34 protein-coding genes (1 of these 34 running past the window's edge) are annotated in these 57671 nt (G+C 70.0%); 16 read left to right on the plus strand and 18 right to left on the minus strand.

All coding sequences use genetic code 11. The features are described 5' to 3' along the window. Positions 1-588, minus strand: a 588-nt coding sequence (locus AB0M73_RS30720; RefSeq protein WP_363897729.1) for a LysR family transcriptional regulator, incomplete at its 3' end; no start/stop codon positions are given. A gap of 72 nt (positions 589-660) precedes the next feature. Here AB0M73_RS30720 and AB0M73_RS30725 point away from each other — a divergent pair. Both AB0M73_RS30725 and AB0M73_RS30730 read left to right on the plus strand, forming a co-directional pair. Further along, positions 661-1809: a pyridoxal phosphate-dependent aminotransferase gene (locus AB0M73_RS30725; RefSeq protein WP_363897732.1), complete on the plus strand. Its 1149-nt coding sequence runs from the start codon at positions 661-663 to the stop codon at positions 1807-1809. 94 nt (positions 1810-1903) lie between these two features. Further along, positions 1904-3004: a DUF222 domain-containing protein gene (locus AB0M73_RS30730; RefSeq protein WP_363897735.1), complete on the plus strand. Its 1101-nt coding sequence runs from the start codon at positions 1904-1906 to the stop codon at positions 3002-3004. Between the two features lie 408 nt (positions 3005-3412). Here AB0M73_RS30730 and AB0M73_RS30735 read toward each other — a convergent pair whose 3' ends face one another. After that, complete coding sequence (locus tag AB0M73_RS30735) at positions 3413-3928, minus strand: hypothetical protein (RefSeq protein WP_363897738.1); 516 nt, start codon at positions 3926-3928, stop codon at positions 3413-3415. A gap of 192 nt (positions 3929-4120) precedes the next feature. Between AB0M73_RS30735 and AB0M73_RS30740 the strand changes: the two genes are divergently transcribed. Continuing rightward, positions 4121-5428, plus strand: a complete 1308-nt coding sequence (locus AB0M73_RS30740) for a lysine N(6)-hydroxylase/L-ornithine N(5)-oxygenase family protein (RefSeq protein WP_363897741.1) — start codon at positions 4121-4123, stop codon at positions 5426-5428. Here the strand turns inward: AB0M73_RS30740 and AB0M73_RS30745 are convergent. From AB0M73_RS30745 to AB0M73_RS30755, 3 genes are read right to left on the minus strand one after another with little or no spacing between them, the layout of a single operon-like run. Continuing rightward, positions 5421-6230, minus strand: coding sequence for an ABC transporter ATP-binding protein (locus AB0M73_RS30745; RefSeq protein WP_363897744.1), 810 nt, complete (start codon positions 6228-6230; stop codon positions 5421-5423). The genes AB0M73_RS30740 and AB0M73_RS30745 overlap by 8 nt on opposite strands. Before the next feature lie 3 nt (positions 6231-6233). Beyond that, positions 6234-7274: an iron chelate uptake ABC transporter family permease subunit gene (locus tag AB0M73_RS30750; RefSeq protein ID WP_363897747.1), complete on the minus strand. Its 1041-nt coding sequence runs from the start codon at positions 7272-7274 to the stop codon at positions 6234-6236. A gap of 1 nt (position 7275) precedes the next feature. Next, positions 7276-8316 (minus strand): iron chelate uptake ABC transporter family permease subunit, encoded by a 1041-nt coding sequence (locus AB0M73_RS30755; protein WP_363897874.1) that lies wholly within the window; start codon positions 8314-8316, stop codon positions 7276-7278. 125 nt (positions 8317-8441) lie between these two features. Here AB0M73_RS30755 and AB0M73_RS30760 point away from each other — a divergent pair, with 125 nt between their 5' ends. The 3 genes from AB0M73_RS30760 (at position 8442) to AB0M73_RS30770 (ending at position 29052) form a co-directional block, all read left to right on the plus strand. Beyond that, positions 8442-27698, plus strand: coding sequence for an amino acid adenylation domain-containing protein (locus AB0M73_RS30760; RefSeq protein WP_363897750.1), 19257 nt, complete (start codon positions 8442-8444; stop codon positions 27696-27698). 108 nt (positions 27699-27806) lie between these two features. After that, on the plus strand, positions 27807-28832 hold the full coding sequence (locus AB0M73_RS30765; protein ID WP_363897753.1) for an ABC transporter substrate-binding protein: 1026 nt from the start codon (positions 27807-27809) through the stop codon (positions 28830-28832). 10 nt (positions 28833-28842) lie between these two features. Further along, positions 28843-29052, plus strand: a complete 210-nt coding sequence (locus AB0M73_RS30770; protein ID WP_363897755.1) for an MbtH family protein — start codon at positions 28843-28845, stop codon at positions 29050-29052. A 125-nt stretch (positions 29053-29177) separates the two neighbouring features. Here AB0M73_RS30770 and AB0M73_RS30775 read toward each other — a convergent pair whose 3' ends face one another. The 3 genes from AB0M73_RS30775 to AB0M73_RS30785 form a co-directional block, all read right to left on the minus strand. Beyond that, a complete protein-coding gene (locus tag AB0M73_RS30775; protein WP_363897758.1) occupies positions 29178-30929 on the minus strand; it encodes an ABC transporter ATP-binding protein in 1752 nt (583 codons plus the stop codon). Continuing rightward, positions 30926-32596: an ABC transporter ATP-binding protein gene (locus tag AB0M73_RS30780; protein ID WP_363897761.1), complete on the minus strand. Its 1671-nt coding sequence runs from the start codon at positions 32594-32596 to the stop codon at positions 30926-30928. The genes AB0M73_RS30775 and AB0M73_RS30780 overlap by 4 nt, the downstream gene beginning before the upstream one ends. A gap of 191 nt (positions 32597-32787) precedes the next feature. Continuing rightward, the gene (locus AB0M73_RS30785) at positions 32788-33123 is read right to left on the minus strand and encodes an Lsr2 family protein (protein ID WP_043715774.1); all 336 of its coding nucleotides are present in this window, start codon (positions 33121-33123) and stop codon (positions 32788-32790) included. 207 nt (positions 33124-33330) lie between these two features. On the opposite strand from AB0M73_RS30785, the gene AB0M73_RS30790 reads away from it, so the two are divergent. Next, positions 33331-34239, plus strand: coding sequence for a dihydrodipicolinate synthase family protein (locus AB0M73_RS30790; RefSeq protein ID WP_363897764.1), 909 nt, complete (start codon positions 33331-33333; stop codon positions 34237-34239). On the opposite strand, the gene AB0M73_RS30795 is transcribed toward AB0M73_RS30790, so the two are convergent. From AB0M73_RS30795 to AB0M73_RS30825, 7 genes are all read right to left on the minus strand, one after another. Further along, positions 34236-34703: a hypothetical protein gene (locus tag AB0M73_RS30795; protein WP_363897767.1), complete on the minus strand. Its 468-nt coding sequence runs from the start codon at positions 34701-34703 to the stop codon at positions 34236-34238. The two genes, AB0M73_RS30790 and AB0M73_RS30795, sit on opposite strands and share 4 nt — an antisense overlap. Before the next feature lie 30 nt (positions 34704-34733). Beyond that, positions 34734-35423, minus strand: coding sequence for a GntR family transcriptional regulator (locus tag AB0M73_RS30800; protein ID WP_363897770.1), 690 nt, complete (start codon positions 35421-35423; stop codon positions 34734-34736). A gap of 1 nt (position 35424) precedes the next feature. Further along, positions 35425-36174 carry a glutamine amidotransferase gene (locus tag AB0M73_RS30805; RefSeq protein ID WP_363897773.1) on the minus strand — a complete coding sequence of 250 codons (750 nt, stop codon included), beginning with the start codon at positions 36172-36174 and terminating at the stop codon, positions 35425-35427. After that, positions 36164-37441, minus strand: a complete 1278-nt coding sequence (locus AB0M73_RS30810; protein WP_363897775.1) for a MurT ligase domain-containing protein — start codon at positions 37439-37441, stop codon at positions 36164-36166. The genes AB0M73_RS30805 and AB0M73_RS30810 overlap by 11 nt, the downstream gene beginning before the upstream one ends. A 181-nt stretch (positions 37442-37622) precedes the next feature. Beyond that, entirely contained in the window at positions 37623-38219 is a 597-nt protein-coding gene (locus AB0M73_RS30815; protein ID WP_043715766.1) for an ATP/GTP-binding protein, read from the minus strand. A gap of 34 nt (positions 38220-38253) precedes the next feature. Further along, on the minus strand, positions 38254-38658 hold the full coding sequence (locus AB0M73_RS30820) for a roadblock/LC7 domain-containing protein (protein WP_363897877.1): 405 nt from the start codon (positions 38656-38658) through the stop codon (positions 38254-38256). Positions 38659-38717: 59 nt separating this feature from the next. Continuing rightward, positions 38718-41591 carry a nitrate- and nitrite sensing domain-containing protein gene (locus AB0M73_RS30825; protein ID WP_363897780.1) on the minus strand — a complete coding sequence of 958 codons (2874 nt, stop codon included), beginning with the start codon at positions 41589-41591 and terminating at the stop codon, positions 38718-38720. Between the two features lie 395 nt (positions 41592-41986). Between AB0M73_RS30825 and AB0M73_RS30830 the strand changes: the two genes are divergently transcribed. The 6 genes from AB0M73_RS30830 to AB0M73_RS30855 all read left to right on the plus strand — a co-directional run bounded on the left by AB0M73_RS30830 (position 41987) and on the right by AB0M73_RS30855 (position 47269). Then, the gene (locus AB0M73_RS30830) at positions 41987-42967 is read left to right on the plus strand and encodes an ABC transporter substrate-binding protein (RefSeq protein WP_363897783.1); all 981 of its coding nucleotides are present in this window, start codon (positions 41987-41989) and stop codon (positions 42965-42967) included. Next, positions 42967-43743: an ABC transporter permease subunit gene (locus AB0M73_RS30835; RefSeq protein ID WP_363897786.1), complete on the plus strand. Its 777-nt coding sequence runs from the start codon at positions 42967-42969 to the stop codon at positions 43741-43743. The genes AB0M73_RS30830 and AB0M73_RS30835 overlap by 1 nt, the downstream gene beginning before the upstream one ends. Next, positions 43740-44477, plus strand: a complete 738-nt coding sequence (locus tag AB0M73_RS30840; RefSeq protein ID WP_363897789.1) for an ABC transporter permease — start codon at positions 43740-43742, stop codon at positions 44475-44477. The genes AB0M73_RS30835 and AB0M73_RS30840 overlap by 4 nt, the downstream gene beginning before the upstream one ends. A 2-nt stretch (positions 44478-44479) precedes the next feature. Continuing rightward, positions 44480-45223 carry an ABC transporter ATP-binding protein gene (locus tag AB0M73_RS30845; protein ID WP_363897881.1) on the plus strand — a complete coding sequence of 248 codons (744 nt, stop codon included), beginning with the start codon at positions 44480-44482 and terminating at the stop codon, positions 45221-45223. Between the two features lie 3 nt (positions 45224-45226). Next, entirely contained in the window at positions 45227-46069 is an 843-nt protein-coding gene (locus AB0M73_RS30850; protein ID WP_363897792.1) for an aminoglycoside phosphotransferase family protein, read from the plus strand. A 99-nt stretch (positions 46070-46168) separates the two neighbouring features. Continuing rightward, positions 46169-47269 carry a DUF222 domain-containing protein gene (locus AB0M73_RS30855; RefSeq protein ID WP_363897795.1) on the plus strand — a complete coding sequence of 367 codons (1101 nt, stop codon included), beginning with the start codon at positions 46169-46171 and terminating at the stop codon, positions 47267-47269. Between the two features lie 1177 nt (positions 47270-48446). On the opposite strand, the gene AB0M73_RS30860 is transcribed toward AB0M73_RS30855, so the two are convergent. Together AB0M73_RS30860 and AB0M73_RS30865 are read right to left on the minus strand one after the other, a co-directional pair. Continuing rightward, positions 48447-49178: a TauD/TfdA family dioxygenase gene (locus AB0M73_RS30860; protein ID WP_363897798.1), complete on the minus strand. Its 732-nt coding sequence runs from the start codon at positions 49176-49178 to the stop codon at positions 48447-48449. A 36-nt stretch (positions 49179-49214) separates the two neighbouring features. Next, the gene (locus tag AB0M73_RS30865) at positions 49215-52064 is read right to left on the minus strand and encodes an AAA family ATPase (protein ID WP_363897801.1); all 2850 of its coding nucleotides are present in this window, start codon (positions 52062-52064) and stop codon (positions 49215-49217) included. 267 nt (positions 52065-52331) lie between these two features. On the opposite strand from AB0M73_RS30865, the gene AB0M73_RS30870 reads away from it, so the two are divergent. The 3 genes from AB0M73_RS30870 (at position 52332) to AB0M73_RS30880 (ending at position 57317) form a co-directional block, all read left to right on the plus strand. Further along, the gene (locus tag AB0M73_RS30870; protein ID WP_363897804.1) at positions 52332-52526 is read left to right on the plus strand and encodes a hypothetical protein; all 195 of its coding nucleotides are present in this window, start codon (positions 52332-52334) and stop codon (positions 52524-52526) included. A 578-nt stretch (positions 52527-53104) separates the two neighbouring features. Continuing rightward, on the plus strand, positions 53105-53884 hold the full coding sequence (locus tag AB0M73_RS30875; protein ID WP_363897883.1) for a GntR family transcriptional regulator: 780 nt from the start codon (positions 53105-53107) through the stop codon (positions 53882-53884). Positions 53885-54452: 568 nt separating this feature from the next. After that, complete coding sequence (locus AB0M73_RS30880; RefSeq protein WP_363897807.1) at positions 54453-57317, plus strand: L-tyrosine/L-tryptophan isonitrile synthase family protein; 2865 nt, start codon at positions 54453-54455, stop codon at positions 57315-57317. Between the two features lies 1 nt (position 57318). Here the strand turns inward: AB0M73_RS30880 and AB0M73_RS30885 are convergent, their stop codons facing one another. Beyond that, positions 57319-57671, minus strand: partial view of a hypothetical protein gene (locus AB0M73_RS30885; protein ID WP_363897810.1) — the 3' end only. It continues 649 nt past the right edge of the window; the window shows 353 of its 1002 coding nt (coding positions 650-1002); its start codon lies off the right edge, out of view; it ends in the stop codon at positions 57319-57321.

The following is a 57671-nucleotide window of genomic DNA, read 5'->3' on the forward strand; positions in this document are numbered from 1 at the left end:
CTCGCTCCCGCAACTCGTCGGGGTACTTCCGTGGTGCCGCCATGGCAGTGAATCCTCCGGGTGTTCGATGTCTCCATCAAACCCGGGGCGGGACACCAGCGGGTCTTCGGTGAGCACGGTCCTCAGCAGACCCGGCTCGGGTTCCGTCGGTCGCCAGGTGTCGATGACCGCGATGTCGACCTCTCGGGTTCGCAGGCGCTCCAGCGCTTCGTCGTCGACGTACTGTCGGAGCACCACCTGCGGGCCTTGGATCTTCACCAGCCTCGGCGCGACCGCCACCGCGACCGTCGGGATCGTGCTGACCACGATCCGCCCCGTGGTGTCGTCGGCCGCTCGGGCCAGGTCCGCCTCCGCCGCTTCGGCCGCATCGAGGATCGTGGCCGCGTGGGTCGCCAGCCTTTGTCCCGCTTCCGTCAGCGCCGCGCTCCGTGCCGACCTTTCCAGCAGCGCCACCCCCGCTTCCTTCTCCAGCACCGCCAGCTGTTGCGACACCGCCGACGCGGAGTAGCCCGTCGCCGCTGCCACCGCGGCGATGCTTTTCAGCGCGGCGAACTGGTGGAGGAGGGCGAGGCGGCGCAGTTCGAGCATCGGGTTATCTTATGCTCGGAGTCATGTTTTCGCGCTGTACGTGATGCTGCTGGTGTTGGCACCTTTGGTCGTATGTCCGTCTCCGCCACCCTCGCCGCCAATGCCGTCATCGCCGCTCGCCGCGCCGCCGGTCTGCCCGTCGTTCCCCTCGGCTTCGGCGAGGCCGGCCTTCCTGTGCATCCCATGCTTGTTTCGGCCCTGGCTTCTTGCGCTGGCTCTGCCGGCTATGGCCCCGTCGCCGGGATTCCGTCGTTGCGTGAGGCCGCCGCCGGCTACTGGACCCGTCGCGGCCTGCCGACCGAGCCCTCCCAGGTTGTCGCCGGTCCCGGCAGCAAGCCGTTGCTGTGGGCCATTCTCGGCGCTCAGGGCGGGAGCGTTGCGTTGGCCCGCCCCAGTTGGGTCAGTTACGCCGCCCAGGCCACCATGCATGGCCTCGACATCGTTCGCCTGCCGAGCATCGGCGGCGTTCCCGACCCCGTTGAGCTCGATGCCGTGGCCCAGGGCCTTCGCCTGTCGACCGTGATCGTCACCCTCCCCGACAACCCCACCGGCATGGTCACCCCGCCTTCCGTCATCCGGGACCTGTGCGCCGTCGCCGAGCGCCATGACCTGCTCATCGTCTCCGACGAAATCTACCGCGACCTGTCCACAGTAGACTTCCTGAGCCCCGCTTCCGTTGCCCCGCACCGGGTTGTCGTCACCTCCGGCCTCAGCAAGAGCCTCGCCCTCGGCGGTTGGCGGCTCGGCGTCGCTCGCTTCGTCGATGACGACCTTCGTGACCGTGTCCTCTCTCTGGCCAGCGAGGTGTGGTCCGCCCCCTCTCGGCCCGTGCAGGAGGCCGCAGCCGTTGCCTTTGCTGAGCCCTCCGCTTTGGTCGAGCGGGTCTCCCAGAGCCGCTTGCTCCACCACCGTGTCGCCTCCGCCGTCGCTTCCCTCTTCGGTGTCCCCGCTCCCGACGGCGCTTTCTACCTCTACCCCCACGTTCCCGGCTTCGCCACCGATGCCGACGCCGCCTCACACCTGTTGTCCCGCAACGGCATCGTCGTTCTCACCGGCTCCGAGTTCGGCGACGCCCCCGAGGCCTGCCGCATCCGTGTCGCCACCAGTCAGCTGTACGGCGAGACCGACGCTCAGCGCTTGCGGGCTCTGCACAGCGACAATCCCCTTGAGCTGCCTTGGATTGCCGCTTACCTCGACCTGATCCGCTCTGCCCTGGCGTAGTTCACAGCTTTCGTCACATAAAGTCGTTGCGCGGCAAGGGTTTTCACCCGTCAGTGATTCGAGTCGATCTTTCTGTGCGCGTAAACTTGCTGGTATGAAAGACATACTCGCTCGGGTGATCGAATGCGAGCGCACCATCCGCCGAGCCGAAGCCGAACAACTGCGCCTCATCGCCGAACTCGCCACCGACGAGTGGGCCCCCGTCGAGATCGGCATGGCCTTGCAACTGTCCCCCGTCAACGCCGCCTACCGCGTCGCCTGGGCCACCCGCCTGGCCACCGTCTTCCCCGACGTGTTGGACGCCATGGCCGCCGGCACCCTCACCGACCGTGGCGCCCACGCCCTCATCGACCCCACCGACCACTACACCGACGAGCTCGCGCAGCGTGTCGTCACCAAGACTTTGCAGACCGCCGCCGGCCGCACCCCCCAACAACTCCGCCGCTCCTCCCACGCCCGCGTCCAGCGCGCCGACCCCGCCGAACACGCCCGCCGCCGCGCCCAACGCCTCGCCGACCGCACCGTCACCGTCTACGACACCGGCGACAGCATCGCCACCCTGTCCACCTCCCAGCCCGTCGAGATCGCCCACGCCATGTACACCAAGATCGACCACATCGCCCACGCCGAACCCCGGCAGGGCCGCACCCTCGACCAGATCCGCGCCGACGTCCTGGCCGGCTTGGTCCTGGAGGAGCCGAAGTCCGCCGGGCTGAAGCCCCTGATCCAGGTCACCGTCCCCATCACCGCCCTGCTCGGTGTGGATGAGCGTCCTGGGCAGTTGGACACCGGCCAGCTCATCCCTGCCGGCGTGGTGCGCGACCTGATGTCGCACCCCGGCACCGTCTTCCATCGCTTGTTGACCGACCCCGCCGGCCACTTGCTGGAGTACACGCCCGACGTGTACCGCCCCAACGCCGCCCTGGACCGTTTCGTCCGCGCCCGTCACCGCGCCTGCGTCATGCCCTGCTGCACACATCCCGCGCGCTCCTGCGACCTCGACCACGCCACCCCCTGGCCCCTCGGTCCCACCACCCCCGCCAACCTCGCGCCCCTCGACCGCCGCCACCACCGCTACAAGCACGCCACCAACGCCCAGATCACCCTCGCCGACGACGGCACCACCACCCTCACCACCCGATGGGGCCACACCTACGCCACCACCCCCGAACCATTGGACGAACCCCCGTTCTAACGGCCCACAGGGGGCACCGACCCCACCGGCCCACCAACGCCACCGGCCGCAACGTCGCCGGCACCGCTGCCGCGACCACGACGGCAAACTCTGTACTTGACGGACCTCGGTGCCGTCGCGGCCTTGCCACCCGAACCGTGCTCGCGTCGCCGCCGCGCATGTCCACCGCTGACGTCCGCTGGTCCGCTCACGTCACGTCGTGGGTGACCTCGCCGCGCACGTTTACCCCTCACATTCGCTGGTTCACTCGCGTCTCGTTGTGGATCACCTTGCCGCGCACGTCCACCCCTCGCGTTCCCCAGTCCGCTCACGTCACGTCGTGGGTCACCTCGTCACGCACGTCCACCCCTGACGTTCTCGGCCCGTGTACGCCACGCCGTGTCTCATCTCGCGCGGCACCTCAAAGACTCAACGCCACTCCCACCGAATGCCATGCACCCCGGGCCGGGCATCCAGCGTCACCGTGTGCGCCGACTTCCCGCCGGTGAGCCCCACGGCCTCCTCAACCACCCGCCCACCCCCATCCCTCCGATACCCCCAACACCGCACCGGCACGGCCGCGGCATGGAACCGCACCTGAATCACCAGGTCCCAAGCCGGCACGGTCAACACCTGCTCCCAGTGATCGGCCGGCGCCAGGTTGACCTCGTACTCGACGATGCACGTGTCCCCGACGCCGAGCGGGTGGTCCAGCAACAACACGCCACCGCCGCCGTCATGGCAGTTCCGTGTGTTGATGACCCGGGCGTCGGGTGGGAGACCGGGGAGGAAGCGGGAGACGTGGTCACGGCAGGCGCGGAGCACGGCACGGGTGCGGGCGGTCTGACGAGGGGCGTGCACGACGGTGTGCAGCGAGACGATGAAGGTGTCGGCGGCGCCGCGAAGCGGGTCGCAGGCGGATCTCGGGGCGGGAATCGTCGGCACGGTACTCCCAAGAGCGGCGGTCGTCCGGAGCCGATTGTCCGCCGCCGACAGGGCGGGGGAGCGTCCTTAACTCTTGCGTCCAGGCCTTAACTCTTGACGAGGGGCGGGACGAACATCACCACGATCGTACTAGGATAGGCTCGCCTAAGTTAGGTTAGGGTTCCCTGAACCGGGGCGGACAGAGGGAGCGACATGAGTGCTGAGGCCGGCGAGCAGGTTCCGATCTACGACCTCGTAGGGGTGGGGTTCGGGCCCTCGAACCTGGCGCTGGCGATCGCCCTCGCGGAGCACAACGCGAACGCGGCGGAGCCGGTCACGGCGCACTTCCTGGAACGCCAACCGCGCTTCGGCTGGCATCGGGGCATGCTCATCGACACGGCCACGATGCAGGTGTCGTTCCTCAAGGACCTGGTCACGATGCGCAACCCGACCAGCGAGTTCACGTTCGTCAACTACCTGCACTCGGCCGGCCGCCTGGTCGACTTCATCAACCACAAAAACCTCTTCCCGCTCCGCGTGGAGTTCCACGACTACTTCGAGTGGGCGGCGGCCAAGGTCGACGACGTGGTCTCCTACGGCGTCGAGGTGGTCGACGTGCAACCCGTCCACGACGGCGAGGAAATCGCTTTCCTCGACGTGCGGACGTCAGACGGCACGATGCTGAGAGCCCGCAACCTGGTGATGAGCACGGGCCTGCGGCCGCAGCTGCCGGAAGGCGTCACCACCGGCCCCAGGGTCTGGCACAACAATGAACTGCTGCGCCGTGTCCCCACCATGAAGGACCCCAAGAGGTTCGTGATCATCGGAGCCGGCCAGAGCGCGGCGGAGGTCGCGGCGCTGCTGCACGACGAGTTCCCCCACGCGGAGGTCTGCGCGGTGTTCGCCCGCTACGGCTACAGTCCGGCCGACGACAGCTCCTTCGCCAACCGGATCTTCGACCCCGAAGCGGTCGACCAGTTCTACCGCGCGGACGAACCGGTCAAGGACCGCCTGATGCGCTACCACGGCTCCACGAACTACTCGGCGGTCGACGTCGACCTGATCGACGAGCTCTACCGCCGCGTCTACCGCGAGAAAGTCCTCGGCACCCAACGTCTGCGCCTGTTCAACGTGTCCCGGCCGGTGCAGGTCGTGGACACGGGCAGCACGGTCACGGCGGCGGTGGAGTCGCTGACCACGGGCGACCGCACGATCCTCGACGCCGACGCGGTCATCTACGCCACGGGGTATCTGCCGGCCGATCCGACGCCGCTGCTGGGTGACCTCAGCAAACAGTGTGCCCGGGACGAAGAAGGCCGCCTCAAGGTCGAGAGGGACTACCGGATCACGACGGAATCCGTGATCAGGGGCGGGATCTATCTCCAGGGCGGCACGGAGCACACGCACGGCATCACGTCCTCGCTGCTGTCGAACACAGCGGTGCGCGTCGGCGAGATCCTGGCGTCCATTGTGGACCGACGTGCCAGCCTGACGCCCAGGTACGCGATCAGCGTCAGCTGACACCCTGGTGGTGCCGGCTGATCGGGATCACCATCGGCGTGCCGCTGACCGGGTCGGGACTGACCTGGCAGCGCACGCCGAACACGGTGTCCACCAGCTCCTCGGTGATGACCTCGGAAGGCCGGCCGGACGCGACGATCCGACCGGCCTTCATCGCGATCAGGTGATCGGCGTAGCGGCAGGCCTGCGGAAGATCGTGCAGCACCATGACAACAGTCCGGCCCTCGTCGCGGTTGAGGTCGACGATGAGGTCCAGAACGTCGATCTGATGGGCAAGGTCCAGGTAGGTGGTGGGCTCGTCCAGGAGCAACACGGGCGTACCCTGGGCGACGGCCATGGCGATCCACGCCCGCTGCCGCTGCCCGCCAGAAAGCTCATCGACGCGACGGTCGGCCAGGTCGGTCATCTCCGTGGCGGCCAAGGCATCCCGCACGGCGCCTTCGTCCGAAGTGGACCACTGCCGCCACCACGTCTGATGCGGGGCCCGGCCACGGCTGACGAGATCCGACACGGTCATGCCCTCGGGGACGATGGGGGACTGGGGCAGAATTCCCAGCCGCTGGGCCACCTGACGGGTCGGCAGTTGATGGATCGACTGGCCGTCCAGGAAAACGCCGCCGGACTGAGGCGTCAGCAAACGGGCCACCGTACGCAACAAGGTCGACTTGCCACACGCGTTCGGCCCCACGATGGCGGTGATCTGGCCGGGCGGGATGTCCAGGTCGAGGCCGTCGATGACGATCCGGTCGTCGTAGGCGACGCGCAGCCCCTGCACCCGCAGCGAGGGCGTTTCCGATGTCATGTGTCAGCCTCCGGAGCCGGAACGGTTGGCCCTGACCAGCAGCCAGAGCAGGACCGGGGCGCCGAGCGCGCCGGTCACGATGCCGACCGGCAGCCCGGTCGGGGTGATCATGCGGGCCAGGATGTCGCTGCCCAGCACCAGAACCGCGCCGCCGAGCGCGGACGTGACGACCGGTGGCGATGACAGCCGGGCCAGCCGCTGCGCGATCTGCGGCGCCGTCAACGCGACGAAGGCGATGGGGCCGGCCGAAGCCGTGGCGAACGCGACGAGGCCGGCGCCGGCCAACAACAGGCCGAGCCGCACGGGCTGCACCGGGGTGCCGAGACCGGCGGCCACCTCGTCACCGAGCTGGAGCGTGCCCATCCACCGCGAAAGGACCAACACCAACGGAAAGAGCACGACGAACGCCGCGAACAGCGGCACCACGTTGTCCCAGCCGCGGTTGGCCAGCGTGCCGACGAGCCAGCCCATCGACGCCTGCGCCTCGGTGATCTGCGCCTTGCTGAGCAGATAGTCGGTCAGGCTGGTGCACATCGCCGAAATACCGATGCCCACCAACAGGATGCGGTAGCCGGTGGTGCCGCGCCGCCACGCCAGCACGTAGACGATCAAGCCGGAGGCCAGACCGCCGAGCAGCCCGAGGGAGGTGCTGCCGAGCCCGTCGCCGAAACCGAAGGCCAGGCCGGCGACAACGGCTGTTGCCGCGCCGGCGTTGATCCCGATCATGTCCGGGCTGGCCAGCGGATTGCGGGTGATGGTCTGGAACACCGCGCCCGAAGCGCCGAACGCCAGCCCGGCCAACAGGCCGGTCAGCGCCCGGGGCAGCCGCAGCTCCTGCACGATGTAGCCGTTCCCGGTGTCGCCGACGCCGAACAGCCCGGACAGCACGTCGGACAGCCCCATCGGCACCTCGCCGATGGTCATGCCCAAGCACAGCAACAGAAAGGCCAGCACCAGCAGGACGAGGCCGACCAGAACGACGCGTGGCCGCACCCGTACGGACACCGCGGGCCTGGCGAGGCGGATGGTCACGGGCAGGCTCATGTCACGACTCCAGCTGCTTGCGCCTGCGGACCAGGTGGATGAACACCGGCGCGCCGATGAACGCCACGATCACGCCGGCCCGGATCTCGCTGGGCCGGGCCAGGATCCGCCCGAGGACGTCGGCGGCCAGCAGCAGCACCGGCGCGAGCACCGCGGAGTACGGCAGCAGCCAGCGGTGGTCGGGGCCGATGGCGAACCGCACGGCGTGCGGGATGATCAAGCCGAGGAAGACGATCGGCCCGGCGACGGCGACGGCCGCGCCGGTCAGCAGCGTGATGGCCAGCGCGCCGCGCAGCCGCAGCGGCCCCAGCCGCCGTCCGAGCGCCACGGCGACGTCGTCACCGAGGGCGAGACTGTTCAGCGCCGGCCCGCATGCGATCGCCAGCACAGCCCCGACCAGTAGAAACGGCGACACCTGGAGCAGCTGGGTGGTGTCGGCGCCGGTGAGCGAGCCGGCCGACCAGAACCGGAAGCGGTTGAGCGCGGCCGGGTCCTTCAGCACCATCGCGCTCGTGAACGACCCCAGCAGCGCGGTGACGGCGGCCCCGGCCAGCGTGAGTTTCACCGGGCTGGAGCCGGCATTGCCGCGCGTGCCGAGGAAGTAGACGACGGCGGTGGCGGCCATCGCGCCGCCGAACGCGAACCAGATATAGCCGTACAGCGAGCTCACGCCGACCACGGTGATCGAGAACACGATGGCGAACGCCGCGCCGGCGCTGACGCCGAGCAGCCCCGGGTCGGCCAGCGGGTTGCGGGTCAGCGCCTGCATCACCGTGCCGGCCAGGCCCAGCGCGGCCCCGACCAGCAGGCCCAGCGCGGTGCGAGGCATCCGGACACTGTGGATGATCACGGCGTCGGCCGAGCCGTCGTTGTGCAGCAGCACCCGCCAGACGTCGCCGAATGAGATCTCCTCGGATCCCAGCCAGATGCTCAGCAGGCACAGCAGCGCCAGCACGCCGACCGCGGCCACCAGGCCGAGCGCCCGGGCCGCCTGCTGTGGCGGACGTCGCGGGAGAACGACGCCTTCGGGGTCTGGCCGCACCACGCCTCCGATGGGTACGAATTTAGGTAAGGCTAACCGATGGTACAGGAGTGCATCCTTTGTTAGGGTCGCCTAAGTTTGTGCCCGGTCGCGGGCACCGTGAGCAGCGGGAGGCTGGTCTACCGGTGAGCAACGGTGACGCTGTGCGGCAGGTCGCGGACTTCGGGTTCTGGCTCGATCGCCTTGCCACCGCGCCGAAGGAGCTGCTGCTGCCGGTGGACCGGCCGCACCCGGCCGAGCCCGTGCCGCCGCGGGGCCGCCGCACCCGTGCACTGACGGTGATCGACCGGCTGAACGACGTTTCGGTGATGGCCGGCTTCGCGGCGCTGCTGCACCGGTACGCGGGCACGGCGGACATCGTCTTCGGCACGGGGTCGTTGATCCCGATTCGGGTGGATCTCGGCGGTTCGCCGAGCTTCGCGGAGGTCGAGTCGCGGGTCCGCGCCGCTCGCGCGGAGGCGTTGGCGCACGAGGTCCCATTCAACGAACTGATCGGCGAGCTGCAGCCGGAGCGGGGCCGAGGCGGGGCCGTGCTGGTCAACGTCGGGTTCGACGCGCAGACCGACCTGCCGCTGGATCTGATCGTGTCCCTCGACGGTTCCGTGCTCGAAGCCCGTTACCGCGAGGACGTCCTCGACGGGTCCACGGTGGACCGCATGCTGCGGCACCTGGAGCGGATGCTGCAAGACGCCCTCGACCGTCCACAGTGCCCGATCGGACAGCTGGGCTTGCTGTCGGAGAAGGAGGTTCGGCAACTACTCGTCGACTGGAACGACACCCACCTCGACTCTGGACTCGCCACGCTGCCGGACCTGTTCGCGGCCCGAGTGCGGACAGCACCGGACGCGATTGCCTTGGTGTTCAAGGACGTCCAACTCACCTACGCCGAGCTCGACGCCCGGGCCAACCGCCTCGCGCACGTCCTGATCGGGCACGGCGCCGGCCCGGAGCGTGTGGTCGCGCTGGCCGTGCCGCGGTCGATCGAGATGATCGTCGCCGAGCTGGCCGTGCTCAAGGCCGGGGCCGCGTATCTGCCGCTGGACCAGGACTATCCGGCCGAGCGCATCGCGTTCATGGTGTCCGACGCCGGCCCGGTGTGCGTCGTGACCACGCGCGAACTGGCCGACCGCTTCGACGGCGACGTCGTGCTGCTGGACGAGCTCGATCTGGAGGCCGCGCCGTCGACCGACCCGGCCGCCGAGATCGTGCCGGCCAACGCGGCCTACGTGATCTACACCTCGGGCTCGACGGGCCGGCCCAAGGGCGTCGTGGTGTCACACGCCGGCGTGGCCAAGCTGGTGGCGACGCAGGTGCAGCGCTTCGGGGTCGGGCCGCGGAGCGTCGTGTTGCAGTTCGCGTCGCCGAGTTTTGATGTGGCGTTCTGGGATCTGTGCCTGGGGTTGTTGTCCGGTGGTCGGCTGGTGATTGTGCCGTCCGAGCTGCGCTTCCCGGGCCCCGGGCTCGTGAAGTACGCCCACGCCCACGACGTGAACTTCATGATCCTCCCGCCGGCGCTGCTGGCGGAGCTGCCGGAAGACCTTGATCTGCCGACAGACAGCGTGTTGTTGGCCGGTACGGAGCGTGTGTCGCCGGAGTTGGTGCGGCGGTGGGCGCCGGGTCGGCGGATGTTCAACGCGTACGGTCCGACCGAAGCCACGACGAACTCGACCCTGGGCCTGTGCGATCCGGCGAGCTCCATCGTGCCGATCGGCATCCCGGACCCGGGCACGAAGGCGTATGTGCTGGATGCGGGCCTGCGGCTGGTTCCTCCCGGCGTCGTGGGGGAGCTGTACCTCGCTGGTTCTGGTCTGGCGCGGGGGTATCTGGGGCGGGCAGGGTTGACGTCGGAGCGGTTCGTGGCGGATCCGTTCGGTGATGGCGGGCGGCTGTACCGCACTGGCGATTTAGTTCGCTGGCTGGCCGACGGTCGTCTGGTGTTCCTCGGTCGGGCCGATGACCAGGTCAAGATCCGTGGGTACCGGATCGAACTCGGTGAGATCGAATCGGTGCTCACCGAACACCCGCGGGTGGCGCAGTCGGTGGTGATCGCCCAGGACGGCCGCCTCATCGCCTACGCCGTGCCGGCGGCCGGCCGCGACGGCGAGTCGGAGCTGGAGCACGTCAACGAATGGCATGAGCTGCACGAGGACGTGTTCACCGGCGCCGAATCCGGTGGTATGGAGGAGAACTTCGCCGGCTGGAACTCCAGCTACAGCGGCTCCGAGATCCCCCTGGACGAGATGCGGGAGTGGCACGCGGCGACCGTCGAGCGGATCCTGTCGCTGCGGCCGAAGCGCGTGCTGGAGATCGGTGTCGGCAGCGGCCTGATCGTGTCGAAGGTCGCGCCCGAGGTCGAACAGTATTGGGGCGTCGACCTTTCCGAGAAGGCGGTCGACAATCTGCGGCGGGCGCTGCCGCCGGAGTTGGCGGACAAGGTGCATCTGGCCGCCCGGCCGGCGCACGATCTGGGGGGGCTGTCGGACGAGCCGTTCGACATGGTGATCATCAACTCCGTCGCGCAGTACTTCCCGAGCGCGGACTACCTGACCGACGTGATCGGGAACGTCGCCGCCCGGCTGGCCCCGGGCGGCGTGATCTTCCTCGGTGACATCCGGAATCTGCGGTCCCTCAAGGCTTTCCGGACGGCCACCGAGCTCAGGCACGGCCGCCGCACCATGGCCGCCGTCGAGCAGGCGATCGCCCGGGAGGGCGAGTTGGTGCTCGACCCGGACTTCTTCACCGGCTTCGACGGCCTGGACGACGTCGACGTGCTGGTCAAGCGCGGTGCGGCCCACAACGAACTGACCCGCCACCGTTATGACGTCGTCCTGCGCAAGGCCCCGTGCCGGGCAGTCGAAGAGCAGGTGATCGAGTTCAGTGATCTTGCTGCCGTGGAACGACTTCTGGTCGCCGACCGGCCGGCGCGGCTGCGCGTCACGGACGTGCCGGACGCGCGCCTGTCCGGCGAGCTGGCCGCGGTCCGCGCGCTGCACGAGGCAAACCCGGGTCTGGCTCTCACGGCGCTCGACGGTCGGGCCGGGATCGACCCGGAGGACCTGCACCGACTCGGCGAACGGGTGGGTGCCCGGGTGGCCGTCACGGTGACGGCCGAAGCAGGTTGGCTGGAGGTCGTCTTCTCGAAGGGGGAGGACGGCCCCGCCTACCGGCCGACGCAGGCCAAGACCCGGGCGAACAACCCGGCGGCCCGTCGGGGGACCGCAGGCCTGGTGTCGTCGCTGCGGGCGCATGTGCGGGATCGGTTGCCGCAGTACATGGTGCCGTCGGCGTTCGTGGTCCTGGACCACCTGCCGGTGCTGGCGTCGGGCAAGCTGGACCGCAACGCCCTGCCCCGGCCGGAGCAGCCCTCGGCCGGGCAGGGTCGCGCCGCCCGCAACCCCGTCGAGCAGCTGCTGTGCGAGCTGTTCGCCGACGTCCTGGACGTGCCCCGGGTCGGGCCGGACGACGATTTCTTCGACCTGGGCGGCCATTCGCTGACCGCGACCCGTCTGATCCAGCGCATCCGTTCCGCGGTCGGGGCCGAGGTGCCGGTGCGGGCCGTGTTCGACGCACCGACGGCCGCCGCCCTGTCGATTCAGCTGGCCGGCGCGGTGTCCGGTGTCGAGCGCCCGGCGCTGGTCCGCGTCGAGGATCGGCCGTCGCTGGTCCCGTTGTCCTTTGCACAGCAGCGACTGTGGTTCCTGCACGGGCTCGAAGGCGGGTCGGCGACCTACAACGTGCCGTTCGTCATGCGCCTGTCCGGTGAGCTGGACGTCGAGGCACTGCGCACGGCGCTCGGCGACGTGCTGGACCGGCACGAGGCGCTGCGCACGGTGTTCCCGACCGCGGATGGCGTTCCGCACCAGCATGTTCTGCCGTCGTCGCCGGTCGAGCTGGCCGTGCGGCCCATCGCCGAGTCCGAAGTGGACGCCGCGATCGACGACATCGTGCGCACGGTGTTCGATCTGGAGGCCGGCCCGGTTGTTCGGGCCGAGCTGTTGGCCGTCGACCAGCGTCGGCACGTCTTTGTGCTGGTGGTGCACCACATCGCTGCCGACGGATGGTCAATCGCCCCGCTGTGGCGGGACATCGCCACGGCCTACACGGCCCGCCGCCGCGACGACGTTCCACAGTGGACGCCGCTGCCCGTGCAGTACGTGGATTACACGCTGTGGCAGCGAGATCTGTTGGCCGCCGACGAAGCGGCCCAGCTGGCGTACTGGCGCAAGACACTGGACAGCCTGCCGGAGCGGATCGCGCTGCCGCTGGACCGGCCACACCCGGCCGTGTCCTCGTACCGGGGCGAGCACTTCACCTTCGTCTGGGACGAGGAGTTGCTGACCGGCCTGGCCGACCTCGCCCGGGTGTGCGGCTCCAGCGTGTTCATGGTCGTGCACGCCGGCCTGACGGCCCTGCTGTCCCGGCTCGGCGGCGGCGCCGACATCCCCATCGGCACGCCCATCGCCGGCCGCGCCGATCAGGCGCTGGACGACCTGGTCGGGTTCTTCGTGAACACGTTGGTGCTGCGGGTGAACACCGGCGGCGACCCGTCGTTCCGCGATCTCGTGGCCCGGGTCCGAGAGCGCGGTCTCGACGCCTACGCCCATCAGGACGTGCCGTTCGAGCGGCTGGTCGAGGCGTTGAACCCGACCCGGTCGCTGGCCTACCACCCGCTGTTCCAGACCATGTTGGCCTGGCAGAACACACCCGCGTCCGAGGTGGCGCTGCCCGGGCTGAGCGTCGCCGAGCAGCCGGTCGGCACCGGCACGGCCAAGTTCGACCTGTGGATCTCGCTGACCGAGCGGGCCGACGGCATCCACGGCCAGACCGAGTTCAACGCCGAGGTCTTCGACCGCGCCACCGTCGACGCGATCCTGGGCCGGCTGGTGGTGCTGCTGCGCCAGGTGGTGGCGAACCCGGAACGTCGCCTGAGCAGCCTCGATGTGCTCACCGCGGCGGAGCGGGACCGGCTGGAGACCGTGTGGTCCGGCGCTTCGGCCGAGGTGCCGACGGTGACCGTGCCGGAGTTGTTCGCGGCCCAGGTTGCGAGGACGCCTGATCATCCGGCGCTGTGGTTCGAGGGGGAGGAGCTCAGCTACGCCGAGCTCGATGCCGCCTCCGACCGGCTTGCGCACGCGCTGATCGCGCGGGGTGTGGGGCCGGAGCACGTGGTGGCGCTGGTGTTGCCGCGATCGGTGCACTTGGTGGTGTCGATCCTGGCCGTGCTCAAGGCAGGGGCGGCGTATCTGCCGCTGGACCCGGGCTATCCGGCCGAGCGCATCGAGTTCATGCTGGCCGACGCCACCCCGACGCTGGTATTGACAACAAGTGTTGTCGGCCTGTCCGGGGCTCTGGTGCTGGACGATCCGGCGTTGATCGACGAACTGGCCGGGCTGCCGGCGACGCCGGTCTCCACGGCCTTGAGGCCGGAGAATCCGGCGTATGTGATCTACACGTCGGGGTCGACGGGTAGTCCCAAGGGTGTGGTGGTGCCGCATTCCGGCATCGTGAACCGCCTGCTGTGGATGCAGGACGAGTACGGCTTGCGGGCCGATGATCGTGTGTTGCAGAAGACGCCGTCGAGTTTTGACGTGTCGGTGTGGGAGTTTCTGTGGCCGTTGATCGTCGGTGCGACCGAGGTGGTGGCGCGGCCGGAGGGGCACAAGGATCCGGCGTATCTGGCGCGGTTGATCCGTGAGCAGCAGGTCACCACTGTCCACTTTGTGCCGTCGATGCTTCAGGTGTTCCTTCAGGAGCCGGCGGCAGCGGAGTGCACGAGCCTGCGGCGGGTGGTGTGCTCCGGCGAGGCGTTGCCGCCGGAGGCGGTGGCGCTTTTCCATCGGACGTTGAGGGCCGAGCTGCATAACCTATACGGCCCGACTGAGGCGTCGGTTGACGTGACGGCGTGGCATCTGACGACGGGTGAGCGGACTGTCCCGATTGGACGTCCGGTGTGGAACACCCGCACCTACGTCCTGGATGCGTCGCTGCAACCGGTGCCGCCGGGCACGCCGGGTGAGCTGTATCTGGCCGGTGTGCAGCTGGCCCGGGGGTATCTGGGTCGAGCGGCGTTGACGTCCGAGCGGTTCGTGGCGGATCCCCACGGCGCACCGGGTGCCCGCATGTACCGGACCGGCGACCTGGCCCGGTTCCGTACGGACGGGGTGTTGGAGTTCCTCGGCCGTGGGGACGAGCAGGTCAAGATCCGGGGGTTCCGGATCGAGCCTGGGGAGATCGCCGCGACGCTGGCCAGCCATGATGGTGTGGCCCACGCGGTTGTCATCCCGCGCGAGGACCGGCCCGGCGATGTGCGGCTGGTCGGCTACGTCGTCCCGGCGGCCGAGAACGCGGAGCCGGTCGAGCAGACCGAGCAGGTCGGCGAGTGGCGCGAGCTGTACGACTCCATGTACGCCACCGAGAGCGCTGACGGCGACGACTTCACCGGCTGGAACTCCAGCTACACCGGCGAGCCCATTCCGCTCGACGACATGCGGGAGTGGCGGGACGCGATCGTGGCCCGGATCGCCGAGCTGCGGCCGCGCCGGGTACTGGAGCTGGGCGTCGGCACCGGCCTGCTGCTGACCGAGCTCGCCCCGCACTGCGAAAGCTACTGGGGCACCGACTTTTCGGCCCAGGTCATCGCCTCGCTGGGCCGCCGGGTCGAGGCCAACCCCGCGCTGGCCGGCAAGGTCGAGCTCCGCACCGCCGACGCCGCCGACCTCTCGGCCCTGCCCCAGGGCTACTTCGACACCATCATCCTCAACTCCGTCGTCCAGTACTTCCCCAGCGGCACCTACCTGCTCAACGTGCTCCTCGGCGCCCTGGCCCTGCTTGCCCCCGGCGGCGCCGTGGTCATCGGCGACGTCCGTGACCTCCGCCAGGTCCGGGCCTTCCACACCGCCGTCGCCGTGGCCCGGGGCGAGGAAGACCGCATCGAACAGCGTCTGTTGCGCGAGAAGGAACTGCTCGTAGCGCCTGAGTTCTTCGCCGGCATCGAGGGCATTGCCGGCGCCGACATTCGGGTCAAGCGGGGCCGGGCGGTCAACGAGCTCACCCAGTACCGCTACGACGTCGTCCTGCACACCGACCCCCAGCGCGTCCGGCCGGTCACCGCAAACGCTTTCGTCTGGGGCACAGACGTATCCACGGTGAACGAGGTCGCCGCGCTGCTCGACAGCGGCACCGAACTCCGGATCAACGGCGCGCCCAATGCCCGCACCGCCAACGGCATCGACCCCGAAGACTGGTACCGCCTCGGCTCCAGCCTGGGTCGCCGCACTGCGGTGACCTGGTCCGAAGCCGGCGACGGCTCGGTCGACGTGGTGTTCGCGGCGGATGACCGCTTCCCCGTCGGCGCGTTCCGGCCCGGCGGTGAACGGCTGCTGTCGTACACCGGGAACCCCGGGCGATTCCGCCGAATCACGGGACTGACCACCCAGCTCCGGGCGCTGGCCGCGGAGCGGCTGCCCGAGCACATGGTGCCGTCGGCGATCGTGGTCCTGGACGCGCTGCCGGTGACGGCCAACGGGAAGCTCGATCGACGGGCGCTGCCGTCGCCGGATCCGGTGGCGGCGACCTCGGACCGGGAGCCGGCGAGCGCGGCCGAGCGGCAGCTGTGCGCACTGTTCGCGGAGATCCTCGGCCTGCCAAGGGTGGGCCCGGACGACAGCTTCTTCGAACTCGGTGGCCACTCGCTGCTCGCCACCCGGCTCATCGCGCGGGTGCGGGCCGAGTTCGGGGTTGAGCTGGAGGTGCGGTCGGTGTTCGAGACGCCGACCGCGGCGGGCCTGGCCGGCCGGCTGGGCACGGCGGGCATGGCCTCGCGTCCGTCGCCGACCCGGCGCGCAAGGCCGGAGCTGGTGCCGCTGTCCGGCGCCCAGCGTCGACTGTGGTTCCTCGACCAGTTCGAAGGACCGTCCGCCACTTACAACGTGCCGCTGATCATGCGACTCGAAGGCGACCTCGACATCGACGCGCTGGCCGTCGCACTGTCCGATGTGGTCGGTCGACACGAGGCACTGCGGACCCGGTTTCCGCAGCGCGACGGCATTCCGTATCAGGACATCCTGGACGATGCCAGCGTGACCCTGCGCCTGCGCGAGATCGCCCCGGAAGACTTCGACGAGGTGCTGACCGGTCTGGTGCGCGGGCCGTTCGACCTCGAACGACACGTGCCGATGCGTACGGAACTCCTGCGGCTGGGCGAGCGAGAACACGTGCTGGCCCTGGTGTTCCATCACATCGCCTCCGACGGTTGGTCGATGGCCCCGCTCTGGCGCGACATCGCCACCGCCTACACCGCCCGCCTCGACGGCCAGGCTCCACAGTGGACCGAGCTGCCCGTCCAGTACGCGGACTACACGCTATGGCAGCACGAACTGCTCGGCAGCGAGGACGACCCGGACAGTGTGCTGTCGGCGCAGCTGGACTACTGGCGTGACACGCTGGACGGTCTGCCGGAGCGGATCCAGCTGCCGCTGGACCGGCCGCACCCAGCGACCGCGACTTTCCGGGGAGAGCTGCACACCTTCGCCTGGGACGCCGACCTCCACGTCGGCCTGGCGGCCCTGGCCCGCGAGGCCGGGGCCAGCGTGTTCATGGTCGTGCACGCGGCACTGGCCGCGCTGCTCACGCGGCTGGGCGCCGGCACCGACGTGCCCATCGGCTCGCCCATCGCCGGCCGCACCGATCAGGCCCTCGATGAGCTGGTCGGGTTCTTCGTCAACACGTTGGTGCTGCGCATCGACACCGCCGGCGAGCCTTCGTTCCGCGAGCTGATCGGACGCGTGCGGGAGCGCAACCTCGACGCCTACGCCCATCAGGACGTGCCCTTCGAGCGGCTGGTCGAGGTGCTCAACCCGACCCGGTCGCTCTCGTACCACCCGCTGTTCCAGGTGATGATCGCCGGCCAGAACAATGCCCGCGCCGAGGTCGTGCTGCCGGGGCTGGCGATCAGCGGGGTCCCGGTGACCACCGGCACCTCCAAGTTCGACCTGTCGATCTCGCTGACCGAGCGGGACAACGGCATCGGCGGCGTGCTGGAGTTCAACACCGACGTCTTCGACGACACCGGGGCCAGTGCGATCCTGTGGCGGCTGGAAGTGTTGCTGCGGGCGGCACTGGCCGCGCCGGACCGTCCGATCGGCGCGCTCGACCTGCTGGCCGGCGACGAACGCGACCGGGTGTTGACGCAGTGGGCCGGCTGCCTCGACCCGGCCGGCACCGAGACGTTCCCGGGTCTGTTCGCCCGGCGCGTGGCCGAGGCGCCGGACAAGGTGGCGCTGGTCTTCGACGACGTCCAGTTGACCTACGCGGAGCTGGACGCGCGGGCGAACCAGTTGGCGCGCCTGCTGATCGAGCGCGGCGCTGGCCCGGAGCGGGTCGTGGGGCTCGCGGTGCCCCGGTCGGCCGAGATGATCATCGCCGAGCTGGCCGTGCTCAAGTCGGGGGCGGCCTATCTGCCGCTGGACGCCGACTACCCGGCCGACCGAATCGCGTTCATGGTCGAGGACTCAGCCCCGGTGTGCATCGTCACGACCACCGAGGTCGAAGCCAAGCTGCCGGCGGACGTGGTCCGCGTGTTCGTGAACGACCCAGCACTGGCTGATATGTCCACTGTGGATCCCGGGATCACCATTCGGCCGGAGAACGCGGCGTACGTGATCTACACCTCGGGCTCGTCCGGTCGCCCCAAGGGTGTTGTGCTGCAACACTCCGGCGTGACCAAGCTCGTCGCCACGCAGGTCGAGCGGTTCGGTGTCGGGCCGCGGAGCGTGGTGTTGCAGTTCGCGTCGCCGAGCTTTGACGTGGCGTTCTGGGATCTGTGCCTGGGGTTGTTGTCCGGTGGTCGGCTGGTGGTGGTGCCGACGGAGTTGCGGTTCCCAGGGGCAGGGCTGGTGGACTACGCGTTCGCCAACGACGTCAACTTCATGATCTTGCCGCCGGCTTTGCTGGCGGAGATGCCCGAGGAATTGGATCTGCCCCGGGACAGCGTGCTTCTCGCTGGCACGGAGCGTGTGTCGCCGGAGTTGGTGCGGCGGTGGGCGCCGGGTCGGCGGATGTTCAACGCGTACGGTCCGACCGAGGCGACGACGAACTCGACGCTGGGCTTGTGTGATCCCGAGAGCTCGATCGTGCCGATCGGCGTTCCCGATCCCGGCACGAAGGCGTATGTGCTCGATGCGGGCCTGCGGCTGGTTCCTCCCGGCGTGGTCGGCGAGCTCTACCTCGCGGGTTCTGGTCTGGCGCGGGGGTATCTGGGGCGGGCAGGGTTGACGTCGGAGCGGTTCGTGGCGGATCCGTTCGGTGATGGCGGGCGGCTGTACCGTACCGGTGACCTGGTGCGATGGCTGCCCGACGGCCGCCTGGTGTTCCTCGGCCGGGCCGATGACCAGGTCAAGATCCGCGGGTACCGGATCGAGCTCGGCGAGATCGAGTCCGTGCTGGTGGAGCACGAGCAGATCGGCCAGTCGGTGGTGATCGCCCAGGGCGGGCGGCTGCTGGCCTACGTGGTCCCGGCGGCCTCGCGCGACGAGGAGGCCGAGCTCAGCCACGTCGACGAATGGCATGAGCTGCACGAGGACGTGTTCGCCGATGCGGCCGCCGGTGGTATGGAGGAGAACTTCGCCGGCTGGAACTCCAGCTACGACGGCACCGCCATTCCCCTCGACCAGATGCGGGAATGGCACGCGGCGACCGTCGAGCGGATCTTGTCGCTGCGGCCGCGCCGGGTGCTGGAGATCGGCGTCGGCAGCGGCCTGATCGTGTCGCGGATCGCGCCTCACGCCGATGAGTACTGGGGCGTCGACCTTTCCGAGAAGGCGGTCGACAATCTGCGCCGGGCCCTGCCACCGGAGCTGGCGGCCAAGGTGCATCTGGCCGCCAGCCCGGCGCACGACCTCGGCGAGCTGCCGGAAGAGCCTTTCGACACGGTGATCATCAACTCCGTCGCACAGTACTTCCCGAGCACCGAGTACCTGGCCGAGGTGATCCGCACGGCCGGTGCGCACCTCCGTCCTGGCGGCGTGATCTTCCTTGGCGACATCCGGAACCTTCGCTCGCTCAAGGCCTTCCGTACCGGCACCGAGCTGCGCCAAGGCCGTCGCACCATGGCCGCCGTCGAGCAGGCGATCGCCCGTGAGGGTGAGCTCGTGCTCGACCCGGACTACTTCGCCGGGTTCGAAGGTTTCGACGACGTCGACGTCTGGGTGAAGCGGGGCCACGCCCACAACGAGCTCACCCGGCACCGCTATGACGTGATCATGCGCAAGGCCGCGAAGCCGGCCCCGGTCGAGGAACACGTCGCCTCCTTCGACACGATCGAGGACGCCAAACGTTTGCTGTCCGAGCGGCCGGGGCGTTTGCGCCTGACCGGTGTGCCCAACGCCCGGCTGTCGGGCGAGCTCGCGGCGATCACCGCGCTGGCCGTCGGCGACAACGAGACCGCGCTGTCCGCATTGGACGAACGAGACGGCGTGGATCCCGAGTCACTGCAAGCGCTTGCGGTGAGCCTCGGCTATCAGATGTATGCGACCGTCACGGCCGATGTCGGCCTTCTGGAGGTCGTGTTCACCACCGGTGCGCCGACTCGCATCCACCGGGCCCGGCCGGTCCGGGCCGCCCGCGCGGCTCTGGGCAACAACCCGGCCGGCCAGCGGGATCACAGCGCGTTGGTCGCCGCGCTGCGTGCCCATGTGCGAGATCGCCTGCCGCAGTACATGATGCCGTCGGCCTATGTGGTGCTGGACCGGCTGCCGCTGCTGGCGTCCGGCAAGTTGGACCGCCGGGCCCTGCCCAGCGCCGACGAGCGGGAGGCCGCCGCCGGCCGTGCGCCGCGGACCCCGGTCGAGGAGGTCCTCTGTGGACTGTTCGCCGAGGTCCTGGACGTCGCCTCGGTCGGTATCGACGACGACTTCTTTTCCCTGGGCGGCCATTCGCTGATGGCCACCCGCCTGGTGGCCCGGCTCCGTTCGGTGTTCGGTGTCGAGCTCCAGCTGCGGTCGGTGTTCGAGACCCCGACCGTGGCCGGTCTGGCCGGCCTACTGTCCACGGCGGACTCCGCAATGGCCCGGCCGGCGCTGGTCCGGGCCGACCCGCGGCCGGAGGTGCTGCCGCTGTCGTTCGCCCAGCAGCGCCTGTGGTTCCTGCACCGCTTCGAGGGCCGGTCTGCGACGTACAACATGCCGGCGGCGGTCCGGCTCAACGGTGACCTCGATGTGGCGGCGCTGCGGTTGGCGTTGCGGGACATCGTCGAGCGGCATGAGGCGCTGCGCACGGTGTTCCCCGAGATCGACGGCGAGGCCCGGCAGCTCGTCCTCGACGACGTCGACGTGCCGCTGCCCATCCGCGCGGTCACAGAGGGGAAGCTCGCCGATGCGGTGTCGGAGGCGGCGGCCACGGTGTTCCGGCTGGAGTCCGAGATCCAGTTCCGGGTGACGCTGTTCCGGCTGAGTGAGCGCGAGCACGTGCTGCTGATGATGTTCCACCATATCGCCGGCGACGGCTGGTCGATGGCCCCGCTGTGGCGGGACCTCGGCATCGCCTACACGGCTCGCAGCCGCGGTCATGCTCCACAGTGGACTCCGTTGCCCGTCCAGTACGTCGATTTCACGCTGTGGCAGCGGGAGGCCCTCGGCGACGCGGTGATCGAGCCGCAGCTGGACTACTGGCGTCGGGCGTTGGCCGGCCTGCCGGAGCGGATCGAGCTGCCGACCACCCGGCCGCATCCGGCGGTGTCGTCATACCAGGGCGAGCACTTCACGTTCGAGTGGGACGCCGAGCTGCACCGGGGCATCGCCGAGCTGGCGCTGTCCTGTGGCGCCACGGTGTTCATGGTCGTGCACGCCGCGTTGACGGCGCTGTTGTCCCGGTTGGGTGCCGGCAGCGACATCCCGATCGGCACGTCCGTCGCCGGCCGGACCGATGAGGCGTTGGACGAGCTCGTCGGCTTTTTCGTGAACATGCTGGTGTTGCGGGTCGACACCGGCGGCGATCCGTCGTTCCGCGACCTGCTGGCCCGGGTCCGCGACCGCAACCTCGATGCCCACGCCCATCAGGACGTGCCGTTCGAGCGGCTGGTCGAGGCCCTGAACCCGGTCCGGTCGATGACGCACCACCCGCTGTTCCAGACGATGCTGTCGTGGCAGAACAACGTCGTCGCGGACATCGACCTGCCCGGCCTGACGGCCGAGGAGGAGCCGGTCTCGACCGGCACTTCTCGCGCGGACCTGGTGTTTTTCGTCGGCGAGCGCCCCGGCCGGCTCACCGGCATCCGTGGCTCGGCCGAGTACAACAGCGACGTCTTCGACCGTGCCGACGTGGAAGCCCTGCTGGCCCGGCTGGTGTCGCTGCTGCGGCAGGTGGTCGCCGCCCCCGACAGCCGGCTTGGCGCGCTGGACGTCCTGACGGATTCTGAGCGAGACCGCCTGGACACCGTGTGGTCCGGTGAGGTGGCCGATGTGCCGGCGGTGACCGTGCCGGAGCTGTTCGCGGCGCAGGCCCTGCGGACGCCCAATCACCCGGCCTTGGTGTTCGAGGGGGAACAGCTCACCTATGTCGAGCTGGACGAGGCCTCGAACCGGCTGGCCCATGAGCTGATCGCGCGGGGTGCCGGGCCGGAACGAGTGGTGGCGCTCGTGCTGCCACGGTCGGTGCACCTCGTGGTGGGCATCCTGGCCGTATTGAAGGCAGGGGCGGCGTATCTGCCGGTCGACCCGGCCTATCCGGCCGAGCGCATCGAGTTCATGCTGGCCGACGCCCAGCCGGCCCTGGTGTTGACAACATCTGTTGTCGGCATTTCGGGCGCGCTGCTGCTGGACGATCTGGCCACTGCTTCAGGCCGGCCGACGGCGCCCGTGTCGACGGCCTTGAGGCCGGAGAATCCGGCGTATGTGATCTATACGTCGGGGTCGACGGGTCGTCCGAAGGGTGTGGTGGTGCCGCATTCGGGCATCGTGAACCGGTTGTTGTGGATGCAGGGTGAGTACGGCCTGCAGGCCGATGACAAGGTGTTGCAGAAGACGCCGTCGAGTTTTGATGTTTCGGTGTGGGAGTTTCTGTGGCCGTTGATCGTTGGTGTGACCGAGGTGGTGGCGCGGCCGGAGGGGCACAAGGATCCGGCGTATCTGGCGCGGTTGATCCGTGAGCAGCAGGTCACCACTGTCCACTTTGTGCCGTCGATGCTTCAGGTCTTCTTGCAGGAGCCCGGGGCGGCTGAGTGTGTGAGTCTGCGGCGGGTGGTGTGCTCCGGTGAGGTGTTGCCGCCGGAGGCGGTCGCGTTGTTCCATCGGACGCTTTCTGCGGAACTGCACAATCTGTATGGTCCGACTGAGGCGTCGGTTGACGTCACGGCGTGGCATTTGAAGACGGCTGAGCGGACTGTCCCGATTGGACGCCCGGTGTGGAACACCCGGGCTTATGTCCTGGACGGGTCGCTGCGGCCGGTGCCGCCGGGTACGCCGGGTGAGCTGTATCTGGCTGGTGTGCAGTTGGCCCGTGGGTATCTGGGGCGTGCGGCGTTGACGTCCGAGCGGTTCGTGGCGGATCCCCATGGCGTACCGGGTGCCCGCATGTACCGCACTGGCGACCTGGCTCGCTTCCGTACGGACGGGGTGTTGGAGTTCCTTGGGCGTGGGGACGAGCAGGTCAAGATCCGGGGGTTCCGGATCGAACCCGGTGAGATCGAGGCCGTGCTGGTCCAGAACCCGGCCGTCGCCCACGCCATTGTCATCCCGCGCGAGGACCGGCCCGGCGACGTGCGACTCGTCGGCTATGTCGTGCCGGCTGCCGACGCCCATGCCGAGACCGAGGAACAGGTTGGCGAGTGGCGCGAGCTGTACGACTCCATGTACGCCACGCCCGTGCCGGACGGCGACAACTTCATCGGTTGGAACTCCAGCTACACCGGCGAACCCTTGTCGCTCGCGGAGATGCGCGAGTGGCGGGACGCCGTGGTGGCCCGTATTCGCGAGCTGCGACCCCACCGCGTCCTGGAAATCGGAGTCGGCACCGGTCTGCTACTCACCGAGCTGGCCCCCGAGTGCGAAAGCTACTGGGGCACCGACCTTTCCGGCGAGGTCATCGCCGCCCTCGGCCGCCGCGTCGCCGCCGACCCGGCGCTGGCCGGCAAGGTCGAGCTCCGCATCGCCGAGGCCGCCGCGCTCGGCGACTTTCCCACTGGCTTCTTCGACACCATCGTGCTCAACTCTGTCGTCCAGTACTTCCCCAACGGCGCCTACCTGCTTGACGTGCTTCGTAATGCCCTGTCCCTCCTCGCCCCCGGCGGCGCCGTGGTCATCGGCGACGTTCGTGACCTCCGTCAGGTCCGGGCCTTCCACACCGCCGTCGCCGCAGCCCGCGGCGACGAGCGCCTGATCGAGCAGCTCCTCATGCGCGAAAAGGAACTCCTCGTCGCCCCCGAGTTCTTCGCCGGCATCGACAACATCGCCGGCTCCGACATCCGGGTCAAGCGGGGCCGGGCGGTCAACGAGCTCACCCAGTACCGCTACGACGTCGTCCTGCACACCGACCCCCGCCGCGTCCAACCCGTCACCGCCAATGCCCTCGCCTGGGGCGCCGATGTGTCCACAGTGGAACAGGTCGCCGCACTCCTCAACGAAGGCACCGAGATCCGCGTCAACAACGTGCCCAACGCCCGCATTGCCGACGGCACCGACCCTGAGGACTGGTACCGGCTCGGCGATCGCGTGGGTCGGCGAACCGTGGTCACGTGGTCGGCAACTGGCGACGGCTCAGTGGATGTGGTGTTCGCGGCGGATGAGCGGTTCCCGGTGAATGCCTTTGCGCCGGGGACCGAACAGCTGCTGTCGTACACGAGAAACCCGGGGCGATTCAGGCGCGTGGCGGGGCTGGCGGCGGAGCTGAGGGCCAGGGTGGGGGAACGGCTGCCGGAGCACATGGTGCCGTCGGCGATCGTGGTGCTGGAGCAGATTCCGCTGACCGCCAACGGAAAACTTGATCGGCGGGCGTTGCCGGCGCCGGCGGTGCACATGACGGACCGGGCGCCGAGGACGCCGGTGGAGCAAGCGCTGTGCGAGCTGTTCGCGGATGTCCTTGGGGTGCCGGCGGTGGGAGCGGACGACAGCTTCTTCGACCTGGGCGGGCACTCGCTGCTGGCGACCCGGCTGGTCAGCCGGATCCGGGCGATGCTGGGGGTGGAAGCGCAGATCCGGACGGTGTTCGACGCGCCGACGCCGGCCCGGCTGGCGGAGCTGCTGGACGCGGGCCGGGAGCGGCGGCGGGCGCTCACGCGGGTGGCGCGGCCGGAGGTGCTGCCGCTGTCCTTTGCGCAGCAGCGGCTCTGGTTCCTCGACCGGCTTGACGGCCTCAACCCGACGTACAACATCGCCTGGGCGTGGGAGCTGAACGGACCGGTCGACACGGGTGCGCTGATGCAGGCGCTGGCCGATGTGGTCGCCCGGCACGAGATCCTGCGCACGATCATCGTCGAGGAGAACGGCACGCCGAGGCAGGTCGTGCTGGACGAAGCGATCCCGGTGCTGGAAACCGAGACAGTGCGCGAAGAACAGCTCACCGAGCGGGTAGCGGCAGCGGCGAGCTACTGCTTCCGGCTGGACGCGGAGATCCCGATCCGGGCCAGCCTGATCTCGACCGGACCGCGACGGCACGTGATTATGCTGCTGGTTCACCACATTGCCGGCGACGGCTGGTCGATGTCCCCGCTCAAGCGAGACCTGGACACCGCCTACACCGCCCGCCGCGGCGGACAGGCTCCACAGTGGACTCCGCTGCCCGTGCAGTACGTGGACTACACGCTGTGGCAGCGCGAAGTCTTCGGTCGGACCGACGATCCGGACAGCCTGCTCGGTCAGCAGGCCGCGTTCTGGCGGGACACCCTGGCCGGCATCCCCGACGAGCTCACGCTGCCGGCGGACCGGCAACGCCCGGCCCGCGCCACCAACCGCGGCGGCGTGGTGCCGTTCACCGTGCCGGCGGAGGTGCACCGAAGGCTCCGCGAACTCGCGAACGGCAGCGACACCAGCACGTTCATGGTGTTGCAGGCGGCGCTGGCCGCCCTGCTGACCCGGCTCGGCGCGGGGACCGACATTCCGCTCGGCACGCCCGTCGCCGGCCGCACCGATCACGCGCTGGAGGATCTGGCCGGGTTCTTCGTCAACACGCTCGTACTGCGCACGGACACCGAGGGCGATCCGACATTCCGCCAGCTGCTGTCCCGAGTGCGGGAAGCCGACCTGGCCGCCTACGCGCACCAGGACCTGCCGTTCGAGCACCTGGTCGAAGTGCTCAACCCGCCGCGCTCGCTGGCCCGGCACCCGCTGTTCCAGGTCATGCTGGCCGTCTACCATGCCAACGGCGGGCCGGAGCAGCTGCTGGGCCTGCCGGCGTCCTGGCGGGACACGGGCCTGCGGCAGGCCAAGTTCGACCTGTCCTTCGACATGATCGAGACCGCCGGCTCGGACGGCATCGACGGCGAGCTGGAGTACAGCCTCGACCTGTTCGACGAGGCGACCGCCCGGAGCCTCGGGCAACGCCTGGTCCGGCTGATGACCGCCGTCGTGGCCGATCCGGATCGGCCGCTGAGCCGCATCGATGTGCTGGAAACCGATGAACGGCAACAGATCCTGCACGAGTGGGGCGTCGGCGAGCGGCTCACCATGACCTCGCCGACGGTCGTGGACCGGCTCGCCGCGCAGGTTGCCGCCACGCCCAAGGCGATCGCCCTGAGCGACGCCAACGGCAGCACCACCTTTGCGGAGTTCGCGGCAACGACCGACCGCCTCGCCCGCTGGCTCACCAGCCACGGTGCCGGCCCGGAAGTCGTTGTGGCGCTGGTGTTGCCGCGTTCCGCCGCCGTGGTCGAGGCGATCTTCGGCGTCTTCAAGGCGGGTGCGGCCTACCTGCCGGTGGACCCCGACCAGCCGGTCGAACGCCTCGCCGCGCTGCTGGACGATGCCGATGCAAAACTGGTCATCACCACCCGCGGGCTCGCGGATCGACTGCCTGGCCGGCAAGTCCTGTTCGTTGAGGACATTGTGGACAGTGACGCCGTCCTCACGCCGCCGTCCCCCGGGAACCCCGCCTATGTGCTCTACACGTCCGGTTCGACGGGCAAGCCCAAGGGCGTGGTGATCCCGCACGCCGGGCTGGTGAACCTGTTCCACAGCCACCGCGAAACCCTCTACCGCCCGGCCGTGGCCAAGGCCGGCGGGCGACAGCTGCGGGTCGGGCACGCCTGGGCGTTCTTCTTCGACGCCTCCTGGCAGCCGCAGCTGTGGATGCTCGACGGGCACGAGGTGCACGTCGTCGACGACGACACCCGCCGCGACCCGGACCGGCTGGCGGCGGTGGTGATCGACCGCCGGCTCGACTTCATCGAGCTCACCCCGTCGCACTTCGCCCAGCTCGCCGCCGCCGGCGTGATCAAGGACGGCAAGTGCTCCCTCGGCGCGATCGGCGTCGGCGGCGAGGCCGTTCCGCAGCCGCTGTGGGAGACCTTCCAGTCGTTGGCCGGCACGGAGTCGTACAACCTGTACGGCCCGACCGAGGCCACTGTCGACGCCCTCGTCGGCCGGATCCGGGACTCCGAACGGCCCGTGGTCGGCCGCCCGGTCGCCAATGCCCGCGCCTACGTCCTCGACGATCACCTGAACCCGGTGCCGGTCGGCGTCCGGGGCGAGCTCTACCTTGCCGGCGCCGGGCTGGCCCGCGGCTACCTCGGGCGGCCGGAGCTCACCGCCGAGCGCTTCGTGGCCGATCCCTTTGGTGCGCCAGGGGATCGCATGTATCGCACCGGCGACCTCGCCCGCTGGACGCCCGACGGTCAGGTCGACTACCTCGGTCGCGGCGACGACCAGGTCAAGATCCGCGGCTTCCGCATCGAACCCGCCGAGATCGAGACCGCTCTCGTGCGGCTGCCGGAGGTCGACCAGGCCCTCGTGATCGTTCGCGAGGACCGCCCGGGGGACAAGCGCCTCGTCGCCTACACCACCCCGGCCGGTGTTGACCCGCAGGAACTCCGCCGGGCGTTGTCCCGCTCGTTGCCGGAGTACATGGTGCCCGCGGCGATCGTGCCGTTGGACGCCTTCCCCGTCACCCGCAACGGCAAGCTCGACCGCGCCGCCCTACCCGTGCCCGAACTCAGTTCCGCCGGCCGTCAACCGGCCACGCCGGTGGAAGGCGCCCTGTGCGAGGTCTTCGCCGAGGTGCTGGGGCTGGAGTCCGTCGGCGCCGACGACGACCTGTTCTCCCTCGGCGGTCACTCGATGCTGTTGGTGCTGCTGCGCAACAGGATCGCCGAGCGGGTGGGGGTGGACGTCCCGATCGCCGAGTTCTTCCGTACGCCGACGGCCGCGGGGTTGGCGGCGTCGGTGGAGGAAAGCCAATGACCCGCGGCGAGGTCTCCATCACAGCCGGCTCATCTCCTCCCCACGGTTGCCGCAGGTCAGCCCGCCAAATAAGGTATGCCTAACCTAAGATCTGGCCGAGAGGTGAACATGTCCGTGTTTCAAGGCGCCGGCGGGCTGAGCAGGCGTGGATTCCTGATCGGGGCGGGCGGTGTCGCGGCGACCGTGGTGCTGGCCGCGTGCGGCAACGGCAACGGCGGGGGAGCGGCGGCGTCGACGGGGCCATGGGAGTTCACCGACGACCGAGGCCAGAAGATCACCCGCGACCGGCGCCCGACCCGGGTGGTGGCCTACGTCAGCTCGGCCGCCCCACTGTGGGACTACGGCGTGCGTGCCATCGGCGTCTTCGGGCCGCAGAAGACCGCCGACGGCAAGAAGGAGATCCAGGCCGGCAACATCGACCTGGCCGCCGAGACCTCCGTCGGCAACGCCTGGGACGACTTCAGCCTGGAGAAGTTCGCGGCGCTCAAGCCGGACCTGGTCGTCACCGGCCTGTCCGGGGCCAAGCCGACGGACCTGTGGGTGATCCAGAACGACCTCATCGGCAAGGTGGAGAAGGTCGCGCCGATCGTGGCGCTGTCGGAGTACAAGGTCACGCTGCCCAAGGTGATCCAGCGCTACGAGCAGCTCGCCGTGGCGCTGGGCGGAGACGCCAACTCGCCGACCATCACCAAGGCCAAGGCCGACTTCCAGCAGGCCTCCGACGACCTCAAGGCGGCCGTCAAGTCCAAGCCGGGCCTGAAGGTGCTGGCCGTGTCCAGCGACAAGGACAACCTGTACGTCTGCAAGCCGGAGTTCTTCGCCGACCTGTCCTACTACCGCGACCTCGGCCTCGACCTGGTCAACGGCTCCGGCCCCGACGACTACTTCGAGACGCTGAGCTGGGAGCAGGCCGGCAAGTACCCGGCCGACCTGATCCTGTCCGACAGCCGCACCTTTGCCCTGTCCAAGCAGCAGCTGGCGCAGATCCCGACGTGGGCCCAGCTGCCGGCGGTCAAGGCCGGCGCGGTCGCCGACTGGTCGACCGAGCCCCGCTTCAATCCCGTGCTGGCGACCCCGGTCATCCAGAAGCTGACCGAGGTCGTCAAGGCCGCCCGCACCGACATCGCCGCCTGAGGAGACCGCCATGACGAACCCGTTCGAGGATCAGGACGGCACCTATCTGGTGCTGGTCAACGCCGAGAACCAGCACAGCCTGTGGCCCGTGGCAATCGACGTGCCGGCGGGCTGGACCGTGACTTTCGGCCCGGATGCCCGGCAGGCCTGCCTCGACCACGTGGAGGCGAACTGGACCGACATGCGGCCGAAGTCCCTGGCCGACGCGATGGATTCGTAGCTATTCCGCGTTGGCCTCGCGCCAACTGGCCGGACGACCCGCCGGGAGAATCCCTCCCGGCGGGTCGTCGTGACGTGAAGGCGGCTTTCCTACACTCCGAGTGGAGGAAAGCCCCCTTCCGAACTTCAGGCCCTTTGCCCCGACCATGCGGCCCAGAGTGTCGAATACCGGCCACCGGCGGCCACCAAATCCTCGTGAGTGCCGGTTTCCACGACCGCGCCGGCGTCGAGCACGACAATGCGATCGGACGCCGCGGCCTGGGTGAGCCGGTGGGCCACGACCAATGCGGTGCGGCCTTGCAAAGCGGCGGCGGCGGAGGCCTCGAGAACACGCGACCCGGCGCTGCCGGCATCGGCCGTGGCCTCGTCGAGGATGGCGATGGGCGGGTCGGCCAGCACGAGACGCACCAGGGCCAGCTGCTGGGCCTGGGTCACGGTGAGCTGGTGGCCGCCCTCGCCGACCACGGTGGCGAGGCCCTCGGGCAGACCGTCCACCCAGGACAGTGCGCCGACCGTCGTGAGGGCGTCGCGGAGCTCGGCGTCGGTGGCCGACGGCCGGGCCAGCCGCAGGTCCTCGGCCAGCGGACCGGCGAAGACGTGCACCTCCTGGCTGATCAGCGCCACGGTGCGGCGGATGCCGTCGGGGCCGAGATCCTCCAGCGGCACGTCGCCGAGCGTGATCGACCCGGCGGTCGGCTGGTGGATGCCGGCGATCAGCTTGGCCAGCGTGGTCTTGCCGGCGCCGCTCGCGCCGACGAGTGCCACCCGCTCGCCCGGGGAGACGGCGATGTCCACGTCCCGCAGCACCGGATGACCGTCCACATAGGAGAAACCGGCGCCCGCGGTCTTCACCGAGGCGTCGACGGGCCGAGCCGGCTCGTGGGGCTCCTCGGACGGTGGAAGATCGGCCACGCCGATCAGCCGGGCCAGGCTGGCGTTGGCCGCCTGCGCATCGTCGACCAGGGCCAGCGCGGTGGTGATCGGCCCGAACAGGCTGTGGAAGTACAGCGCGGCGGCGGTGGCCACACCGACGGTCGCCAGGTTGGCGCCGACCAGCACGAAACCCACCGCCAGCACGGCCGACAGACCGACGAACTCGGCCAGGTTCAGCCGCGCGTAGAACCGCGTGACCAGCCGGATCCCTTGCAGCGCAAGGTTGACGGCGCCTTCGGACCGCTCCCGTACCCGTGCCAGATGTGTGTCGGACAGCCGGAAGGCCCGTACGGTCCGTGCGCCGCCGATCGTGTCCAGCAGCTGCTGTTGTTGCGTGCCAACGGCTTCGCGCTGGCTGGCGTACAGCGGCTTGGCCCGCGGCACGTACCACCGCACGGTGTGCAGCTGCACCGGCACGGCCACCAGCGCCGCCAGCAGGAACCGCCAGTCCAGCACCGCCAGTGCGCCGAGGGTCAGCACGACCGTCAGCACCGACCGGCCCAGCTCCGGCAGCGCCTGCCGCACGGCATCGGCGACCACCGACACGTCATTGGTGACCCGGGTCGTGAGGTCGCCGGAACCGGCCTTTTCCAGCTGGTCCAACGGCAAACCGAGGGCACGGGCGACGAACCGCTCCCGCAGCTCGGCCAGGATCGTCTCGCCCAGCCGCGCCACCAGTGACAGGCCGACGGCGGTCGCTGCCGCGCCGGCCACGGCGACCAGCACCAACTCCACCACCGGCGTCACCAGCTCGACCGCCGGCCGGCGGCTCGCGACCAGGTCGATGATCCGGCCGAGCAGGGGAGCGGTGAGCAGCCCGATCGCCGTGGCGGCGATCAGCATGGCGAACGCGACGGCGGTGCGGCCCTTGGCCCGGCCGAGCAGTTCGCCGACGACGGCCCGAACGCGATGGCCGTCGGCCACGGGAAGAAGGTGACGGGTCACGCCAGCACCGCCGCTCGGTAGTCGGCCCGCGCCGCGAGAACGGCGTGGCTGCCCTGTTCCACTATTCGGCCGTCATCGAGCAGCACGACCCGATCGGTGGCCGCGAGCAACGCCGGGCTGGTGGTCACGATGATCGTCGTGCGACCGCGCCGCAGCTCGGAAAGACCGGCCGCGATCCGGGCCTCGGTGACGGTGTCGACCGCGGTGGTCGGGTCGTGCAATACCAACACCGGGGCGTCCACGGCCAGCGCCCGGGCCAGCGCGACTCGCTGCCGCTGCCCGCCGGACAACGACCGCCCGCGCTCGGTCACGGCCGTGGCCACGCCGTCGGGCAGCGCGCTGGCCACCTCGTCGACAGCGGCCGCGGTGAGCGCCTCGTCCACGCGCGGCCCGGCCGAGATGTTCTCGGTGATCGTGCCGGGGAACAGATCCGCGTCGTGCGAGGCGACGAGAACCACCTCGCGCACCCGACTCGGATCCACAGTGGACAGATCGACCGAGTCCACCGACACCGTGCCCCGCGTGGGATCGACGCTGCGGCCGAGGCAGTCGAGCAGATCGGTGGCGGCGGCCGGATCCGTCGCGACCACGCCGAGCAGCTCGCCCGGCCGGGCCTCGAACTCCACGTCCCGCAACGCGCCCCGGCTCAACGCCCGCACCCGGACGTGACCGGTGGACGGCGTCGGCAGGTCGCCGGAGCCGGCCTCGACCGCGGGCGGCGCGTTCAGCACGTCCGCGACGCGCCCGGCCGACGCACGGGCCTGAGCCAGCTCGCCGTTGACCCACGAGAAGATGGAGAACGGCGTGATCATGTACTGGGCCAGCCCGACCGCGGCGACCAGATCGCCGATGGTGATCGACCCGGCGGCGGCCAGATTGCCGCCGACCAATGCGACCACGGCGATGAAGATGCCGGTCAGCGCCAACAGCGCCCCGTTGTGCCAGGCCTGCGCGCGTGCGGCGCGAAGCGTTGCCCGCAGCGAATCCTGGCTGGTCCGGCGGTACCGCTCGACGGCGGCGCGCTCGGCGCCGACGCCCTTGAGCACCCGCAGCCCGGCGACCAGGTCGGCCGCGACGCCGGAGGCGAACGCCGACCGCTCCTGCTCCGCCTCGCTGCGGCGCTCCAGCGGCTTCCCGACCAGATGCGCGATGTACAGGATCGGCGGCGTGCCCAGCAGCACCAGCAGCCCGAGCGGGACCGACCGGGTCAGCAGCACGATCGCCGTCACCAGCAGGCCGGCCAGACCGGCGACCCCGTACGGCAGCACGCCATTGATCGTGCCGACCCGCTTGGCGTCCGAGGTGCCGATGCTGACCAGCTCACCGGCGAGATTGCCGGCTTCGGCCCCGCCGCCCGGGTGCAGCACCCGGCGGGCGACGTCCAGCCGCAGCTCATGGGCGGCCTGCTCGGCGGCGCGCTCGCCGAACCGCGCGCCCCACCGGTAACTGGTGGACAACCCGGCGAACAGCAGCGCGAGCACCACCAGCCAGAGCACCAGCGTCATCGCGCCCGCGCCGGCCACCGCCTGGTCGATCACCACGCCGATGACCACCGGCACCAGCGCCTCGCCGCTTTGGTGGCCGGCGGTCAGCACCGACGCCGCCGTCACCAGCCGTCGTTGTCCGGCGATCGAACGGCGGAGGACGTCCCGTCCGGTCGTGCTCACCAGCGCCTCCCTTGCCCGTAGGTAAGGTAAGGCTAGACTAAGTACGGCGAGCTTTGGCGGGGGCGGGGATTTCGAGGGTGCAGGGGGTGGAGCCCGCCCTGCCTTGGGGGTGTGGGGCGCGAGCCCAGAGCACCATGAGAGAGGGGTGTGCCAGCGCTTTCCGCTGGCCCACCCCACCCGTCAACGTGCTCTCAATGCGCGGCCTGGAAACGAGCGACCAGGTCGGACGGGATGCGGCCCCGATCGGAGATCTGCGCGCCCTGGCTGCGCGCCCATTCGCGGATGGCCTGGTTCTGCGCCTTGTCACCGGTGCGACCGGCGGGCTTGCCGATCGTCGCCCGCTGCTTGCGGCCGCCCACCCTGCGTGCGTTGTCCACATAGGTCGACAGCGAATCGCGGAGTCGTTTTGCGTTCGCCGACGACAGATCGATGCTGTACTCGACGCCGTCGAGGCCGAATGCGACGCTCTCCGCGGCAACGCCGCCGTCCATATCGTCGACGAGTTCGACGATCGTCTTCTGTGCCATCGTTGCTCCACCTGACGTACGACCTATTTACCGGGCTCATTCCCACCGTATCGCATGCATGGCGGTTTTGGCGGGGTGGCGCGCGCCGAATACCTCGGATAGGTGCATGTGCGTGTCACTTGTTATGCGCCATTCGATGCCCCTTATTGCCGCCGGCAGGTCGCTCGACTATGTTGGTATACCAGATACCAACGAGAGAGGGTTGTCATGCTCGAGGACGTCAAGCGGGCGCTGCGCTCCGTGGTGATGATCACCGTCACCCCGTTCGACGCGGCCGGAGAGGTGGACGGCCCCGCTTACCGGTCGGTGCTGCGCCGCACCCTCGACGCGGGGATCGACGTGGTCACGCCGAACGGCAACACCAGCGAGTTCTACTCGCTCACCGCCGCCGAACGGGACCACGCGCTGGACCTGACGGTGGCCGAGGCCGCCGGCCGGGCGCTGGTCGTCGCCGGGGTCGGCTACGACGTGCGGACCGCCGCCGACTCGGCGCGCACGGCCCGGGCGGCCGGGGCGCAGGCGATCATGATCCACCAGCCGGTGCACCCGTACCTGTCGGCCGAAGGCTGGGTCGACTACCACCGGGCCGTCGCCGACGCCGTGCCGGAGCTGGGCGTCGTCTGCTACCTGCGCAGCCCACACATCCCGGCCGGCGCGCTGGCCGAACTGGCCCGCGTCGCCCCCAACTTCGTCGGCGTCAAATACGCCGTGCCGGACCCGGTGGCCTTCGGCCAGGCCGTCACGGTCGTCGAGGACGCCGCCGGCGTCGACCGGCTGATGTGGATCTGCGGGCTGGCCGAGACCTGGGCCCCGTTCTTCTGGCCCGTCGGCGCCCAGGGCTTCACCTCGGGCCTGGCCAACGTGACCCCCGGCCTGTCGCTGGAGCTCCTCGCCGCCCTCCAGGCCGGCGACCGGCCCGCCGCGACCGCGCTGTGGCGCCGGCTCAAGCCGTTCGAGGACCTCCGCGCCGCCAAGGGCAGCGCCGACAACGTCACCGTCGTCAAGGAAGCCCTGGCCCAGCTCGACCTGTGCACCCGCACCGTGCGGCCACCGATCAGCGAGCTGCCCACGGCCGGCCGGGCCGAGGTGTCGGCCTGGCTGAAGTCGGTGGGCTAGCCGTTCTTGCTGCGGCGAAAGGAGAATCGCGGCCGGCGCGGCTCCGGAGCCTGAGCCGGCACGGGTTCCGGGATCGGGGCCGCCGGCTCCGGGGCGGCGGGCTTCTCGGTGAACAGGCTGATTCCGCCGTGAATGGTGTCGGCCTGGATCACCCGGCCGTTGACGTCGCCGATGACGGTGTTGTTCGCCTTCGGCCGCGACGGCTTCGGGCCGAACAGCACCTCAGGCCACAGTGCTTCGAGCTGGTCGGCGAAGTCTTCGCTTTCCTCGTAGGCGGCGCCGAGCCCCGCGGCCAACGCCTCGCCCAACCGATGTCTGTCGACGCCCGCTCTGGCCGCGTCCAACGCCTCCGACAGCGCGGGCACGGCTCGGACCAGCTCTTCGAGGCGGCCCAGGGCCGCCGAATCTTTTGCCCCGTGGTTGACCAACTCGGCCGCGACGGACAGCATCCACATGTCACTCATGATCGAACCCCCCTTGGTCGAGGGGCCAATCTAGCCGACGACCTCCACCGCGCGCTGCCCCGACAGCTCGATGTGTTGCCGCGTCAGGCGTTGCGCCGAATCGGCGTCGCCCGCCTCGACGGCTTTGAGGATGCGCTCGTGCTCCACGTGCTCCTCGCGCCAGGTGGGCCAGTGCGGCCACAGCAGGCTGACGGCGGCCAGGGCGGCCAGATCCCGCACGCTGTCCAGCGTCGTGATCACGAACTCGTTGCCGCAGCCGGCATACAGCGCGCGGTGGAAGTCCCGGTTGGCCACGCTCAGCTCGCCGTGGTCGACGTTGTCGAGATTGGCGGCCGACCGGGCCAGCGCCGCCCGCGCCTGGGCCACCTGAAGGGGCAGACCCAGCCGAGTCGTGGCGGCCACCGCCCAAGGCTCCAGCAGCAGCCGCACTTCCTGGATCTTGCGCAGGTCGTCGCCGTCCAACAGCCGCACCGACGTGCCGCGGCTGGGCGTCAGCACGACCAGGCCGCCGGCCGCCAGCATGATCAGCGCTTCCCGCACCGGCGTCTTGGACACGCCCAGCTCGGCGGCCAGCCGCCGCTCCACCAGCGTGTCCCCGGGCCGGATGCGGCCGGCCAGGATCGCCGACCGGATCGACTCCGCCACCAGATCGGCGCGGCTGGACACCGGGCTGAGCGGGCTCAGCCCGAGCGACGGCAGCGTCGGACGGGGCTCGGACACCTCAGAACCGGAGCAGCCGCTTGCGCCGGGTGGCCAGCGCCTGCACGGCCCGCTTCCGCTCGTCCCGCAGCTTCTCGATCACCGGGATGTCCAGCGGCGCCAGCGGCTCGCCGACCGCCCAGCTCAGCAGCAGGTCCGCGAACGCCGGGTTGCGGGCCAGCACCGGGCCGTGCATGTACGTGCCGACGACGCGGCCGGCGTAGGCCCCGTCGCCGCCGTCGCCGTTGCCGGTCCCGTAGACGACCTTGGACAGCGGCCGCGCCTGCGGCCCCACCTGGGTGTGCCCCTGGTGGTTCTCGAAGCCGGTCATCGACGCCTGCAGCAGCGCCGGGTCCGGCGTGGTCAGCAGCTCGCCGACGGCCCGCGCCCCGGTGCCGGCCGTGGTCCGCACGTCCAGCAGACTCAGGCCCCGGTGCGTGACGCCGTCGGTGCCGGTGAAGTCGTGGCCCAGGATCTGCAGGCCGGCGCAGATGGCCAGCACGACAGCGCCGCGCGAGGCCGCCTCCTGCATGCCGGGATTGGCGGTCAGGTGCGCGACGGCCAGCGTCTGCGCCCGGTCCTCGCCGCCGCCGAGCAGGTAGAAGTCCAGCGAGTTGGGCACGGTCTCGCCGACCGCGAGGTCCACGATCTCGGACCGGTACCCGCGCCACTCCAGCCGCTTGCGCAGCACGGTGGCGTTGCCCGAGTCGCCGTAGGTGCCCAGCACGTCCGGCAGCACCAGGCCGATGCGCACGACAGAGTCACGAACCATTGCTCAACCCCGACTTCAGGTCCCGGAACGCGGTGTAGTTGGCGACGAGCTCGACCGCGCCGGGCGCCACCGAGTCGATCGCCTGGTACGGGTCGGGCACGTGGGTGTGCTTGACGTCGGCGTAGGTCAGCCGCACCGCGAGGTCGGCCGACCGCTCGCCGGTGGCGATCACCGTGCGGCCCTGCAGCCGTTCGAACGGCACGTCCCACAGCCAGGACTTGTCCCGGCCGTCGGCCTCGCGGCCGTTGATCGCGATGATCACCGGGTGGTCCGGGCTCTTGGCCAGCAGCGGCAGCGTCTCGGCCCAGCCGGCCGGGTTCTTGGCCAGCAGCAGCCGCACCACCCGCTCGTTGCGGGTCAGCGTGGTGTAGCGGCCGCCGACGCCGGTGATGGTGCGGATCCGCTCCAGCGCCGGCCGCAGCGGCACACCCAGGTGGCTGGACGCGGCCAGGGCCAGGGTGGCGTCGGCCTCGTTGGCGCTGCCCGGCAGGCGCAGGGCCAGCTCGAAGGACTCGCCGGTCGGGCTGGTCATCTTGCCGTCGACGACCGACCAGGTCGGCGTCGGACGGGCGAAGCCGCAGTCGCAGTACCAGTCGGTGGCGCCGCCGTGCACCCGCATGCCGCAGCGCGGGCACGAGGTCGAGTCGCCGCGCCAGTTGCCGCCCGCGCTCACCCAGATCGTGGAGTCGGCGTCGATGGCGGCCGAGGTGACCAGCACGTCGTCGCAGTTGGCGATGACGGTGGTGTTGCGCAGCCGGGCGATCGCGGTGCGCAGGTTGCGCTCGGTGTGCCGGACCTCGCCGACCCGGTCCATCTGGTCCCGGCTCAGGTTCAGCAGCACGATCACCGCCGGCTGCACGGCGTCGGAGATCTTCGGCAGGTAGTTCTCGTCGATCTCCAGCACGCCCACCGGCGCGGTCTGGTCGGTCGACAGCGCGGCCACCAGCCCGTCAGGCATGTTGGCGCCGCTGTGGTTGGTGGCCACCGGCGCGATCACGCTCATCGCCTTGGCCAGCATCATGGTCGTGGTGGTCTTGCCGTTGGTGCCGGTGACCAGCGCGACGGTGCGGTCCTTGCACAGCCGGGCCAGGGCGTGCGGGTCCAGCGCCAGCGTCACGCGGCCGCCGATGATGCCGCCGGCGCGGCCGGTGGCCTTGGACAGCTTGGCCGCCAGGTTGCCGGCGGCGACCGCCGCCGCGGTACGGGTCGGCAGCTCCCCGTTCAGGTGGCTGGACGACACGTCCAGGCCGGCGTTCGTGGAATCCATCAGCCACCCATCATCACGACAGCAAGATCTTAAGCAGTTCTCAGACTACGTGTTTCAGGACGTGCCACCACAACGGGGGTTGTGTCCTCGGCGGCCCGACATGGCGAGGGCCCGCTTGGCACCATGGTGCCATGCGGGCCCCGCGAAACCCGGCGTCCGTGCGCCGGACACGCCCCGTTCGTCACGCCCGGACGGTCATCCACTTCCGCATGGAGTGCTCGACCAGGGTGATCAGCGTCTGCTTGGTCGACTCCCGGTTACGGGCGTCACACGTCACGATCGGCACCGACTGGTCGATCGTGAGCGCGTCCCGCACGTCGTCGATCCGGTGGTGCAGCATGCCGTCGAAGCAGTTCACCGCCACCACGTACGGCAGCTGCCGGTCGTCGAAGAAGTCGATCGACGCGAACGCGTCGGCCAACCGCCGCGTGTCCACCAGCACCACCGCGCCGATCGCCCCGCGCACCAGGTCGTCCCACATGAACCAGAAGCGGTGCTGACCGGGCGTGCCGAACAGATACAGAATCAGGTCGCTGTCCAACGAGACACGACCGAAGTCCATCGCGACCGTCGTGGTGACCTTGTTCGGCGTCGCCGAGAGATCGTCGACGCCGAGGCTGGCCTCGGTCATCACCGCCTCGGTCGTCAACGGCACGATCTCGGACACCGACCCGACGAAGGTCGTCTTGCCGACACCGAACCCGCCCGCGACCACGATCTTGGCCGACGTCGTCGCCTGCCGGGCGACCTGCGCGCCCCGGCCCTGTCCTGATTCCACTCGGCTCCAGCCCTCTAGAACCGCCGCGTCGCGCTCATCGGCGCACCGCGGCCAACTGCAACTGCGCCCGCAGCTCGGGGGTGAGCTGAGAGCCGACCCGTTCCACCAGCCTGGCCATGGCGTACCCGACCAGTCCGATCTCGCAGCCGGGCGCCGCGAGCACGGCGAGGCACGACCCGTCGCTGATGGACATCAGGAAAAGATACCCGCGCTCCATTTCGACGACCGTCTGGTTCACCGTTCCGGCGTCGAACACCCGCGCCGCGCCCGCCACCAGGCTCACCAGACCCGACGAAACCGCAGCCAGTTGCTCCGCGCGGTCCCGCGGCAGGCCCTCGGTCGCGCACAGCACGAGACCGTCGGCGGAGACCACCACGGCGTGCGCGACACCGGCGACCCGGTCCACGAAGTCGTCGATGAGCCAGCTGAAGTCGGCCAGCTGCTGATCGGGTGACTGGCCTTCGGCCGACTGGTCGGTCTGTTGGTCGGACGGGGAACTCACGACTGCTCCTTGCCTTGCTCGGGTGGCGGCCCGAAGGTCGTCGGCTGGGTGTAGCCGGCGTCGATGGCCTCGTCGGGGGCGGCCGTCGGGGCGGAGTGCCGGCCGAGGCTGACACCGTGCTGGTAGGTGGACATCCGCGCCCGCAGCGCGTCGGGGGAGCGGCGCGGCAGCGCCGGCGCGACGGCGGCCTGCGGCCGTGGCGTGGCCGAACCCGGCACGAGCTGCGACTTCGGCACCCGCTTGGGCAGCCCGGCGTCGGTGACGGCGTCCGGTTCCTTGGCCAGCACCGTGTTGGCCAGGGCCCAGCCGTCGTCGCCCGCGGAGTGCCAGCCGTTGGTGGCCCCATTGGTCATCCCATTGGCGGCCCGCTTGGTCGTCACGGTGGCCGGTTCTTCGTCCTCGGCGCGCGGCTCCGGCACCGCGTGGTCCTCGGTCTCCGACGTCGCGTCGTCCTCAGGGACGTCCTGAGGGACCTTCTCGACGGGCTTGTCGACTGCCTTGTCGACTGCCTTGTCGGTGCTCTTCTCGGCGTCGCCGGGCACCTCGAACCACTGGGAGAGCACTTCCTGGTAGATCGGCAGCCGCTCGGTCGGCGGGTCGTCGTAGTCGAAGCGGCGTTGCGGCGTCGGCCACGGCTCCACGCTGCTGGCCGGCGTCACCTCGGGCTCGGCCGGCGGCGTCTTGCGGCGCGGCGCGAACAGGTCCACCGACTCGGTGACACCCGGCTCCGCCGGCTGGTTGGTGACGACCGGCGACACCTGGCCCGGCACCCACTTGGGCAGGCCGACGATGTCCTGCGGCAGGTCCGGCTCGGGCAGGGGAGTGCGCTGGGTGGCCGCGGCGGCCACGGTCGGCGGCGCGGCGGGCGGCGGGGGGACGGCGTCGGCCCGGTCGACCAGCGAAGCCGGGATGACCACGTGCGCGGTCACGCCGCCCTCGATGTCGGCGTTGTCCCGCAGCCGAACCTTGATGTCGTGCCGCTTGGCCAGCTGCGCCACCACGTACAGGCCCATCTGGCGGGAGGCGGTCACGTCCACCTCGCCGGGATCGGCCAGCCGCTCGTTGGCCGCCGCCAGGTCGGGTTCCTGCATGCCGACGCCGCGGTCGTGGATCTCGATGGCCAGCTCGCCGCGCCGCATCTTGGCCGACCGCACCGTGACCTTGCTGGTCGGCGGCGAGAAGGCGGTGGCGTTGTCGAGCAGCTCGGCGATCAGGTGCGTGATGTCGTTGACGGCCCGGCCCTGGATGGTCAGGTCCGGCGCCGGCGCGATCTGCACCCGGGCGTACTTCTCTACCTCGGACATGGCCCCGCCGAGCACGTCGGAGACCAGCACCGGCCTGGTCACCCGGCGGGTCAGCGTGGTGCCGGCCAGCACCAGCAGGTTCTCGCTGTTACGGCGCATCTGCGTGGCCAGGTGGTCCAACTCGAACAGGCTGGCCAGCTGGTCCGGGTCCTGCTCGTCCTGCTCCAGCCGGTCGATCACGCCGATCTGCCGCTCGACCAGCGCCTGGCTGCGCCGGGACAGGTTGACGAACATCGCGTTCACGTTGCCGCGCAGCGCCGCCTGCTCGCTGGCCAGCCGCACGGCCTCCCGCTGCACCGCGTCGAAGGCCCGGGCGACCTGGCCGACCTCCTCGGTGGTGTGCACCGGGACCGGCTCCACCGCGTCGCCCACGGCCTCACGGTCACGCATGATCCGTTCGATGGCCGCGGGCAGCTTGGTGCGAGCCACTTCCAGCGCGCTGCGGCGCAGCACCCGCAGCGGGATCAGCATCGAGCGGGCCACGAACGCCGTGACCGCCAACGCGATCAGCAGCGCCACGATGACCAGGGCGCTGTCCCGGAACGCGGCGCCGCGGGCGGCCCCGATCAGGGTGCGCACCACGGATTGGGCCTGCTGCTGGACCTGTCCGACGACCCGGGTGAACAACGCGGCCGTGGTGCTGGACAGCGCCTGGACGTCGGTCGGCCGCACGGTGATCCCGCCACCGCCGTCACCGGACTGCACGAGGGCCAGCTGCACCACGCGGTTGCGCTCGTCGACGTCCGGACCGCTGATGGTGTCCTGCGCGAGCTGGCGGTTGTCGGCGCTGGCGGTGTTGGTGAAGTCCTCCATGTCGGAGGCGAACCGGGCCTGCGCGGCCCGCAGCTGATCGGCCAGGTCGGGCGCGAACTGCTTGTGCAGCGCGGCGGAGACCACGAGCGTGCCCTGCAGCCGGAGCTGCTCCTTGGCGTCGGTCAGCGTCTGCACCGAGGTGTCCAAAGGGGACAGTCGTGGGTGGCTCACGTTCGTGGCGGCCACCCGCACGATCTGGATCAGCGAGTCGATGACCTCGGTGTAGGTGGTCAACGCGGCGACGTCCGGCAGTCGCGTGGTGACGGCGCTGTTGCGCAGGGCGGAGAGCTGGTCGAGCTGCTCAAGGCCCTTGTCGACGGCGTCGCCCACCGGCCCCGACACGGTCGCCCGGTCGTCGCGCAAGGTGTCGACGGCCGTGTCCACCGGGCCGAACTTCGGTGGCTGGTCGACCCGTCCGGCCGCGATGTAGGCCACAACCGAGTCACGCTCGGCCTGCAACAGGTCGACCACCGTGGCCGCCTGGCCGGCCACCGCCAGCTGGTGGCGGTCGTCGCCGTACTGGCGGGCGTCGTCGAGCTGGCTGGACAGCCGCAAACCCGCCAGCGTCAGCGTGCTCAGCGCCGGCACCAGCAGGATGACCACCAGCTTGCGGCCCAGTTTCCAGTTGCGCAGCCGCCATCCCGCGCCGGAATTGCGGCTTTTGTCGGGATGAGCGGAGCCGCGCCGTTCGGACTCAGCCTCATCGGCCGGACCATGCACGGTCAGCACTCCCCCAAGGTCACTTCGGTCCATCGCCGAAGGTGGATCTTGGAGTGCGAGAGGCTCATTCCGTACCGCCGATCGGAGTACTGGGCACGACAGTCACGCGCATGGTGGTGCCTTCGGGGCAATGTGATCAAGCGTTTGGAGGTCTGGACGCCGGTGGTGTCCGCTCGGGATGATCCTTCACCGTGAAGGTGCGGTGACGGCTCGTAGCGGGACTGGTGCCGGGGGATGGGAAAAATTGGCACCTACCTCAAACCCTCACTCCGTCGGGTGTCATCCGCGTCCATGATTGAATCACGCACGGTGTTCGATCGGCTACGGTGATCCCCGTTCCGGGCCGGTTGTGCCCGTGAATGGGTCATTCCCTTCACAACCGCACCCCGAGTACCGCTCAACACTGTTGATTAAAGGAGAGTCCGCCGATGGCCACCCGCGCCACTCGATGGGCTGCCGTGATCGCCGTCACCGCCATGACCGCGAGCGGATGCAGCCTGCTCAACGGTGGCGGCGCCGACACATCGGCGCCCGCCGCAGGCCACCAGAAGATCAGCGTCGGCATCATCGCCACGGTCGATGACGCACCGGTGAAACTGGCCCAGGCCAAGGGTTACTTCACCGAGGAGGGCCTCGACGCCAACGTCAAGGTCTATCCGTCGGTGCAGCAGACCATGCCGGCCCTGCAGTCCGGCGAGATCGACGTCACGCTGATGAACTACGTGTCCTTCTTCCAGGCCGAGGCGGCCAAGACGCTGGACGCCAAGGTCGTCTCCGACGCCTACCAGGGCACCCCCGACTCGCTGGTGCTGCTGGCCAAGCCCGACTCCGGCATCCGCACGCCCAAGGACCTGGCCGGCAAGAAGGTCTCCGTGCACTCCAAGGGCAACATCGTGGAGCTGCTGATCAAGGCCGTGCTGCAGGACAACGGCGTGGACCCCAACTCCGTCAACTACCTCGAGGTGAAGTTCCCTCAGATCCCCGCCGCGCTGGCCAACGGCCAGATCGACGCCGGCGGCGACCTCGAGCCGTACATCACCCAGGGTGAGCAGCAGTTCGGCGTGCAGCCCACGTTCAAGATCGTGACCGGCGCCACGGACAACATCCCGCTGTCCGGCTACGTGGCGTCGACCAAGTTCATCGGCGCCCACGCCGACGTCGTGGCCAAGTTCCAGAAGGCCATGGTCAAGGCCCAGAAGGCCGCCGCCGACCGCAGTTCCATCAGCTCCGTGCTGCCGGACCTGACCGGCGTCGACAAGCAGACCTCCTCGCTGCTCAAGCTGGGCGTGTTCCCCACGTCGGTGGACGCCACCCGGTTGCAGCGCGTGGTCACGTTGATGAAGACCTACGGCTACCTTCAGCAGTCGATGGACGTGAGCACGCTCGTGTTGCCCACGCCGAACAGCTGATGTCGCTGGTCCGCAAACTGGTCGGTCTGGTCGGCTTCCTGCTCGTGTGGGAGGCCGCCAGCCGGCTTTCGCTGGTCGACCCGCGAGTCCTGCCGCCGCCGTCGGATGTGTTGGTGCGCTTCGGTTTGCTGTTCGCCGACCGGAGTTTCGTCGCCGGCGCCATCTCCACCGTGCTGTCGTGGTTGATCGCCCTGGTGTGCGCCTGCGTGGTCGGCGTCGTGTTGGGGCTGGTGCTGGGGTCCGTGCCTTTGTTGCGGCTGATCAGCATGCCGGTGGTGGAATTCCTGCGACCGTTGCCCGCGGTGGCCCTGATTCCGTTGGCCATCGCCCTGTTCGGCACCGACGCCCAGACCAAGATCACCCTGGCCGCGTTCGCCGCGACCTGGCCGATCCTGCTCAACACCAGCTACGCGCTCGGTGAGGTCGACCCCCGGCTGCTGGAGACCGCCCGGTGCTTCCGGGTCAGCCGGTGGCGGGTGTTGACCGGCGTGACCCTGCCCAGCATCGGGCCGTTCGTCGTGACCGGCGTGCGGATCTCCGCCTCCATCACGCTGATCGCCATCGTCGGCACCGAGTTCCTGGCCGGCGGCAGCATCGGACTGGGGCAGTACGCGTTCCTCCAGGGCACCAGCGGCGGTCGAATGGACGTCGTGCTGGCCGCCACCGTGTTCGCCGGGCTGTTCGGTTGTCTGGTGAACGCCGGATTCCTGACGGTGCAACGCCGTTGGGTGTCGTGGGGCCGTGACTCATCCAGTGGGGCAGAGGTGGCCGCGTGAATGCCTGGATCCGCGCCGGCGTTCTCTTCTGCGCGCTGCTGGTGTGGCAATTGGTCACCGTCGAAGTCGGCAATCCGTACTTTCCGCCGCCCCTGCGAATCGCCGAGGCGGCCGTTCGGCTCTGGCCGTCCCAGCATTTCGCCGCCGACGTGCTGCCCAGCCTGCTTCGGGTTCTCGGCGGCTGGGCCGCGGCTTCCGTGCTGGGCATTGTCATCGGCGTGCTGCTAGGCCGTTCCCGCACCGCCGCCGACTACTTCGAGTTCGTGTTCACGTTTCTGCGCACCCTGCCGCCGCCCCTGCTCGTGCCGGTGTTCATGCTGATCTTCGGCATCAGCACCGAGATGGAGGTGGCCACCATCGTGTTCGGCTCCGTGTGGCCCGTGCTGCTCAACTCCGTCGACGGCGCCCGGTCCGTGGATCCCGTCATGGCCGACACCGCCCGCGTGTTCCGGCTTTCCCGTGCCCGCTGGCTGTTCGGCGTCGTGCTGCCGGCCGCCGGTCCCAAGATCTTCGCCGGCCTGCGGGTCAGCCTGTCCATCGCCCTGATCCTCATGGTCATCGCCGAGGTCGTCGGCGCCACCAGCGGCATCGGCTACCAGCTCGGCACCGCCCAGGGCGCGTCCGACCTGCCCGGGATGTGGTCGTGGATCGCGTTGATCAGCTTGCTCGGTTATCTACTCAACAGGGGGTTGCTCGCCGTGGAGCACAGGGCGCTGGTCTGGAGCCGGCCGTGAGCATGCTGGAAGTGGCCGGGCTCGGTCACACCTACGGTCGCGTCGACGCCGTCTCGGATGTGTCCTTCGCCGTCGAACCGGGGGAGTTGGTCTGCATCGTCGGGCCTTCCGGCTGCGGCAAGTCCACCTTGTTGCGCTGCATAGCCGGCCTGCTTCCCGCCTCCCGTGGCGACGTCTTGCTGCACGGCGACCGCGTCTCCGGCGTGCCGTCGGATCTCGCCGTCGTCTTCCAGGACTACAGCCGCTCCTTGTTGCCGTGGCGGACCGTCTTCGGCAACGTCGAGTTCCCTTTGCGGGACCGTGGTCTGTCCACTGTGGAACGGCGTTCCCGCGTCGAGGAGGCCTTGTCGTGGGTCGGTCTGTCCGGCGCCGCCGGCAAGCACCCTCATGAGCTCTCCGGTGGCATGCAGCAACGGGTCTCCATTGCCCGTGCCCTGGCCTACCGCCCCGCTTTGATGCTCATGGACGAGCCTTTCGCCTCCGTGGACGCCCAGACCCGTGCCGACCTGGAGGACCTCGTCTTGAAGGTTCGTTTGGAGGCTGGCATGACCGTTCTCCTTGTCACCCATGACATCGACGAGAGCGTCTACCTGGCCGACCGGGTGCTGGTCCTGTCGCCTTCGCCCGCTACCGTCGTCGAGACGTTGAAGGTCGATCTGGTTGCGCCTCGTGACCAGATCACTACCCGGGGGAGTGAGTCCTTCGTGCGACTGCGCACCGAGATCGCCCGCCTCATCCGGCGGTAGCCGGTGGAGCTCTTCGACATCGCCGAGGAGTTGCTGCCCGGCGTCGACCTCTCTTCGGCCTTCGTCGCCGTGGACGGCAACGTCCATGACGTTCTGCTCATCCCCGACGTCGCCGCCGTCCGCGTCAGCCGTCGCCCCCTGGCCGCCTCTTCGATGCCCCGTCGCGTCGAGGTCTTGCGCCAGTTGGCTTCCGCCGGCTTGCCTTTCCAGATCCCCGAGCCTTTGACGCCCGTCACCATGTTCGGCTCCCGTGCCGCCGTCGCCGTCTCCTGGGTCTGCGGCACCGCTTTGCCCGAGGGTGTCGGCTCTCCCACCCAGATCGCCGAAGTCCTGGACGCCGTCCGCTCCGTTCCTTTGACACCCTCCCTCTTGGCTGCCCTCGACTCTCGCGCCGATGGTCCTTCTTGGTCCACCGTCATCGAGTCCGTCATCGTCCCTCTGCTTCCTTCCCGTTGGCAGGCCGACGTCCTTGACCGCTTGGCTGACGCCCTCGCTCTACCCGCCGTCCCTGATTCCTTGGTGCACGGAGACCTTGGCGGCTCCAACGTCCACTATTCGCCCGACGGCAAGCTGCTCGGCATCCTCGACTGGGACATGGCCATGCCCGGCGACCCCGCCATCGATGCCGCCTTGATGTCTTGGCACGGCTGGGAAACCGTTCGCCAGGCCGTCTCTCCCTCCTCCTACCACCGCGCCCGCACCTGGGACTCCCTGCTCGGCGTCGGCCACCTCGTCGCCACCATGAACGGCCGCCCCATGACCAGCCCCTCCGGCTTCGTCACCGCCGTCCTCCCATGGCTAGAACAGAACCCCCGCGAGTCACGCCCTCAGGCCCCCCGAATGTAGGTTTCGGGCAGTCCTTCTTCACCGTAAGTCGTTGTGCCCCAACGCTTTTCACCCATTAGTGATTCGAGTCGATCATGCTCCGCGCGTAAACTCGCAGGTATGAACCCCGAAGTCGCTCGCATGATCGAATGCGAACGCGAGATCCGCCGCCTGCAAGCCGAGCAACTCCGCCTCATCGCCACCCTCGACGTCGACGAATGGACCGCCCACGACATCGGCCCCGCCCTGCAACTCTGTCCGTCCAACGCCTCCGACCGTGTCAAGTGGGCCCGCACCCTGCATGACGTGCACCCCACCGTCTTAGACGCCCTGCACGCCGGTGTCATCTCCGAGCGCTCCGCCCACGCCCTGGTCGACCCCACCGAGTACTACCCACCCGAACTAGCCCACCGCGCCATCGCCAAAACCCTCGAAACGGCAGCAGGCCGCTCCCCGCAGCAACTCCGCCGTTCCTGCCAGGCCCGGTTGCAGCGCGCCGACCCCGCCATCCACCTACAACGCCGCGACGCCGCCCGCCGCAGCCGCACAGTCGTCCTGTTCGACGCCCAAGACGGCCTCGGCATCGTCTCCTGCTCCCAACCCATCGAGATCGCCCACGCCATCTACACCAAGATCGACCGCCTCGCCGCCCACGAACCGAAAAACGGCCGCAACCTCGACCAGATCCGCGCCGACGTCATGGCCGGTCTCATCCTGGAAGACCCCAAGACCGCCGGCTTGAAGCCCCTGATCCAGGTCACCGTCCCCCTCACCGCCCTGCTCGGCGTCGACGAACGCCCCGGCACACTCGCCACCGGCCAACTCATCCCCGCCCCGGTCGTCCGGGAGTTGATGTCCCACCCCGGCACCCTGTTCCACCGCCTGCTCACCGATCCGGCTGGGCACCTCGTGGAGTACACCCCGAAGCTGTACCGCCCCAAGGTCGGCGTGGATCGCTTCCTCCGCGCCCGCCACCAAACCTGCGTCATGCCCTGCTGCTCACACCCGTCGCGGAGCTGCGACATCGACCACGCCACCCCCTGGCCGCTGGGGGAGTCCACCGCCACCAACATGGCACCGCTGGACCGGCGGCACCACCGCTACAAGCACGCCACCAACGCCGACGTCAGCATCGACAAGGACGGCACCACCACGGTGACAACCCGGTGGGGCCTGACCTACGTCACCACACCCGAACCCGTGGACGAGCCCCCGTTCTAAAGGCAGACTGGGGACGCCCCGCTCACCGGCCAACCACCGCCGGAAGCGTCAACGCCGGAGGGGCCGCTGCCGCGACCACGACGGCAAGCTCTGGTGTTGACGGATTTCTGTGCCGTCGCGGCCTTGCCACCCGAACCCGTGGTCCCGCCAGCCGCGCCTCACGTCCAGCGCTTGCGACCGCCGGTCCACTCACGTCACACCGTGGCTCACCTCGCCGCGCGCGCCATGACATACCTCCACCTGCTGCATCCCTTGCCGCCCTCACCTCGTCACCCCGCACCACAAACCGTCCGCCACGCCGACCCTTCCCCAACCCCACGCCCGCCAACCACGGACGCTTTTCTCCTTACGCGCCCTCCCAAGCCTTCTGTAAACCCGCGCACCCCCCGCTCGCGCCCCTCCCGCACCCCAACCGCATGCCGGACAGTCCCGCCCCTCCCTAACACCACACTCCGCACCACGAACTCGCCCTACCCTCCGTGCCCTCCCAAGCCTTCTGTAGACGCACGCCCCACCTACCGGACACTGCCCGACTCACTCGCGCATCCACCCACCTCGCGTCCCTCCCACACCCAGCCGCATGCCGGACAGTCCCGCCCTTCCCCAACACCACACCCCGCACCGTGAACGCTCCCTACCCTCCGTGCCCTCCCAAGCCTTCTGTAAACGTGCGCACCTACCCAACCCCGCCGCCCGACCCCACTCGCGCACCCACCCACCTCGCGCCCCCGCCGACACCCCAGCCGCATGCCGGACAGTCCCGCCCTTCCTCAACACCACGCCCGCGAACCACGGACGCTCCTCTCCTTTCGTGCCCTCCTAAGCCTTCTGTAGACGCACGCCCCACCTACCGGACGCCGCCCGACTCACTCGCGCATCCACCCACCTCGCGTCCCTCCCACACCCAGCCGCATGCCGGACAGTCCCGCCCTTCCCTAACACCACACCCCGCACCACGAACTCCCCCTACCTCTGCGCTCTCCCAAGCCTTCTGTAAACCCACGCACCCACCCACCAGACACCGCCCGACCTCACCCGCGCACCCACCCAACCCGCGACGCCTCCCGCACCACAGCCGCATGCCGGGCAGTCCCACCCCATACGCCAGCCGCGTAACCACGGCCTGCACATAGCGCGCAGCGAAAGAAGCAACACGACTGCCGACCGACGAAGCGACCTACAAGATGTGCACCCGATGCAACGCGGGCCGGCCCACAGCGCCCAACCCCTCCCGACGGTGCAGCACGGCATGGTTGTCGACGAGCACGAAATCGCCGTCCTGCCAAGCGTGGGTGAAAGAGAATCGGGGGTCGTACAGCCGGTCCCGGAGTTCACCGACCAGACCAGCCGCGTCGGGCACGCCGGCGAACTCCAACAGCAGGGGGATGGTGAAGGCGGCGGGGTCCAGAGGCTCCTGGTAGCGGAGGACACGACGGCCGGTGATGGGGTGGATGTCGACGAGGCGGCTGGTGCAGGTGCAGTCGCCGTACCCGCCCTGGTAGGTGACGGAGACGGACTCCCAACGGCGGAGCTCGGCCGGCGGCAGGGAAGCCAGGAGGCGGGTGGTGTCGCAGAAGGTCATCTCCCAGCCGGAAGGAGGCGCGGCGGGGCAGTGGAAGAGCAGGTAGCTGGGCGTCTGCTCGACGAAAGGGCCGTCCCAGTGGAAAAGCACGGGATCGACGCCGGTGATGTCGTACACCTCCCCGAACTCCCACCGCAGCAAGGGACCGAAGGCCCGGGCGCAGTCGGCGAGGGCGTCGGGACTGACGGAGCGGAAGCCCCGAAGGACGACGAGGCGGTGCTGGCCGACCCAACGGGCCAACAGGGCGGGAGCGAGGTCGGAGACGTCCTCGCCGGGCACGGGCGTGACGAGCAGCCCGAAGGGTGACAGCTCGGTGCGCACGGGCATGTCGCGATCCTAAGCACAGATCGGATGGGGAAAAGGCTAGTCCACAGTGGACACGGGATGGTGGGCGGCCTCCCGGGCGATCTCGCTGCGGGAATGGGCGGCGAGCTTGACGAGGATGTGCGACACGTGGGTCTGCACGGTCCTACGGGACAAGAAGAGGGCGGCGGCGATGTCGGGGTTGGAACGGCCCTGGGCGACGAGGTGCGCGACCCGGAGCTCGGTGGGGGTGAGGCTCTCCCACCCGGTGGTGGGACGGGCCCGCCGACCACGCTGCCCCCGCCGTACGCCATAAGGACGAGTGCGGGCGTCGGCGCGGCGGATGTCCCAGTCGGCGCGGAGCTCGGTGTAGACCTCGATGGCCTCGGAAAGGGAAGCGCGGGCCCGCACGAGATCTCCTGCCTCGCCGAAAAGCACGGAGGCGTCCTCCAAAGCGTTGGCCAACTCCAGGCGCCGACCGGCGGAACGGTAGTGCTCGGCGGCGGTCAGCAAGCGCAGCGGATCCCGCTCTAACAAACCCTGGCACCGGGCGGCGGCGGCATCCTTCACGGGCATGGGCGCCTCATCGGCCTCGGCCTGACACTGCTGCGTGGCCGACAAAGCGGTTTCCCGATCGCCGGCGGCCAGGGCGAGACGGGTGAGCTCCGGCAGGCACATGTATCGGACGTTCATCTCCAAGCCGGTGCCGGGAGACAACAACACCGGCGACAACTCGGCGACGGCCTGAGCCGGCAGACCATCCCGCTCACAGGCCAAGGCGCGCGCCAACAACACATAGCCGGCATTGCGGCGGTCGTCGGCGATGGCCAACGGCTCGGTCCGCACGGCCTTGAGGTGCACGGCGGCAGTGGTGCGGTCGTCCCGATGCCCGGCGATCAACGCCAACAACCCGTGCAGGGTGAGGAACGAGTACCGCCCCTCGCTCAACTCGGGAATCGACTCCAGCTCGCTCAGGGCGTCGTCCCACCGCCCCAACAAGAAGTAGTGCGCGGCCATCATCACGTGCACCTGCGTGAACCGCGCGGCCCCGGCCTGCTCGGCCAGCTCACGCACCAGAATGATCCGCTCGTCGATGCCGGCGGTCTCGTCCAGGTTGACGTCGGCGACGATCCGGTTGCACAACAGCAGCAGCCGCAGGTCCAGGTGCTCACGGTCGTCCCCGAGCACGGTCAGCGCCTGGTCGATGAGCCCCCGGTTGCCAAGCTCGTCGCCGACGAAGCTGCGGTCCAGGGACATGACGTGCAGCCCCATGCCCACGGCGAAACGATCCGGCGCGGCCTGGCCGGCCTCGATGGCGGAGGCGGCGGTGGTAAGAGCAGTGGCGGTGTCCAGGTCGACGGCCTGGACGAGGGCGGTCAGAGAAAGCAGCCGTGCGTGCCAACCGGCCGCCAAAGCGGCCGCCAGACCGGAGGCCAGCACGTCAAGGGCCTCGGCGGAGTGCCCGGTACGCAAAGAGGTGTACGCCAGGACCCAGCTCATCTCGGCGACCCGGTCGGGATCGGTGGTCCGGCTCAACACCTGGCGGGCCTGCTGCGCGGCGTCGGCGTTGCGCCCCATGCCGGCGAGCGAGGTGGCCAGCCAACTGGCGAACACGTCCCGCCGAGGGTCGTCGGACCCGACCTGGTCGATGGCCCGCCGCAACAGCTCGATCGCGGTCTGCGGCGCCCGGTGGGTCAGGATCGGGGCGGCCCCGGCCAGCCAGTCGAGGAACCACTCGTCCTCGCTGCCGGCGGCCGGCAACAGCTGCTCGGCCACCTGCGATATGGGCGCGCCGGAGTCGGCCAACGCCCGAGCGGCCTCCCGGTGCAGCGCGGTCCGGACGGCGACCGGGGTGCCGTCGTACAGGGCCTGCCGAATGAGCGGATACCGGAACGCCAGGTGCTGCCCGGCCTCGGTGATCACGCCACCGCCGACGGCCTCGGCCAACAGCAGGGCCAGCTCGGACGCCGGCATCCGCGCCACCACGGCCAGGTCGTGCACGGCGAACTCGGCCCCGAGCAGCGACGCCGCCCGCAGGGCCTCGGTGGTCTCGTCGGACAGGAACCCCAGCCGGTCGGCGATCGCCGCCGCCAGGGAGGCCGGCGCGCTCCAGCCGACGGCCCGCCCGGCCAGCTCGGCCACCCGCCCGGTGACCCGGACGGCGTTCTCCCGCAGCAGGGCGTCCACCAGCTCGGTCAGGTAGCCCGGGTTGCCGGCGGCCCGTTCGGCCAAACGAGTGAGCTCGGCCCCGACCTCACGCCCGCCGGTGCGCACGGCGATCAGCTCGGACACCTCGTCGGCCGCCAACCGTGACAACTCCAGCTGCACGCCGCCGCGAGCCGAGAAGCTGCGCCGCAACTGGTCCAGCTCGGTGCGTCGAGGCACCGGCCGGTAGGCGCCGACCAGCAGTAAAGGGAGCTGCTCGGTGGCACGGGACAACCGGTGCCACACGTGCAGGCTGGCGCTGTCGGCCCACTGCATGTCGTCCAGGACCATCAGCACGGGCTTGGTCTCGCACGCCCGGTCGACCAGGGCCAGCAGCTGCTCGGCCGCCCCGAGCACGGCGTCGCCGGTGCCGGTCACGCCGGGGGAGTGCTCCTGCCGCAGCAGCCGGATGATGCCGGCCCGCCACGGGTCCTCGGCCCGGCCGATCACGTCGAGGCAGTCCAGCACGGCGCGCAGCGGGAAGGGTTGGCCGAGTTCGTCGGCGGCGGCCCAGAAGACCTCGCAACCCAGGTCGCGGGCGGTGCGCAGGCCGGCGGCCAGCAGCGCCGACTTGCCGATGCCGGGATCGCCCTCGACCAGGGCGGACTGGCCGCGGCCGGCGACCACCTCACGCAGCAGCCGACCGAGCAGGGCGACGTCTCCGTGCCGTCCCACGAAGGTCTCCGTCGCCGCGGTTGGCCCCATGCTGTGAGAGTAGACGGATCTTGAGCCGGGTCGCTCGTCTACCACCCGGACGTCGTCGTCGCGCATGTCCGTGTGCGGAGCGTGGCCGCCCGGGCGAGTGAACCGAACGGCGGTTGCTCTGCGTCATCACACGACAGAGTGGCTGTCACAATTCTCCGCCGGATGGCGGATGTCCTTGACGGGGCATGCGCGGATGGTAATCGTTGTGGCGGCTGCCACACCTCAACAGAGCAGTTGAGGGGTTAACTCGGAAGGCGGTGAGCACGGATGGTGCTCTCGGTACAGCACCCCGATGCCACTCCCAGCGGCAAGCGCGGCCTCGAGGCCCTGCTCGACTCCTATCACCACGTCGCCGCGGATGTCCTCAACGCGCACGTCCGCGCCGGTGAGCACTGCACGGACTGCGGTCAGGTCTGGCCCTGCGCGCCGGTCAACTCGGCGGCGTTCGCCCTGGACCTCTAGGCCGCAGCCGGCACTGGGGGAAGCCGGGTCGACATCGGGAGGGTCGGCCCGGAGGTTGCGCCGTTCGGCGCAGCCGAGGGGGACGCATGGGCTCAAGCACGGCCGCGCCGCGGTGTCGGCGCGGCCGTCTTTTGGCGTGCGCACGGAGAAGCGCGTCACACCCGGCTGGACCATTCGTGCACACTTTGGGTGCTGGGTGGCCAGGCGCACGCAGCCAACCAGTGGGAACATCTGAAGTTCGCTACCGCCGCACCCGGCCTGGCCGTAGCGTCGCTGCCGTGGGCACGGGTATTTCGCTGCAACCGATCTGGTGGGTCGAGCAGAACGAGACCGAACTGGCGATCCAGGTGACGCACCCGGAGGGCGCGCGGTTCGCCGACCGGGCCGTCAGCGAGGCCGGCGCGGAGGTCAAGGTCGAGCTGGCGACGCTGTCGGAGGCGGGCGGATCGACGAAGATCGACGCCGCGCTGTCGACGCTGCGGGTCAGGCTGCGTGAACCAATGGCCGACCGGCGGCTGGTGATGCTGGTCGACGGCGAGCCGATCGCGGCGGCCCGGGTCAACCCGACCATCCAGAACCTGACGACCGATCCGGCCGACCCGGCCCGGCACCGGGCGGGCGAGCCGGTGCGCGCCGGCATCCCCGAGGACGGGCGGGTGCCGCGCTACTACGCGGTCAAGACCCAGCTGCTGGAGCTGACCGGCAAGCTCGGCGAGGGTGCGGCGCTGCCGTCCGAGCGGGAGCTGGCCGAACGCTTCGGCGTGGCCCGCATGACGCTGCGCCAGGCCGTCTCCGAGCTGGTGCTGGAGGGCAAGCTCCAGCGCCGCCACGGCAGTGGCACCTATGTCATGCCGCCCAAGCTGGTGCAGCCGCTGTCCCTGGTCAGCCTGTCGGAGGGCATCCGCCGCCAGGGCGCGACCCCCAGCCGCAAGCTCGTCACGCTGGAGCACCTGCCGGCCGATCCCACCCTGGCCGCCGATCTGAACATCGAGCCGGGCGACCTGGTGCTGCACATCGAGCGCACGGTCGAGGCCACCGGCCAGAACGTCGGCCTGGAGTCGACCTACCTGGCCGCCGCCCGCTTCCCGTCGCTGCTCGACGTGTTCGACCCGGACGCCTCGCTGCACAGCTGCCTGGCCAACCGGCTCGGTGTCGTCTTCGCCGAAGCCGAGGAGCGGGTCGAGACGGTGCTGGCGACGCCGCGGGAGGCCAAGCTGATCGGCACCAACCCGGCGCTGCCGATGCTGCTGCTGCACCGCCGGTCGCTGGACCCCGACGGCGTGCCGATCGAGCGGGTCAGGTCGCTGTTCCGCGGTGACCGGTTCAGTTTCAGCACCCGGTTGCGGCCCGAGGACTGATTCACGTCACCGGCATTTCACCCGGCCGGCGTCTCAATTCGGTATGACCGGATGACGATGTTTACCGCGCGTCCGCGGTGGGTAAGGGCGGGCCGTGCCCATTACGGTGGACGGTAGCCGCCCAGTTCGTCCCGACAGCGGTTTGCCGGCCACGATGTGTCGACCGGCCCCGGAACCCGATCGGGTAATTCCCGCGCGCCCGGGCGGCACCGGCTTGCCCGGGCGCGGCCGTCCGTATCATCGTGGCGGTTGCCGTGGGGACGATGTCACCGACGGTAGACCCGGCGCATTGTAGAAACCGGCTGTGAATGCCGGGTGAAAGCCGGGGAGGAACCGCGTGCGGCCCGGTGGAACGTATCGGCGTGGACCTGCGGCCGAACATGGTGCGGTCCGGCCCGGCGGTATGTCAAGCTCGCTTACGAAGCGAGTGATGTAGATCACGTAACACCCAAAAGAGGCGCTCCACGCTGACAGGTTCTCGATATACTCGGATCCAGTGCCGCGAATTCCGGGGACCAAGAACCGCGGCTGAATATGTGGAGAGCCACGTGTTCGTTAGGGCCCTGGTATGAGCATGTTGGACGGAGCCGCCCCGCAGGCGGTGCCGCGCCCGGTCAGTGACGGCTGCGAGGAGCACCTCGCGATGGCCGCCGGCTGGCAGCGGCTGGCCGAGCTGGTGCGGCGCGATGCCGAGCTGCGCCTGCACCTCGCGCTGCGTCCCCCGCGCGACCTGTCCGCCGATCTGGGTGACGGCCCTCAGCCGACACATCCGCGCGCGTCCGACCAGGTCCGTATCGTCTCGCCGGCCGCGCTGCTGGACCGCGCCGCCGACGACGAGCGAACCCTGCTGGAGCAGGCCATCGCCAACCAGCACGAGCCGATGGACGCGCTGGACTTCGTCGCCGACCACTTCGTCCGGCCGCTGGTCGCGGTGTGGCGGGCCCTGGTCGACCGGCACGGGCTGCTGCTCGACCTGGACGCCGACCACATCAGATTCGAGCTCACGCCGGGCGTGCGCGCCACCGGACGGCTCGTGCTGATCTCGGTCGCCGGGCTGCGCGAGACCGCCGAGGTCGACGCGCTGGAGGTGAGCCGGGCGGCCCGCGCCCTGCACGGCGGGCTGAACACGCTGGCCGCCGGCTTCCAGCAGGCCACCTTCGACGGCCGCCAGTACAAGGGGCGGGCCGTGCGTGCCGCCGTGGAGTCGGTGCTGTCGGCCGAACTGCGCTATCTCGCGCCGGAGACGGCCGCCCTGCTGCGCGGCGACCACCCGCTCGACCGCTACGTGCACTCCGTGCCCGAGGAACAGGACCGCCTGCTGCGCGATGTGCTGCGCGCCGTCGAGGAAAGCTCGGCCGCCCGCCGCCGCGACCCGTCGCTGCCCGTGCCGGCCGTGGTCATCGACCTCGACCTGTGTGGGCTGGTGCCGAAGGCCAGGACCCTGCACGCCGCCCGCACGCTGGCCGGGCCGCGCGAGGGCGCGCCGCAGGGCATCCCGGAGCTGGCGCGTCCGGGCACGCTGCGCGCGCTGCCGTCCTACTCGAAGCCGGCCTGGGACCGGTTCCTGGAGGTCTCCGGCGTGGCCGGGCGCTATCCGGACGTCGAGTGGGACGACGTGCACGCCGAGTTCTGCCCCGCCTTCTACCGGCCGTGGGAACGACTGCGCTCCGACTCGCTGGCGCCGGGGCTGGTCCGGTTCGTCCGCGACGTGGAGGACGCCGGCGGCGAGGTCGTGTTCAACACCGGCCGCCGGGACCGGGTGCGCGAGCACACCAGTGCCGTGCTGGCCCGGGGCGGCCTGACCCACGTGCGACTGCTGACGCTGCCCGACGACCGGGTGCGGCCGATAGCCGAGCTGAAGGTGGAGAACCTGCGCCGCCTCGCGGACCTGGACGTGGTCGCGGTGTTCGACGACCTCACCGAGAACCGTCAGGTGCTGCGGGATTCCTTTCCCGACGCCATGGTCGTCGCCGTCGAGGCCCCCGGCTTCGTCAGCGACCGTGCCCCCGGTTGCCCGCCGCCGGACGGCGCCCCGCTGATCGCCACCTTCGAACGCCTGCCGCGGCAGGCCGGAGGCTCCACGCCCGCCTTGTCCCACACGCATTCCATCGCCGAGTTGCAGGTCGGCGAGCTGTCGGTGGGCCTGCCCGCGCGCGGGCACGCCGTGAACCTGTCGGTGGCGCAGACGCTGTCCATCGTCGACCGGCTGGTGGCCGAAGCCGACTCCAACGCGCAGCGCACGGCCGCCGCGGCGCCGGGGCACCTCCGTGCGGCACTGTCCACTGTGGCCGATCCGCTCGAACGGACCGTGCTGCTGCTGCACCACGTGTTCATGCGCAAGCAGTTCCACCGCGGCTCACGGGGCACGTACACGCCGGAGATGGCCCGCAAGGACCTGATGCCGTTCCTGCGCTACAACCAGCCGATCCAGGTGGTGGTGCCGGGCTTCCCGGTGAAGCAGAGCCAGAGCGGGCTCAAGGCCACCGGGGTGCTGCCGGACCTCGCCGAACTGGGCGTGTTGGTGCGGCTGCGTGAACTCCAGCAGACGGTGAAATGCCTGTACGCGCCGGGATTGCGCATCACGGTGCTGACCGACGGCCACCACTTCCGCCCGCGCCCGGCCGTGATCGTCGAGTCCTACCTGCGCAAGCTCAACCAGTACCTGCGGCTGGTCGGCGGCCAGGACTTCCTGGAGTTCGCCGACATCGACGACGTGGCCCGGCGCAAGCTCGGGTCCTGCCTGGACAGCGAGCGTATCGTCCTCATCGAGTACTTCCAGAACACCTTCCGCAAGGCGTTCACGGAGCTGGACATCGCCGCCGACCCGATGGGCGTGCTGTCGCGGGTGTCCGATGTGGACCCGATGGCCGAGCACACCCCGGGCGGGCTGGCCTTCCGCGACATGTTCCGGTCCATCCTGCACTCGGTGGCGCTGGACGTGCCGGCCGGGCGGGACCGGATGTCCTGGGCCCGCGCCGTGTACACCGACCCGTACCAGCTGGGCGACCCGGCGACCCCGGCCGAGATCGTCCGGGCCCGGCGGCAGGTGCTGCGGCAGGCCTGGAGCGACACCGTGCGCTACCTGTCGGCCGTGCTGACCGACCGGGAACTGGGCTACGACAGCCTGTTCACGCACCGGGTGCGCCTGACCGTCAGCATGCCGTCGCCGGGCCGGGTCGGCTTCGCCGCGCTCGGCGGCTCCGCGCTGCTGCCGTGGCACGGGACGGCGGCCGTGGACGAGAAGGGCACGCTGTCCACCGACTTCGCGATCTGGCTCTACGACCAGGGTTTCGTGCCGGTGTACTCGCCGGTGCTGGGCTACCGTCAGCCCTGGCTGATGGCCCCGGTGACGTCGACCGCCGTGGTCGACAGCTCCCGCGGCGCCCAGCTGATCCCCGAGCTGCTGGAGGGAATCCACCTGCGCCGCAAGTGATTCAGTCGGCCGTCAGCTTGAGCATGGCCTGCACGGCCCGCTCGGCCTCGGCCGGTGCCCGCCGCCCGAGCCCGCAGCTGGTGGCGATGTCCACCGGCCGCCCGGCGGCGGTCTCCACGAGATCGCGGACCCGCAGCTGGTCCGACGGATCCTGGAGCTCGTGGGCGATACCGGCGATCAGCGGCATGTCGTGCAGGCGGCGCAGCGGCCCGTAGAAGGCGGCGTCGGTGGTCGGCGGCTGATCCCCGCCGGACATGGGCAGATGGACGAACTCCAGCGATCGGCCGGCCGGCCACCGGCGCACGATGGCGTTGGCCAGCAACACCAACGGCTCCGCGTCGGGAAGCTGGCGCA

Origin of the sequence: Kutzneria sp. NPDC051319, assembly GCF_040682195.1 — a bacterium.
GTDB lineage: Bacteria > Actinomycetota > Actinomycetes > Mycobacteriales > Pseudonocardiaceae > Kutzneria.

What these genes read in the sequence shown, in the direction of transcription:
- AB0M73_RS30725 (WP_363897732.1), top strand. Translation starts at nt 661, where the DNA reads ATGTCCGTCTCCGCCACCCTCGCCGCCAATGCCGTCATCGCCGCTCGC.
- AB0M73_RS30730 (WP_363897735.1), top strand. Translation starts at nt 1,904, where the DNA reads ATGAAAGACATACTCGCTCGGGTGATCGAATGCGAGCGCACCATCCGC.
- AB0M73_RS30740 (WP_363897741.1), top strand. Translation starts at nt 4,121, where the DNA reads ATGAGTGCTGAGGCCGGCGAGCAGGTTCCGATCTACGACCTCGTAGGG.
- AB0M73_RS30745 (WP_363897744.1), bottom strand. Translation starts at nt 6,230, where the DNA reads ATGACATCGGAAACGCCCTCGCTGCGGGTGCAGGGGCTGCGCGTCGCC.
- AB0M73_RS30750 (WP_363897747.1), bottom strand. Translation starts at nt 7,274, where the DNA reads ATGAGCCTGCCCGTGACCATCCGCCTCGCCAGGCCCGCGGTGTCCGTA.
- AB0M73_RS30765 (WP_363897753.1), top strand. Translation starts at nt 27,807, where the DNA reads ATGTCCGTGTTTCAAGGCGCCGGCGGGCTGAGCAGGCGTGGATTCCTG.
- AB0M73_RS30770 (WP_363897755.1), top strand. Translation starts at nt 28,843, where the DNA reads ATGACGAACCCGTTCGAGGATCAGGACGGCACCTATCTGGTGCTGGTC.
- AB0M73_RS30785 (WP_043715774.1), bottom strand. Translation starts at nt 33,123, where the DNA reads ATGGCACAGAAGACGATCGTCGAACTCGTCGACGATATGGACGGCGGC.
- AB0M73_RS30790 (WP_363897764.1), top strand. Translation starts at nt 33,331, where the DNA reads ATGCTCGAGGACGTCAAGCGGGCGCTGCGCTCCGTGGTGATGATCACC.
- AB0M73_RS30795 (WP_363897767.1), bottom strand. Translation starts at nt 34,703, where the DNA reads ATGAGTGACATGTGGATGCTGTCCGTCGCGGCCGAGTTGGTCAACCAC.
- AB0M73_RS30805 (WP_363897773.1), bottom strand. Translation starts at nt 36,174, where the DNA reads ATGGTTCGTGACTCTGTCGTGCGCATCGGCCTGGTGCTGCCGGACGTG.
- AB0M73_RS30810 (WP_363897775.1), bottom strand. Translation starts at nt 37,441, where the DNA reads ATGGATTCCACGAACGCCGGCCTGGACGTGTCGTCCAGCCACCTGAAC.
- AB0M73_RS30825 (WP_363897780.1), bottom strand. Translation starts at nt 41,591, where the DNA reads ATGGACCGAAGTGACCTTGGGGGAGTGCTGACCGTGCATGGTCCGGCC.
- AB0M73_RS30830 (WP_363897783.1), top strand. Translation starts at nt 41,987, where the DNA reads ATGGCCACCCGCGCCACTCGATGGGCTGCCGTGATCGCCGTCACCGCC.
- AB0M73_RS30835 (WP_363897786.1), top strand. Translation starts at nt 42,967, where the DNA reads ATGTCGCTGGTCCGCAAACTGGTCGGTCTGGTCGGCTTCCTGCTCGTG.
- AB0M73_RS30845 (WP_363897881.1), top strand. Translation starts at nt 44,480, where the DNA reads ATGCTGGAAGTGGCCGGGCTCGGTCACACCTACGGTCGCGTCGACGCC.
- AB0M73_RS30855 (WP_363897795.1), top strand. Translation starts at nt 46,169, where the DNA reads ATGAACCCCGAAGTCGCTCGCATGATCGAATGCGAACGCGAGATCCGC.
- AB0M73_RS30860 (WP_363897798.1), bottom strand. Translation starts at nt 49,178, where the DNA reads ATGCCCGTGCGCACCGAGCTGTCACCCTTCGGGCTGCTCGTCACGCCC.
- AB0M73_RS30865 (WP_363897801.1), bottom strand. Translation starts at nt 52,064, where the DNA reads ATGGGGCCAACCGCGGCGACGGAGACCTTCGTGGGACGGCACGGAGAC.
- AB0M73_RS30870 (WP_363897804.1), top strand. Translation starts at nt 52,332, where the DNA reads ATGGTGCTCTCGGTACAGCACCCCGATGCCACTCCCAGCGGCAAGCGC.
- AB0M73_RS30880 (WP_363897807.1), top strand. Translation starts at nt 54,453, where the DNA reads ATGAGCATGTTGGACGGAGCCGCCCCGCAGGCGGTGCCGCGCCCGGTC.